Source organism: Nocardia sp. NPDC004278, assembly GCF_053602975.1.
Genome location: NZ_JBSGEQ010000002.1, coordinates 55,233 through 110,608, shown reverse-complemented (window position 1 = coordinate 110,608; position 55,376 = coordinate 55,233). Strand labels below are relative to the sequence as shown.

Sequence of the window (55,376 nt, the reverse complement as noted above, 5' to 3'; positions counted from 1 at the left end):
GAGCTGTCTGATCACCGGCGCGGCAAGTGGGCTGGGGCGCAGTACGGCGCTGGCAGTGGCCGCCAAGGGCGCGTCGGTGATCCTGACCGATATCGATGGCATCGGTTTGCAGCGTACTGCCGACGATGTGCGCGCGACCGGTGGTGTCGTGCATCTTGCCGAACGTGCCGATGTCAGCGATTACGACGCGGTGGTCGCCCTGGCCGCGAAGGCGCATGCCGAGGTCGACAGCGTCGACATCGTGATGAATGTGGCGGGCATTGCCACCTGGGGCGCGGTCGATCGGCTCACGCACAAGCAGTGGCGGCGCACCATCGATATCGATCTGATGGGTCCCATCCATGTGATCGAGGAGTTCGTACCACCGATGATCGAGGCCGGTCGCGGCGGGCATCTGGTGAATGTCGCCTCGGCCGCCGGACTTTTCGGGCTGCCGTGGCATGCCCCCTACAGCGCGGGCAAATTCGGCTTGCGCGGCGTTTCGGAGGTGCTGCGCTTCGATCTGCGTCAGCACCGCATCGGCGTCAGCCTGGTCTGCCCCGGTGCGATGGCGACACCGATGGTGGACAGCGTCGATATCGCGGGCATCGACCGGCAGGCGGCGGCGGTGCAGAAGGGCGTCGCCCTGTTCATGCGGCACGCGGTCACTCCGGAGCAGGCCGCCCGATCGGTCGTGCGAGGGGTCGAGCGCGATCGGTACATGGTCTTCACCTCGCCCGATATCCGCGTCGGCTATCTCGCGCAGCGCTACTTCCCGCCCTCCTACAACCTCGCCATGCGCGGACTGAGCTGGGCGATGAGCCGCTATATCGACAAGGAACCCGCGTCGAAGAAGGTCTGACGAACAGGATCCAGCCATCGCCGAGCTGCTGCCGACAGTCCTCGACCCGGGCCATCCCAGCTACCCGAGTCTTCCGCTGGCCGACGCCTAGGGTGTCCTCGCATCCATGCCAGCACAGGTGGACATACCTGGTCTGGATGGCGTTCTACCCGTCGCCTTTGCCGCGGCCCTCTTCGAAGACGAAGAGTGGTTTGGCGCCGTGTGCGGGTGTTTCGGCGAGCGAGATGGCTTCAGTGAAGTGTTCGAGCGGGAACGGCCGGCCTTGGGGGATACTCAGCACTTCATCAGCGACGAGACCGCGAACCTGGGAGAGCACGCGCAGCGCATCCTGAGGTGAGGTAGCGCTGAACCAGCGGTACAGCCAGAAGCCACGGACCACTTTGGTTTCGTAGATAATCGAGCGTGCCAGCAGCGGGATGTCAGCGCTGCGGGGTCAGCCTGCCGATGGGTAGAGAGTGCGCCGTAAACTACGACCTCTCCTCCAGGAGCCAATGCCTGGGATACCCGGGCACCCACGTCGCCTGAGACACAGTCGATGGCCTTGCGCACGCCAGCCGGTCCCGCTATTTCGGCCACACGCTGCAACAGATCCTCGTCCTCGGTGCAAATGACCTCGTCACCACCAAGCGTCTTGATCTCCTCGACGGCATCGCGCCGCCGCACGACATTGATCGTCCGAATGCCTAGATGCCTGGCCAGTTGAATGACGAGCCGGCCGACGGTGGAGCCCGCGGCCGTCTGCAACATCCATTCACCCGGCTGTACGCCGAGTTCGTGAGTCACCAGTAGCAGCGCGGTCAACGGGTTGACGGCGAGTTGGCAGGCACTGGAGTCGCTCAGATGATCGGGAACTGGCAGGAGCCGTCGTGTATCGGCAACAAGGTATTCCTGCCAAGTGCCGGTCACACCGACGGTTATCACGCGCTCACCGATCTTCAACCCCTCGGTATCCGGACCCAGGGCCTCGATTCGGCCCACACATTCCAGCCCCACCACAGTGGGGAACTCGGGGGAGAAACCGTATCGGCCACGCAGCACGTGCAGATCGCTGGCGTGGATTGGAGTCGTTTTCACGCGGATCAACGCCTGACCGGCCGCTGGCGTGGGCACAGGCCGGGATTCCAGCCGCAGCACATCGGTCGGCTCGCCAACCTTTCCGGCTACGAGCGCGCGCATGGATTGTGGCATGAGCGAACCTTCGACTCTCAGCGCCCGCGAACCCGGGGCGTTCTGGACAAGAAATATGCCGGTGCCGGCATCCTCGTCGGCGACTAACTGGGTTCCGAACTTTTCCTTTTCGATGGAGCAGACTCGTGCGCAGACTGCCGTCGGAGTCCAGTCCCCATCTAGGCCTTTGCTGACCCGCTCAGCATGTCCGTGTCACCGCGCTGCATTCGTGCGGACTATTGAGGTCCGCGACCAGGATCGATCGCCGCAGCGCACTGGTTCACATTGTGAATCTAGCATTTCGGGCCAGCCGGTTACCTGCGTGAATAGCTGGAGAAACGTGCTGTTTTCTAGTGCTGGCCACGTGCTGCGATCCGCAGGTGAGCACCCCCGCGAACCGTGTCATCCGCGCCGATGAGCTGATCACCGAACTACCCGCACCGTTGTGGCAGCGGCTGTCGGTCGGTGCCCGCGCGCACGACCCGCGCGAATACGAGCCGGCACGCCGGGCCGATCGACGGTACCTGGGCCCGAGGTCGCGGGCACCGGCTGCTGGGGCGAGCAAACGGCTGCGTGGCCTCGGCGGCGCGCGACGCCTCGGGCACCTTTATCGGCGCCATCGGGGTGACCGGCCGCAGCGCGGCACTCGAACACCGCAGTCTGCACACCGGATTGGTGCGCTCGGTGGATTCACCATAACGCGAAATGCCCGCCGACCGGTCGGCGGGCCTGTCACTCGGCAAACCGGCGAAGTCCTTCGGTGACGTACTCAACCAATATCCGCGCTGGACGTCGAATCTCGCACCGTTGCTCGACGTGGCCTCGGATTCGGCACCGTAGCTTCCGAATTCGGTGCCCCCAGTGGCAATGGGCGGCAAAGCCGAATTCCCTGCCGTACTATCGCGATTGGGACACCGGCCGGTTGGACGAAGGGGGACGGTGTTGGAGATTCGCCTTCCGGCAACCATACGCAGCGGGGGTGCGTGGTTACGGCGCTTCGCCGGGACGACTCCGGGCGCGATCGGCGCGGTGGCCGTCGTGTCCGTGGTGTTGTGTCTGCTCGCCGGATCGACCTCGGCTGATCAATTGAGCGGCAAGATCGCCCGACGCGATGCGGTATTGGAGCGCACCGAACCGCTGGCCTACGCCGCACAGATCTTGTACGTTGCGCTCTCGGCCGCCGACGCGTCGGCGGCCACGGCGTTCCTTTCCGGCGGCATCGAATCACCGCAGGTGCGCGGGCAATATCAACAGGCGCTCGCCGATGCGGCGGCCGCGCTCGCGGAGGCCACGACGGATGCTGCCGATGAGCGGACCCGAATGATCGTCGCGCAGATCACCGCCGACCTGCCCGCCTACACCGGCCTGGTCGAAGCGGCACGGGCGAACAACCGGCAGGGCTTCCCGGTCGGGTCGTCGTATCTGCACGAGGCATCGCTGGTGATGCAGAACTCGTTGCTGCCCAACGCCGAAAAGCTCAGCAAGGACCGACTCGCGGCGTTGCGCCACGATCAACACGATATCGGCGCGCTGCCGTGGACGAGCATCGTGCTGTTGGTGCTGGTGCTGATCAGTTGTGGCGTCGGCACTCTGGTATTGCTGCGCCGCACCAATCGCCGGATGAATTTGGGTGTCGCGGTGGCCGCGGGGGCGACCGCCGTAACGCTGTTGTGGATCGTTGGTGCGACGAGCATCGCCTCGGCCGCACTCGACACCGGCAAATCCGGGGCGACCAGCCGCTTCGAGACCCTCACCCAGGCCAGGATCCTGGCCCAGCAGGCACGCACCGATGAAACCCTGGCGTTGATCACCCGGGGCGATATCACCGTCAGCGAAACCGATTTCCGCAAGCACACCACTGAACTGTCCGATCGTTTGGCGACCGTGACCGGATCCGATTCCGAGGCTTCGCGGAGTCTATTGGGCTGGACCGCCGGACATGCCAAACAGCGTGAGGCCTACGAGGCGGCGAACTATCCGGCGGCCGTCGCGCAGGCGATCGGCACCGGCGCGGAGAATTCGGCGACGCTGTTCGCGCAGTTGGATGCGACATTGCGCGACAACCTCGGTCAGCAGCGCCAGCAGTTGCGCGACGGAGTCGACTCGGCGGGTGCGGCATTGGCGCTCAGCCCCGCGGGGACGCTGGTGTTACTGCTGTTCGCGGCGGCCGCGGTAGTCACCGGGCTGTGGCCGCGGCTGAAGGAGTTCTTGTGAGGCGGCGAGTTCTATTGCAGCGAAAGGGTTTTGCGCGGGCGCGGCTGATCGTGGCCGCGACCCTGGTCGGTACGAGCGCACTGGTGAGCGCGTGCGGTTCCAGCACCCAGGTCCCCGAAAGCACGAAGGTGGCCGCGGTCGACCCACAGCCCGACCTCACCGAGATCACCACGCCGGCGCAGTCCGAGACCAGCGGCAATTGCGGCGACCCCGAGCTCACCCTACGTCCCGGTCCGCTGCCGAGTCCGGGTGCGATGCCACCGGGTTCGCCCATGGCGGCCATTGCCGCCAACGGCAAGTTGCGGGTCGGCGTCGATCAAAACACCTATCTATTCGGCTTCCGCAACCCCACCACCGGTCAGCTCGAGGGCTTCGATATCGATATCGCGCGGGAGATCGCCAAGGCGCTGTTCGGCGATCCGGACAAGATCGAATTGCGTTCGGTCACCGCCGCCGAGCGTATTCCGGCGCTGCAGAACAAGCAGGTCGACCTGATCGTGCGCACGTTCTCGGCAACCTGCGAGCGACGGCGCGACGTCGACTTCTCCGGTGTGTATTACCGTGCGACCCAACGCATTCTCGCCTCGCGAAACTCGGGTATCCGCTCCGGCGCGGATCTGGGTGGCAAACGGGTATGCGTCACTCGCGGGACCACTTCGCCGGGACCGCTGTTCAGCCTGCCGAAGCGGCCGACCGTCCTCGGCGCATCCAATTGGACCGACTGCCTGGCGGCATTGCAGCAGGGCCATGTGGACGCGATCAGCGCCGACGATCCGATCCTGGTCGGGCTGGTGGCCCAGGATCGGAATCTGGAGATCGTCGGCGAGGTCATCGGCACCGGCGCCTATGCGGTCGGTATCGCACAGGGCAATCCGGGGCTGGTGCGCTTCGTCAATGGCGTACTCGAACGCATCCGTGCCGACGGCACCTGGCAGCAGATCTACAACGCCAGACTCGGCGCGCTCGGACCATCGCCGGGACCACCGGATCTCCGGTACAAAGAGTGAGACCGGCGACCATGCAGCTACTTACGCTCGCCGAGATCGACGGTGAATTGGCCGCACGCGCAACCGAATTCGACGCCATCACCGCCACCCTGTTGGAACTGGACCGACATCCGGGACACACACTGCTGCAGCGCTATCCGCCGACCGGACTGACCGAGCAACGCTGGCAGCCGGTCCGGGCCGCACTCGCGCTGATGTGGGCGGATTACGGCCGCCTCGAGGGCATTCTGGATGCGGCCGAGCAGGTGCGCGGCACTCGTTCTCGGCTCGATGACAGCGAACGTGCCGAACTCACCCGGCTCTTGCGCGGGCGGCCCTATGAGGCCTCGCGCACGCCGATACCGATGGCGCAACGTTCGCTCACCGGACCGGCGGAAGAGGTCCTGTTCGTCGGACTCGCAGATACCGTGGATCGCATGCGGGCCACCTTCCCGGAGATCGCCGAATTCTTCGACGCGGTCGATGCGGTGAACACACGGGTCATGTCGGGCCTGGCGCCACTGCAGGACACGGTGGACAGGGCGCGTGCCGCTGGAGGCGGGACGACCGAACTGGGCGCGATCGGCGAAGGTATCGCCGCACTGTTGAGCCGTTCGGCGACCGATCCGCTCGCGCTGACGGTATCGGAGATCGACGCACGCATTGCCGAGTTGTCGGACGAGCTGCGGCGCGTTGCAGCGATCCTCGCCGAACTCGATGCGGTGGTGGCGGATTGGGCCGGGGCCATTGCCGAAACGCGCAGGCGCTTGACGGTGCTGCGCGACACCCGGACCCGGGCAGCGGCGGCCAGGGCGCAGGTCGAAGCGAAGATTCTGGCGGGCCCGCTGCCGGTGCACACCGACGATTCCGCGGCACTCGGCGCACAATTGGATGCGCTGGCGGCGACTCGGGCTGCAGCCGCGGACCTGGTGCGTTTGCGCGTCCGGATTGCCGACGCGACCGCCGGGGCGGCCACCGCCGAAGAATTGGCCCAGGGACTGCTGGATCGACGCATCGAATTGCGCGGGCGGCTGGCCGCCTATCAGGCGAAGGCGGCCCGACTAGGTGTCAGCGAGGACCGAGACGTGCTGGCAGCCGGTCAGATCGCGGCGGGCCTGCTCACCCGCAGGCCGTGTGATCTGGCGGCCGTCACCCGGGCGGTCGCCGACTTCCAGCAGATAATCGGGGAGAAATCGGGGCGGGGCAGATGACCTGTAATGCGCCGGGATGCGGCGGCACCATCGAAGACGGATACTGCGCGGTCTGCGGTACCGCCCCCGCCGAGGCCACCACGGTATCAGCGGAAACGCCGGTGGTGCACGGGAATTCGAGTGCTGTACCGATCTGCGCTGAGCCCGGATGTGGTGGAACCATCGTCGACGGGTACTGCGATACGTGCGGCACCGCACCTGCCGTGGCCGCAGCGGAAACCGCTGTGGCGCAACAAGGTTCGATCGAGGGGCAGGTTTGCGCCGAGGTGGGCTGCGGCGGAACGATCGTCGGTGGCTACTGTGATACCTGCGGGGCCGCACCCGCGACCTCCGCGCTGTCGAGTCTGTCGACCCGGTCGGCGAGCACCCGAGCCTCTGGGCGCTCGGTGCGCACCGGCCGGTCGTCATCGAAATCCAGCGCGCGCGGTCGGCTCGGTGCGGGCATGGTGGATGTGCCGCGGATGCCGCGCATCGATCCGGCCACCGCGGTCATGGCCGATCCACAGGTCGCCGAGGGAAAACGGTTCTGCGGCAAATGCGAACGGCCCGTCGGGCGCGGCCGCGACGGTGCACCCGGTCGCTCCGAGGGCTTCTGCCCGAACTGCGGCACCCGGTTCTCCTTCGCGCCGAAGCTGAGCAAGGGTGATCTGGTCGGCGGGCAGTACGACGTTGTCGGCTGTCTGGCGCACGGCGGACTCGGCTGGATCTATCTGGCCACCGACCGCAATGTCAGCGGCCGCTGGGTAGTCCTGAAGGGCCTGCTGAATTCCGGAGATCTGGACGCGATGGCGGCAGCGGTCGCCGAGCGGCGGTTCCTGGCCGAGGTCGAGCACCCCAGCATCGTCAAGATCTACAACTTCGTCGAACACCGCGGCGCCGACGAGGTAACCGTCGGATACATCGTGATGGAGTACGTCGGTGGCACTTCACTCAAACAGATCTTGCGCACCCGTCTCGATGACGATGGCAGCTACCTGCCGGCACCCCAAGCCATCGCCTACATCCTGGAAATGCTGCCCGCCCTCGGTTATCTGCACTCGCTCGGCCTCGCCTACTGTGATTTCAAGCCCGACAACGTGATGCAGACCGATGAGCAACTCAAACTCATCGATATGGGCGCGGTGATCGCCATGGACGATCAGGACAGCCCCATCTACGGAACCATCGGCTATCAGGCACCGGAGATCTCCGAAACCGGGCCGACCATCGCCACCGAGGTGTACACGGTTGGCCGCACACTCGCGGTGCTGATGATGAATGTGCCACAGCAGGGCGGACATTTCGGCGTACTGCCTGGGCCGGAGGCCGAACCGCTACTGGCGAAATACGATTCGCTGCACCGATTCATCCTGCGTGCCACCGGTGTCGATCCGGAGGCGCGATTCGCCTCGATGGAGGAGATGGCCGATCAGCTGACCGGAGTTCTGCGCGAGGTGCTGAGCACTGATGACGGCGTACCGCGGCCGGGTATGTCGGCATACTTCGGGCCGCCGCGCGGTGTCTTCGGTGTGCCGGATGCACCGACACCGGCCAGTATTGTTGCGACACTTCCGGTTCCGCTGATCGATCCGAACGACAGCGGTTCGGCGTTGCTGGCGACCACCGGCGGGACCACGCCGACCGAACTGGAGCACGCGTTCGAGGCCGGGCTGCGCTCGGTGCTCACGACACGCAGTGCGTCTGCTTCGGTCGAGATTCCACTGCGGCTGGTGCGTGCCGCGCTCGAGGTCGGCGATCCGGCCGATGCGCTGCGTCGTATCGACGAACTGGCCGACACCCTGCCCGGTGACTGGCGGCTCGCCTGGTATCGCGGCCAAGCCGAATTGCTCGCGGGCGACTTCGATGCCGCCTCCGCCGAATTCGATGCCGTATACGCCGCATTACCTGGTGAGGCCGCACCGAAACTGGCCCAGGCCGCCGTCGCCGAATTGGCGGGTGCACAACCGGATAGGCGACAGGCCGCGCACTACTACGACACCGTCTGGCGCACCGACCACAACTACGTCAGCGCGGCCTTCGGTCTGGCTCGGCTGCGCAGCGAGGACGGTAATCGCGATGGCGCGGTGACCGTCCTGGATCAGGTGGATTCGGCCTCGGCGCTCTACACCGAAGCCCGGCTGACCGCCGTGCAGACAATGCTGGCCGATCGCACACCCGACGAACTGTCCGAACCGATCCTGCGGGATGCGGGCGGACGGGTCGAGGCCCTGCGCATCGACTCGAAAAGCCGTGGCGCACACGCGCGGATACGTGTGCTCGATGCCGCGCTCGAGTGGCTGCGTGCAGGCAAGGCACCGACAACACATGGCGCGCTGCTCGGCGCGAACCTCGATCAGGACGGAGTACGGACCGGTTTGGAGCGTTGTTATCGCGATCTCGCCCGCGAAACCGACGATATGTGGACACGATTCGAGCTGGTCGATCGGGCCAATGCGATCCGGCCGAGGACAACTTTATGATGAATTCAGCGTCGCAGAGCGACTCGATGGAGGGTGGTGGCCGGGAGCCTGGCGGGCTAGAGCCCAGCACCGCGGTATTGCAGCGGTGCCCGGAATGCGCGGCGCGAGTCGGGGTGGCCGACCGGTTCTGCGAGGCGTGCGGACGAGAACTCGGCGCGCGCCGGATCGCGCTGCCGCGGTCGGATCCAGATGCGACGCCCAGTTGTGAGGGCTGCGGCGGCACCAGCTACGACGTCGACGGCTATTGCCGCGGCTGTGGACAGTTGCGTCCGGAGCCGGACCGGTTCGAGGCCGATTTAGGCGCGGTCTATGTCGCGACCGATCGCGGTATCGCGCACGCGCGCAACGAGGATGCGGTCGCGGCCGCGGTGGTCGAGCACGGGGACAAGCGACCCATCGCCACGGTGGTCGCGGTCAGCGACGGGGTCTCCACCTCGGAGGATCCGCAGGCGGCCGCCGGTGCGGCGGCACGCGCGGGTGTCGATGCCTGCCTCACCGCATTGGCGGAAGCACGGTCCGGCACCGCGGTTGTGATGGCCGGGCTCACGGCGGCGGCGCAGGCGGTCCGTGGTATCGCGATGCACGATGGCCATGCCCCGTCGTGCACCTATGTTTCGGCCATCGTGCGCGGATACGGGGGCGACGGCGTGGAGATCACCGTCGTGAATGTCGGTGACAGCCGGGCATATTGGTTGCGCGGTGACGGCATCGAACCGATCGCGGGTGGAAATGCGCCGTCGCGGCGCTTGAGCGTGGACGATTCGTGGGCGCAGGCGCTGGTGGACGCCGGTGCGATGGACGAGGAGTCCGCGATGCGGGATCCGCGAGCGCACACACTGCTGCGCTGGCTCGGTGCCGACAGCGAGGACAGACCATGGTCGGACAGATGTGTGCAAACCTTCCACACCACCGGCCCCGGAGTACTGCTGCTGTGCAGTGACGGACTCTGGAACTACCAATCCGATCCGGCGGAGCTGGCGCGGATGGTCAACGGGGTACCACGCGGGGAGGCGGCGCGTGGACTCATCGAATTTGCTCTACGGTCCGGGGGGAGCGACAACATCACTGTCGCGCTGGTGCCGATCGGGCCATCGATGGATGCAGGAGAAGCACAGTGAGTTCCATGGCGGATAAGGGTATTTCGGTAGCGATCGATCAGAACGAATATCTGGCCGAGGGCGCGGATACGGTGGACGCGGTGGTCACCGTGGAGACGGGCGCGGATTTTGTGGCCGCCGGACCGGCCCCGGAGCGGCTGGAGGTGCTGATCATCGACTGCTCCGGGTCGATGGCCACCGGCAAGAAGTTCGAGGGCGCGCGCCGGGCCACCATGGCCGCCCTCGATGTGCTGAAGGACGGCACCCGATTCGCGATCATCGAGGGCACCTCCATCGCGCGATTGACCTATCCGAGCGATAAACCATCGGTGCCAGCCAACCGCGACACCAGGGCGGCGGCTCGCCGCGCGCTGGACAAGTTGCGCCCCAACGGCGGCACCGCCATGGGCACCTGGCTGGGACTCACCCGCCAGCTGGCCAAGAAACACCCCGGCGCGATGGTGCACGCCATCCTGCTCACCGACGGCAAGAACGAGCACGAGGAACCCGAGGCTCTTGCCGCCGAGATCAAACAGTCCGAGGGGGTATTCACCTGCGATTGCCGCGGCGTCGGAACCGATTGGCGGGTGGACGAATTGCGCATCATCGCCTCGGCATTGCACGGCAGCGTCGATATCGTCGCGAATCCGGCGAACCTGGCCGCGGACTTCGCCGCCATGATGCAGACCTCGATGGCCAAGGCGATTCCGGAACTGACATTGCGGCTGTGGACACCTGCGGGGGCCAGCGTTCGGTTCGTCAAACAGGTCGCGCCGACGATCGAGGATCTGACCGCGCGGCGCGCCGATGCGGGACCGCAGCTGGGGGAGTACCCGCTCGGGGCCTGGGGTGCGGAGGACCGCGACTACCACGTGCAGGTGCGGGTCGAGCCTGCCGCGCCGGGGCGGGAGAAGCTCGCGGCCAGGGTCAGTGTGGTGGCGGGCGAGGAGGTGGTCGGGCAGGGCCTGGTCCGTGCGGTGTGGACCACCGAGACCGAGCTGTCGGCCCGAATCAGCAGGCGCGTCGCGCATTACACCGGGCAGGCCGAACTCGCGCAGGTCGTGCAGGAGGGCTTGAGCGCGCGCAAGAACGGCGATGCGGAAACCGCGACGGCGAAACTGCGGCGCGCGGTGGAACTGGCGGCCGAATCCGGCAATGAGGGCACGGCGAAACTGTTGCGCGGGGTGGTCGAGGTGGACGAGCGCAATGGCACCGTGCGGTTGCGTGCCAAGGTCGAAGCCGCCGACGAAATGGCGTTGGACGCACGCTCTACCAAGACGGCGCGGGTACGCAAGGAGGGGTAATGGCGATTGCCACCTGTCCGGACGGGCATCAGTCCGTTGCAATGGATTATTGCGATGTCTGCGGTTCGCCGATCGGGGCGCCCGCGCCGACGGTGGCGGTCGCGCTGTGCCCGTCCTGTGGGGCGCCGAGCAGCGGCCGATTCTGTGAAGTGTGCGGGCATGATTCGGCGCTGCCGACGCCGGCGGCGCGGACTCCGGCGTCCGCGCCCACCGAAACCGTCACTGCAACAGCGGTTTCCGCCGCATCGGGCGTGCTGACGTGGGTCGCCACCATTACCGCCGATCGTGAATTCTACGACCGGGTGCAGGCCCGCAAGGGCCCCGATGCCGATCAGGTCGAATTCCCGGCGTTCTATCCCGAGCGTCGAATCACCTTGCGCGGCACCGATATCCTGATCGGCAAGCACAGCGTCTCCCAGGGCCTGCAACCCGAAATCGATCTGGGCATCGCCCCGGCCGACGCCGGGGTCTCACGCGCGCACGCCACCATTCACGTCGTCGAGGACGGCATCAGCATCACCGACCTCGGCTCCACCAATGGCACCAGCCTCAATGGCAGTGAGGACCTGATTCCGGCCAATGTGGCGGTCCCGCTGACGAGCGGGGACCGCATCCATCTCGGTGGCTGGACCACCATCATCGTGACGGCAGAACCAGCCTGATCGTTCACCGAATGGGTGACCCACCGGATCCGAGCGTGGCATCGCGCAGCACTTCCTCGATGCTGCGCATGACGTGCGAGCGCCATCCGGCGTCCATGATCGAGCGTGCCCTTTGCTGGAGCGGGTTGTCCGGATCGAAACCGGCGTGCTCCAGGAACAATCGGGTGCCCTTGCCTTCGGGCCGCAAGGTCCAGGTGATCGTCCAATCGGCGCCGTGTTCGGCGGTCGGGTCGGCGTCGCGCCAGCCGACGCGCAGCATCCGCTCCAGCTCGAAGGCCAGCACCTCGGCCGCGATCACACCGGAAAAGCCGGTCGCCGGAATGGCTTTCGCATCAATGGTGTACCGGTGCCCGACCTCGAGCCGAAAATCGGCTGGCATGAACCACCGTGCGAGCAACTCCGGTTCGGTCAGTGCGCGCCACACCTTGCCGGGACTGTGCGCGAGAAACTGATCCACGTAGATGGCGGTCGGATCGTCGGTCATGGTCATTGCTCCTCCATGGTGTCCAGCAGGTCACGCAGCCCGGCCAACTTCTCGCGCCAGAACCGCTCGAACGGGTGCAACCATTCCTGGATCTCGTACAGCGGGGCTGCCTCCAGTCGATACAGCCGTTGTCGCCCGACCTTGTTCTCGCTGACCAATTCCGCCTCCCGCAGCACCCGCAGATGCTCGGAGAAGCTCGGCCGCGCCATTTCGAAGTGCGCGGCCAGGTCCGTCACCGGCTGCGGTCCGCCATCGCGCAGCAGCCGCAACACCTCGCGCCGAACCGGGCTGGCCAGTGCCGCGAAGACCCGGCCATCGGGCGCCTCGCCCGCCATCGCGGTCACCGGCCTGCGGCGGCCAGCACGAAACGGTTGCCGTCGGGATCTATCAGTGTGGCCTGGCGACCCCATGGCAGCTCGGTGGGACCCTCGACCTGCGCACCGGCCTTTGCCAGCATCGCGCAGTCCGCGTCGAGGTCCGCGGTTTCGAGAATGACACCGCTCGAACTGCCCGGCGTGAAACCCTGTTCCGCACTGGCCAGCGTGAACGCGGTCTGGGCGCCCTCGGGTGCGACCTGCAGCCAGCGCACCGGCCCCATCTGCTGATCTACAAGCAACTCGAATCCGAGCGTGGTGACATAGAAATCCTTGGCTCGCTCCTGGTCGGAGACGGGCACGGTAACGACCTTCGCATGGGTGATGTTCATGGTCCCGAATATAGGTAGGAAAAATCCTACATGTCAACAAGATGTAGATGGGACCGATCGGTTTGTTACTATGCGCGTAGTATGTGGTTATGGGGTTCGAGTGGCCGGACTGGGCGTTCGCGCACCTGATCGGCATCGGACCCCGAGAAGTACGCCAAGTCCTCGAAGGCGCTCGGCGGTGGCCGCGGATCGCCGATGACGGGAACGTCACGGTGTTGTCGGTCTGGGGTCGCACCGGCGCCGGGCGGCCGTTGATCGTGGCGACGCGCCAGCAGGACCAGTGGACCTGGCTGATCATCGGCGCCCGCGAGATGCGCGCCGACGAACTGAAAATGTTCGAGGAGTGGGAACAGGAGAACCGGTGATGAACGAGAAGGATTTCCCGTCCACCCCGGACGAAGTGACGGCGTTCATGGACCGACTGACCTTCAGCAATGAACCGGTCCCGCCGGACAAGGCGCCGCCGCCGCTCGCCCCCGGTGACGACATCGTGGTGACCAGTTCCATTCGCATGCCGCTGGAACTGCACACCCGGGTCAAGCAGTTGGCCGATGCCCGAGGCATCGGCATGTCGACGCTGATCCGCGAGTGGATGGAGGCCGCCATCGCCGAACTCGATGGCGATCAGCTGATCTCCCGCGCCGATGCGGTGCGGGCGCTGTCCCGACTGCACCCGATACACCGCGCCAGCTGACAGGTCAGGGGAACGGCAGGGGCTGGCCTTGCCGGGCGGTCAATAGTGCGGTCATCTCGCCGATTTCATTGCCCTGCTCATTTACCATCTCCAGCGCCGCCCGCGTGACCGCCGGGGCAGAGCCGGTATTGAAGGCGGTCTGCGCCATCGTCACACCGCCACGGTGATGGCGAATCATCAACTGTAGGAACAGGACTTCGGCCGCCGCACCGCGCAACCTGGCGAGCTGGGTGATCTCGGCAGTGGATGCCAGCCCGGGCATGGGGGCGCCGTGGCCGCCGTGCTCATGACCCATCCAGTGCATCGGCTGATCGGTGCTCAGCGGTAGGTCGAACAGTTGCAGCCAGCCGCGCAGCTGGGCGATTTCGGCGGTCTGCGCCAACGCGATCCGCTCCGCTACGCCGCGAATCTGCGGTCCCGCGTCGGCGGGCAGCGTTCGCGCGAGCAGTACCGCCTGCTCATGATGGACCGACATGTCCTGGGCGAAGCCGATATCCACGGTCGACAGCGGTCCGGCGCCTACGTCATCGCGCGGTCGATGTGCCCAAAACCCCACCGCCGCACCGACTATCAGGCAAATGACGGCCACCGCCGCGAATCGAAGGCGTTTACGAGCCAACGGTGGACTCCTGATCGGCGGGCGGTGTGTAGACCCCGTTATCCAGCCGCAGCACCATGAATCCGTTATCGGTGCAGGTGGTCCAGATCTGGTCACCATGGAACATCGGCGGCGACAGGCACCAATCCGAGCTGATATCGCCGCCGAACATCATGCCCGAGCGCGGGCCGAATATGGTCGCGGGATCGAGTTTGCCGTTGACGAGTTCGCGGGCCAGCGGGACGTAATTCCAGACCGGAGCGCCGATCACGGCGGTGTCGGCGTGCACCGAATTCACCAGCTGCCCTTGCCTGCCCGTCTGCGCGGGCGGGTTGTAATAGGCGATTTCGCGGATGTCGCCGGGATCGCGCACATCGAAGACGCGAATGCCCGAGGCGATCCAACTGCATGCCAGCGCGGTCGGATCCGCGGGCCGATCGGCGACGCAATAGTGCGCGTCGTAGGAGAAGATTCCGTTGCCGGTCGCCGATTGGGCGTGCTCGCCGAGGTTCGCGGGCATATTGATCTCGAGTTTGATCGTCGCGACTTTCCTGGCATCTGCGGGATCGGCGACGTCGATCAATTTCACACCGCCGGAACCGGCTTCGTCGCCGGTGAAGATATACGGCCTGCCGTCGTAGGTAACCGGAACCGACTGCTGGTCGAAGTACCCGTCGGCCCAGTGATACGTCGCAATCTGCGGCACCACCGGATAGGGATCCCGGCGCTGGATCGCACTGATGTCGAGGATATTGATCCCGTTCTGGATGGAGAAGTACATGGTGTTGCCGTCCGGGCTGATGCCGAAACCGTGTGCGGTCAGCGATTGCAGTCCGTGCCAGATCACCCGCGAATTCGCCGGATCGCTCACATCTATGGCGGTGAGCAGCCCCGGGCTGGTGCTGGAAGCCCAGTAGGTATTGCCATCGGGGGAGAAGCCGCCCTCGTGCGACAGGAATGGCAACGGCATTGTCAGATCGGTGCCGGGACCGGGATTGAGCAGCACCGGGTGTGCGCAGTCGGAGATGTCGTAGATGGAGAAGTACGCGGTGCCGGTGGTGATCGGAACGGCGGTCGCGGCCAATAGCTTCCGCGCGGTATTGACCTTCAAGGTCTCCCAGGTTCCGCCCAGCATCGCGGGCTCGTTCAGCGTCGCGGTGTGCACCGGATGCGCCGGATCGGAAACATCGAGGACGTGTACGCCCGGCGCTGCACCATCGAGCAGGTTCCCGGGAAAGAACGTGCCCGTATAAGAGCAATGGTCGTAGGTCGGCGACAGAATCCCGCCTCCCTGCTGCTGCAACCCGCCGACGAACGAAATATTGCACCGATACCCCTCGGTGCTGCGCCCACTGGCCCGATCCACCGCCGGAACATCACCCTGCAACCCGGTCTCCGGCAGCGATCCGGCCCCGCACTCCGCCTTCGGGACCGCCGACTGCGCGATATCGGTCCAGGTGTATATCCCGGCCCGCGCGGGCGCGGGCAATCCGATCATGGTGAACGAAATAATAAGTGCCGCAACAGCACCCAGCATCGGCAGTCGTGGCATCCAACCCCTCCGAACATTCCGCAAAACGTCCGCACCACCATCTGGTCAGCCCCACCCGGAGCGCGGACCTAGAACACGTTACAACTCGACGTGTCGCCACAGGCCCGTTTCCGCCGATCCCCTCGGCTATCCGGCAGACAACACGCCGCCGCCCGGGGTGGGATGAGTGTCACGGTCGCACTCGATGCCGAAAATGGCTGGCGCTCGGCTGCGAACATGGCAGGTATGGAATCGGCCGTTTACCTGATCACCGGCATTCAAGCCGCTGGGAAGTCGACCGTCGCCCAGGCGCTGGCGCAGCGGTTGCCGCGATCGGCGCATGTGCGCGGGGATGCGTTCCGGCGCTTCATTATCGGCGGTCGGGCGGAAATGAGCCCCGAACCGTCGGCGGCGGCCTTGGACCAACTGCGGCTGCGCCATGCGCTGGCCGCGCATACCGCCGACGGGTACGCGGCCGCCGGGTTCACCGCGATCGTCCAGGATGTCGTGCTCGGGGAATTCCTGCCGTGGACCATCGAGCGGATCAAGACTCGGCCGCTGTACGTGGTGGTACTTGTGCCGACACCGGCCGCTGTCGCGGCTCGGGAGGCCGGCCGGAGCAAGGCTGCCTATGACCGCTTCACGGTCGAGAGCCTGGACGTGGTCCTGCGGACGCAGACGCCGCGCATCGGATTATGGTTGGACACTGCCGATCTCACGGTTGAGCAGACCGTCGACCAGATTCTCGAGCGGGCCCGACCCCTCGATGACGGGGGTGATTCGGCTCGATATCATCCGATCGGATGATTGGTCAGCGGCGTCAACTGGTGGATGTCGTGGCGCATGCGCAGTTCGGCGATCTCCTCGGGGTCCGGCGGTCCGCCCGCGCTCAGAAGATCGGTCAGTTCCTGGAGATACAACTCATGTCCAGACGGAGAGACCAGGAACAGCATCCGCGCGGTCTGCTTGCCGGGGTTGAAGAATGCGTGTGGGCAGCCCGCGGGCACATGCATGAAACTGCCGGGCCCGCCACGGAATACGGTCGCCCCACTCTCGGCTTCCCAGGTGCGCCAGTCGCCGACGGGCTGGGACTTCGGATGGAATGCGAGCAGATCGAGTTCGCCGTCCAGTACGAAGAACACCTCCTCGGCATGGCCGTGCCAGTGCGCACCGACATCGAAACCCGGCGGCACCTCGGCCTCGAAGGTCGACCAGATATCGGAGCGCTCGGCACCGACCTTCAGCGTCATGGTCTGCAGTCGTCGCCCCGCACCGGGCGGCAGCAGAAGCCCATCGGTCATGGTTCCTCGCAGAATTATCGGGCCCCAGTCGGCATCCGGGGTCGAGCCGAATATGGTCGACTGACCATGTAAATGATGCTAGCCGGAACGACGGGAATCGGTCATGGTAGCGATACTGCTGGGCAAGAACTTGCTATGCGCCGCCGCGTTCGATATCGAAGCAGGGCCGCCTATTTCGGCACCAAGATGCCGGTCGGGTCGGCTTTGCGAATGGGTGGATCGGCCTGTGTGGTGCAATCGGTTCTATCGCGGCGATCGATCACATCGGCGTCACGATCGGCATACCCGGGTGCCACTTACCCGAATCAGTGATCGCACCAGGCAAGATCGCCGTGTGTATGCCCGCGCGGTGCGGGTATGCGCCACCTGTGACCGCCGGTGACCAGAACTGGGACCGCCAAACCAGGCAGGAGACCGAAACCCAGCGGCTGGACCGCAATTGGGCCAGCCTGATCCAAGAGTTGCGGGTGGTCCAGACCGGCGTGCAATTCCTCATCGGAGCGCTGCTGATCCTCCCGTTCCAGGCCGGATTCGCCACCTTGTCGCAGCCGATGCGACTGCTCTACCTCGCCACGGTGGCCGCGGCGATGGGTGCGACGGTCTTCCTGGTTGCGCCGGTGGCATGGCATCGAATCCTGTTCCGGCGGCACCGGCTCGGCAATGTCGTCGCCGCAGCGCACCGCTGCGCCATGGCCGGGATCGCGCTGCTCGGACTCGCGCTGACCGGTGCGACGGTGCTGGTGACGGCCACCGTCGCGGGACCGGCACCAGGAGTGGTGTCGGGTGTGGTGGTCGCAGTGCTGTTCGCGGTTGCCTGGGTGCTCGCGCCGTGGCGCTGGCGCAATGTTGGCGACCGATCGGATGGTTGAACCGGGGCGAGCGACCGTGCCAGACTATTGAGAGGTTGAGACTACAGCCGACCCCGGTCCGACAAACGACACACCATGCGGGACCGGCCAGCGGGAGCTGGCGTAGCGACCCTGACGAAGGCGACTACCGACGCGGCGTAACGATCCAGCCGCGTTACCGCCACCTCCCGCCGTCCTGTCGCGCAGGATCGGGCATCCCTCTGGGAGGTTTGATATGTCCGCCGTTCTTCAGTACCGATCGGACGGTCAGCACCGGGCCGGATTGCGGCCGCGGAGTCGGTTCTGGGCGCAACGGATGGACCGCCGCAGACAATGCGTGGTCATCCGCGCCGAGGGTGAACTCGATGCGGCCGCACTCCCGGAATTCCGCGCGATGCTCGAGCGGGCGGTGGCCACCCGCTGTCATGCGGTCATCCTGGACCTACGCGCCACCAGATTCCTGAGTATCCGCGCTGCGGCCGCCATCGGCGCTATCACCCACCGAGCCGCGCGCGGCGGTCCGAATGTCCGGGTCGTGTCGGGTCGCCGTGAGGTCGACCGCGTGCTCGCCGTCACCGGCGTAGGCGCGATATGCTGCGATTTTCCGTCGATGCGCGCGGCGCTCGACACCTGATATGGCCTTAAGTCCCTGGTCTGGCCGATATCCGGCGTTGAGCGCTGGCACACTCCATACTTGCGGCTGTGACAGAGAGTCGATCGGTTTCGCCCGAGGACGCGCGGGCGTTGGGCCGGGTTATCGGCGCGGGTAAACCGCAGCGTATCGGGACCTTCCACTTCTGGTTCGCCGATCAGCGGTGGGAGTGGTCCGATGAGGTCGCACTGCTGCACGGATACGAGCCGGGAACGGTGCAACCGACTACCGAGCTGCTGCTCTCGCACAAACATCCCGAGGATCGCGCACAGGTGGCCGACACCCTGGCCAAATCCATCGAGACCGCGCGGCCGTTCTCGAGTCGGCATCGGATCGTCGATACCGCGGGCCAGGTGCACCACGTCATCGTGGTCGCCGATCAGATGCTCGACGAGGCGGATTCGGTGATCGGAACCTCCGGGTACTACATCGACCTCACCGCCGCGCTCGACGAGCGTCAGCAGGAGACCCTGGACGATGCGCTGCCAGAGCTGTACGAGGCACGGGCGGTGATCGAGCAGGCCAAGGGCGCGCTGATGCTGGTCTACGGCCTCAACCCCGACCAGGCCTTCCGCATGCTGAGCTGGCGCTCCCAGGAGACCAATATCAAGCTGCGGACACTGGCCGTGCGATTGGTCGCCGATCTGAGCTCGCTCACCGATTCGGTGGCCGATCTGCGCACGAAATTCGACCATCTGCTGTTGACTGCGCATGAACGGATCGAGGCGGACTGATTCGAATCCCCACCGGTTGCGATGTTTCGATCGTGGTCGGCCGGGTAAGTCGCGAATGGTCCCCGACCCGAAGGCAGGTTCCGGTCGGCTCGGAGGAATAGGTGGTGATGGGCATGGGGGAGTGGAGTTCCCAGTCCGCTGCAGAGAAGACAACGACGATCGGGGTTCGCATCCCCGCCCAGCTCGAGCAGCTGACCATGCTGCGCGCGCTCGCCGAAACCGTTGCGCTGATCGCGGATTTCGCGATCGATGAGGTGGTCGATATCCGGCTCGCACTCGACGAGGTGGCCACCTCCCTGATCCTGGACGCGGCGCCGGGCTCCACGCTGGACTGCGACTTCACCTACAGCGACAGCGAGATGTTCGTGCACGTCGCCTCGGTGTCGGTATCGGAGTCGGTGGTCGGTCAGGCCGGATTCGGCTGGCATATCGTTCGCACGCTGACGCAGTCGATCGCCGCGGTGCAGGAGCCCTACGACAGTTCGGTCTCCGGCTATCCGACGATCGTCGACTTCAGCTGGGCGCGAGGCAGCGATGGCGGCTGAGTCGAGAGCACACCGCGACAGCTACGACAATATCGAGCCACTGTTCGAGAAGATCGCCGCCCTGGACAAGGCCGATCCCCGTCGAGAAGCGTTGCGGGAGGAGCTGATCGGCCGGTGCCTGCCGCTGGCCGAACATATTGCGCGCAAGTTCTCCGGGCGCGGCGAGAACTTCGACGATCTGCTACAGGTGGCCCGCTTGGGGCTGGTCCAGGCCGCGGATAGATTCGATGTGACCCGCGGTTCCTCGTTCCTGTCGTTCGCGGTGCCGACCATCATGGGCGAGGTGCGCCGACATTTCCGGGACAACACCTGGGCGGTGCGCGTGCCGCGGCGCACCAAGGAGATCCAGCTCAATATCGGCCCCGCCGTCGAGGCGATGGCGCAGCGGCTGGGCCGCTTGCCGAAGGCCCGCGAGATCGCCGCTGAGCTGTCGGTGGACCTGGTCGAGGTCACCCAGGCGCTCATCGCGGGCAATGCCTACCAGTCCAGCTCCATCGACGCGGTGGTCGGCGATGACATCGAGAACGCACCCCTGCCGCTGCTGGACAGTCTCGGCTCGGAGGAGCCCAGCTACCAGTACGTGGAGGACTACCTCGCGGTCCGGCCGCTGATCGAGGACCTGCCGGAGCGGGAACGGCAGGTGCTCATCATGCGTTTTTTCGAGACCAGGACCCAGTCTCAGATCGCCGAGCAGCTGGGCGTCTCGCAGATGCACGTCTCCCGGATACTGTCCAGAACGCTCGGCAAGCTGCGCGATCAAGCGCTGCGCGATTAGCTTGTTGGGAAGATGTTGTCGCCCAATGTGTTTCGTTGTGATCGGATCCACTGTTTGCCCGAGGTTAGGTGCGGGTACGCGTCAGATAGCCGGACAAACGATGCCGACGCGCAAGGAGGTCGTCATGAACGATCAGCGACGACCGGGCACCCGAGAGCCGTACGCGGGACCGGGGGCTTCGAGTTCGCTGAAGAAACCGCCGGAGTCGATCTCTCGCGCCGAGAGTTCGCAACAGGCCGGTCGCATCCTCGTCACCCGCAATCATGATGTGATCCGACGTTGGGCCGAGCAGCGCGGCGCCCGCCCGGCCACCATGCCGGGTAGCGAATACGACGGTCGCCTCGGCGTACTGCGTTTCGACTTTCCCGGCTACGGCGGCGCGGTGCTGCGCGCGGTCGGCTGGGACGAATGGTTCGCCACCTTCGACGCGCGACAGCTCATGTTCCGCTATCAGGAGCGCCGGGCCGACGGCGGGCCCAGCAATTTCAACCGGCTGGAGCAGTCCCAGCGCGATGAATGGTGACTCGGTCATTGTGACCGAGATCACTCTCAATTTGCGCAAACGGGTCCGTGCCGCCAGGGTGGAGTAGCCGGACGCTAACCGAGTGCTCGTGACCTGCCGTTTACCGAATGGCTGCTACGGGTACTTCCGAAGTTGGCAAAGGTGCTCGAAGGCGGACTGTCGCGTCGGTTATGGGTACGCGAGTCTCCGCGTCGCGTCGCGTCCGCGTGGCTGCAAGGGATGAGGGCTTGACCGCAAACCTGATGATCGTTGACGACGACGAAGTGGTCCGGGGCGCGCTGCGCACGGCGATGGAGGACGAGGGTTACGACGTCGCCGAGGCGCACGAGGCCGAGGACGCACTGACCTATCTGCGCAGCAATGCCGCCCCCGATGTGATGATCGTGGAGCTGATGCTCGGCGATATGGACGGCTTCGATTGCATCCGGGAGATCCGGCGCGAACACGACGTGCCGATCATCGTGGTCAGCTCCCGCGACGATACCCACGATGTGGTGGCCGCCCTGGAGGCGGGCGCCGACGACTATGTCACCAAGCCGTTCGAGATCAAGGAGATCTCTGCCCGCATGCGCGCGCTGCGCCGCCGCGCCCGACTCACCATGGAACGGGAAGCGCCGCGGGAGGCTGTCCTCGATGCGTATCCGGACGCACCACTGGTGCTCGATCGCGACGGTGGCGCGGTGCGCCGCGGCGAGGACGAAATCCGGCTCACCATTACCGAGTTCAAATTGCTCTGCGAACTCGCAGAGTCGCCGGGCCGGGTGCTCAGCCGCTCGGTATTGCTCGAAAGAGTTTGGGACGACGGCTTTTTCGGCGATGAGCGGATCGTCGATGTGCATATGCGCCGCCTGCGCACCAAGATCGAGCGCGATGCCTCCGATCCACACATTGTGGTTACCGTGCGCGGACTTGGGTATCGGCTCGATCCGCAGCGCTGAAACATCGAAAAGTGTGACCTAGCCTGCAGTTGTGATCTTTTCGTAACACAACCGCAAAGAGATCGACCGGTTCACCTCAAAGTTGCTCCGCAAGCCTGGATGAGTACTGCAGACCCGACCAGGGAGACGTATGTCACTGCACACCTTGTCCACCGCAACGATTGATCCATCGGTCACCGAATACCCTTCGGCCGTACCGATTTCGGCGCCACACGCGCAGCCGGTACTGCGCCAACCACGAGTCGGTGACGCGGCCGAGATCTGGCGTATTGCCAAGGATTCGCGGGTCCTCGACACCAATTCCAGCTACGCCTACCTGCTGTGGTGTCGCGATTTCGCCAGCACCTCGGTAGTCGCCGAAGTGGGCGGCCGGGTCGTCGGATTCGTGATCGGCTACCTGCGCCCGCAGGCGCCGGAGACTGTCTTCGTGTGGCAGGTGGCGGTCGAGCGCGAACAGCAGGGACGCGGCCTTGGTGCCGCACTGCTGGAGACGCTGCTCGACACCGCTGCGGCCGCAGGCGTTTCCGCACTGGAGACGACGATCGCGCCGGACAATCCGGCCTCGATCGCGATGTTCGGTTCGGTCGCACGCCGACGGGCCGCGCGAATGACCAAGCGCTCCCTATTCGATTCCGATCTCTTCCCCGACAGCCACGCTGACGAGGACCTCTATCTGATCGCCCCTACCGTCCGAAAGCAGGAGGATCGCCGTTGATTACCGCCGAGACGACCATTTTCGAAGAGCTCGAATCCAATGTCCGCGGATATTGCCGGGCCTGGCCGACGGTGTTCACCACCGCGTCGGGTACCTGGTTGCGCGCCGAGGACGGCAAGGAGTACCTCGACTTCTTCGCCGGTGCGGGGGCGTTGAACTACGGTCACAACAACCCGGTGCTCAAGCGGCCGCTCCTGGAGTACATCGCCGGTGACGGGATCACGCACGGACTGGATATGTCGACCGTGGCCAAGCGGCGACTGCTGGAAACGTTGCGCGACACCGTTTTCGCGCCGCGCGGCCTGGACTACAAGGTCCAGTTCCCCGGACCGACCGGTGCCAATGCCGTTGAGGCCGCGTTGAAGTTGGCCCGCAAGGTCACCGGACGCGAGACGATCATCAGCTTCACCAACGCTTTTCACGGCATGTCGCTCGGCGCACTGTCGGTGACCGGCAATGCCGCCAAGCGGGCGGGCGCTGGTGTGCCGCTGGTGCATGCCGCGCATATGCCCTATGACGGCTACTTCGACAACACCACCGCCGATTTCCAGTGGATGGAGCGGGTCCTCGACGACACCTCCTCCGGTTTCGACCGGCCCGCCGCGGTGATCGTGGAGACGATCCAGGGTGAGGGTGGGGTCAATATCGCACGACCGGAGTGGCTGCGGCATCTGGCCGAATTGTGCACGGCCCGTGGCATTCTGCTGATCGTCGACGATGTGCAGATGGGCTGCGGCCGGACCGGGCCGTTCTTCTCCTTCGAAGTCGCTGGCATCACCCCCGATATCGTGACGCTGTCGAAGTCCATCGGCGGCTATGGGTTGCCGATGGCGCTGGTGCTGTTCAAACCGGATCTCGACCAGTGGGCACCGGGCGAGCACAACGGCACTTTCCGCGGCAATAACCCGGCCTTCATCACCGCGCAGACCGCGCTGGAGCACTTCTGGTCCGATGGTGCGCTGCAGGCCTCGACCGAGGCGAAGGGACAGCGCGTCGGAGCGGCACTGACCCAGGTGGCCGAGTACTTCCCTGGTATTTCGACGCGGGGTCGCGGACTGGTGCACGGCATCGTGTTCGACGATCCCTCGCAGGCGGGCAAGGTCTGCCAGATCGCCTTCGAGCGCGGGCTGCTGGTCGAGACCTCCGGTTCGCTGGACGAAGTGGTGAAGCTATTGCCGCCGTTGACCGTCACCGATGACGAGATCGAGCACGGTCTGCGCGTGCTGACCGGCGCGATCGGCACCGTCTGCGGACAGGAGCGCTGAGATGATCGTGCGCAGCACCGCGGAGATCACCGGTACCGACCGCGATGTCGAGGGCCTTGGCTGGCGCAGTAAGCGCATCGTGCTCGGCGGCGACGGCGTCGGATTCTCCTTCCACGAGACCACCATCGAGGCCGGAACCGTGCACGAGTTCCACTACCGCTATCACGTGGAGGCGGTCTGGCTCATCGAAGGCGAAGGGACGCTGACGGATCTGGACAATGGCGTCACCTACGAATTGGCGCCCGGCTCGATGTATCTGCTGGACGGACACGAACGCCACCGTCTGGAGGTGCGGACCGAGATGCGGATGATGTGTGTGTTCAACCCGCCGGTCACCGGGCAGGAGGTCCACGACAGTAACGGTGTCTACCCGCTCGTCGCGGCCCAGATCGGCGGATAGGAGGCGCAATGACGTTGGTGCACACCGACGATCGCTACCCGACCCGGCTCGCCACCCCGGGTCGGCATCAGGACCGCACCGATCCGACCGTATGGGGTGCGGCCGATTCCGAGGAGCTGGCATCTTTCGACGCCAACGGTTTCGGCATGGTCGAGCAGCTGCTTACGCCCACCGAGGTGGACGAGTTCAGCGCTGAAATCGACCGTCTCGCAAGTGCTCCGGAGCTGCACGGTGATGACCGGGTGATCGTGGAGAAGGGCTCGAATCGAGTGCGCTCGGTGTTCGAGGTTCATCGGCTCAGCGCCGCGATCGCCGACCTGGTGCGCGAATCCCGGGTCGCCGGATTGGCCAGGCAGATGCTCGGCTCCGAGGTCTATATCCACCAGAGCCGGGTCAACTACATGCCCGGCTTCCGCGGCACGGGCTTCTACTGGCACTCGGATTTCGAGACCTGGCACGCCGAGGACGGTATGCCAGCGCCGCGCGCGGTCAGTCTATCGATCGCCCTGACCAACAATTACCCGATCAATGGCAGTCTGATGGTTATGCCCGGTTCGCACCGCACGTTCGTGCCGTGCATCGGCAGCACCCCGGCCGAGCACTATCGGGAGTCGTTGCAGGAACAGGAGATCGGCGTGCCCACCCACGCCGATATCGCCGCGCTCGCGGACCGCTACGGGATCACTCAGTTCACCGGTGCCGCCGGATCGGCCCTGCTGTTCGATTCGAATATCATGCACGGCTCGTCGAACAACATCACCCCGTTCCCGCGCTCGAATATCTTCCTGGTGTTCAACAGCGTGGAGAACACCTTGGTTGAGCCGTTCGCCGCTCCGGCGCCGCGCCCGACCTATATCGCCAGCCGGGACTTCACCCCGGTGTAGTTCGTCGCGCGCCGTACGTCATGCGGGCATCAGCGATGGTGTCGACCCGCGTACGGCGCGCGCCTGCCGCGCTCGGTTTGCCCGAGACCGGTTGCCCGCGTGCGCATTCGGTTGTATGGATTGCGATTGTCAGCCGTAGATGTGCATCGTGACCGTGAGTGTCGCGAGGCGGGTGGCCAGACCGAGTTCGCGAGCGCCGCGCTCGATATCGTCGCGATCGTCGGGGGGCAGCTCGGCCCAGATCTCACCGAAGCGGACCTGGGTATCGGTGTCGGCCCCGGCGAGGACGCGCAGCAGGGTGGGCCTCAGGTGCCCCGTGGTCGCGATCGCGGGTAGCGCGGCCAGCGTTGATTCGGGCAATTCCAGAAGATTGGCACCGATTCGGCGTTGGACGTCGAGCTCGGTGCGCTCGACCAGATTGAGCAGGCCGCGCCAGAGTATCGGATCGGTCTGTTCCGCGAGTGCCGCGACCAGTGCCGACATCGCCCGGGTATCGGCGGTGATCGGGTTCGCCGCCACGGTGTCCAGGGCAGATGGGCTCAGATAGGCGGTAAAGCGGAGCAGGTCGTTGCTCGCACCGTGCTCGATCGCGGTGCTGGCCAGGTCGGTAATGGCTTCGGGCGGTCCGATATCGAGCAGGATGTCGCCGAGCGCCTCGAGCACATCCTCATCGCAGCGGGCGAACACCGATACGGCCGCCAGTCGCAGATCGGTCGATCCGGCGAGGACCGTCTCGAGCATGCGCGGTACCCGGTCCAGTGGTCCGGTCAGCAGTTGACGCACAATCGCGCTGATATTCGAGGCCGAGTAGGCGTAGGCCGCCGAGAGGATCAGCCCAGCGTCGTCCGGCACGCCTGCCTCGATGGCTCGGATCAGCGGTGTGGTGGCGTAGCCCAGGAACGGACCCGCGGTGACATAGTCTCGGCGGCGCAGCAGCTCGTTAGCGATGCGCACGATCGGTTCGGGCGGGGCGATCTCCGCGAGTTTCCCGACGGTGTGCGGGTCGATATACGGCGCGCAATCGGCGGCATATTTCGGATCCACCATCCTGGCGGCTTCCGCCGCCCTCTTGGGATGCGCGATGCCGACCGCCCCCGCCGCACGTCCGCCCATCAGCGGCGGCACGGTCCGCTGCACCAGCGGCAGCGAAATGCTCAGTGGAATGAACGGCACCAGCATGCTGATCCGCTTGAAGGTCGCCGCGTGGTCGTCGAAGATGACGCGTGCCATGCGCTGTTGCAGTTCGTGCAATTGCTCGGCGCCGAGCCGTTCCAGATGCGCCAGGCGCTCGACGGGAACATCGAGCGTGCGGGCCAGCAGAATGAGCTGTGCCCTGGTCACCATATCGGGCCCACCCTGCATCGATTCGCTCTGCGACGCCGACTTCATCAGCCGAGCCGATTCCCGAACATGAACTTCTTTGCCGCCGTGCGCAGCGGCCAGGGCAGCGCGCTCACCAACCTGTCGACGACCGCGGCGAGCCCGGCCGTCTCGGCCTTGCGCGCAGCGCGGAACATGATCAGCAGTTCGGCGGCCTCTGCATCGGAGAGTTGATCCAGGGCCGCGACCGGACCGCCCAGTTGAAGTTCGAGATCTGCTCTGGCGGTCATGTTTGCTCCCGGTTTCCCAGGCCCCGCGCAATGACGGTGCACGAAGCGTTCTCGATCATATTGTGCAATGCCACATGGGCTGCGGGAATCGGTTCGCTGGCACGGGATATACGGCAACTTCGGGCACGCAACGAACACTTGATCTAGGTGTTACCGCTGGGTACAAACGCATAACAATGCCGTCTCGACCAGATCGATTCGGCCTCCCGAGAAATGCATGCAGTTGGTTACGGATGTCATCAATGTCGACGCGGAGTGCGAGGTAGCGCGCAAACCCTGTGGGATCTGCTGGTGGTCCGCAAATGTCGAATGTTCCCAGGAATCGGCGTGCCAGCGGGCCGAGATATCGGATACGCATCCGCTGATCCGCGGCGGTACGGCAGGGACACCGATCACCGCACCGCCGCTACGGCTCGTCGTCGGCCAAGAGGGATACACCTTCGAATTACACTGCTCGGCAGCTTCGTCGCTGTGCGGTTGCGGTGGTGACGTCGAAGACCGGACGCGGGTCACTGTCACCTGACGGCGTGGTAGTTATCGGGCGACAATGCGCTCGGTGACAATGCGTTCCAGCGCGGCGAGATCCTGTTCGAGCATCCGGAACAACCAGTAGATGCCGATGAACGCCACCGCGCTGCCGACACAGAGCACGCGCACCGCAACGATGACCGCCGGAATGTCCATGGCGGGAATGAACGTCGCGCCCGCGATGCCCAGCAGCGGTACGGCGGCGGCGATGGCGAGGAAATAGGTGCTGCGGCGGTCGAGTTGGCGCAGTTGTGCGTCGTCGTCGGCGCCGAGTCCACTGTGCGGCAGGAACATCGGATAGATGCTGCGCACGGCATAGAAATTGACCAGGAAATATGGGTAGGCCATGGCGATCGCGCCGCAGACGATCTGGGTGATGAAGAAGTGCAGATAGGCCCCGGCGGTGAGGTGGTTGCCCGAGACCTGCACCGAAACCGGGACGACCACACCGGCCAGCACCCATAACGCAAAGCAGGTCAACACAGTTCGGCGGCCGAGTTGCAGTGTGTCGGTGCGGGCTCTGGTCAGCGTGGGTGCGTCGTAGGACTTGCCCGTGCGTAGCCCATGTGAGATGGACCAGGGATTCATCACCAGCACGATGGTGATAATGACCCCGATGAGGAAGCAGATGCCGTAGGTGATGACGGCGATCTGATCGAAGCGGTGCTGTGCCTGCTCATCGAGTTTGGCAATGATCAAGGTGCGATTGTGGTTGTAGCTGTACAGGATTGCCAATGCGTTGGGAACGGCGATGGCCAGCGCCATGATGGGATGCATGAGCAGTCGGGCGCGTAGCCGCCAACTGTGCGGCGGCGGGTCGACCAGATCGCGGGCGCGCGCGTCGAGACTGACGTCGAACTGCTGGGCCATATCCGCCCCGCGTGCCCACCGCCGTTCGCGATCCGGTTCGAGGGCGCGGACCAGCGCGCGGCGCAGCGCGGCCGGACAGTCGGCCGGAAGGTCCTGGTACGGCAGCGATTGCGGGCTGCCCGCGCGGCGGTCCAGCATGCCGTCGAGTGTGGTGCGGTCACCGCCGGTCGCCATCTTGTCATCGAAAGGTTTACTGCCGGTGAGCAGTTCCCACAGCATCACCGCCAGTGCGTAGAGGTCACTGCGCGTGTCCAGGTCGGCGGCCGTCGTCGATTTGTCCGGATGCACGGCGGCCAGCTGCTCCGGTGACATATAGGCCAGGGAACCGCCGAAGTAGGCGACCGGGCTGTCACCGGAGACATTGCCGCTGAAGCTGATATTGAAATCGGCGAGTTTGGGAATGCCCTCCGCGGTCAGCAGCACATTGGCCGGTTTGATATCGCGGTGCAGCACACCGCAGCGTCCGGCGTAGTCCAGCGCCAGGGCGAGTCTGCGCCCGAGCCAGGCGATGGTCTCCGGCCAGGACAGTGCAGCCAATTCGGCACGCACCGCGGATTCACTGGGCTGGATCTCGCCCTTATCGGCGAGTACTGAGTCGATGACGTCGAGTAGGAGCGCGCCGCTGCGCTCGGCTTCCGGAGTACTGCGCACCCGCTCCAGCACTGTGAACAGCGTGCCGCCCGGCACGTATTGCATATAGAGCAGCCGCAGTCGACGGCGCTGCAGAACCCGCTGGTCGAAGACCCGCACAATGTAGTCGTGGTCGAGCTGGGCGAGGGTTTGCGGTTCGGCACCCTTGTCCTGGGAGATCTTCACCGCGACGAGCCGCTGCATCGAACGCTGTCTGGCCAGGAAGACCCGTGCGAATGCGCCACGGCCCAGACCGGTCATCAGGTCGAAATCGTCGATCGTCTGGCCGACATCGATATCGTCGAGATCCACCGGATCGGCGGCGACCGTCAGCAGTGTGCTGCGGTAGTCGTCGGTGGCCAGCATCTCCGAGAGCTGCTGTGCCTGCTCCGGGTAGGCCGCGGTGTATTCCTCGACGGCTACCGAACTGCCCGCGCGCCTGCGGACATGGAACTCCTCGTAGATGAGATCGGGCGGCAATGGCCAGGTCCGCAATTCCGGCAGGTCGTCGACGTATTCGGCGAGACGCTTCGGTTCGGTGCCGCGCATCCAGCGGTTCGCCAGATCGACCTTGATCAGCTCGATCAGCGACACCCGGCGGATGGCGGGGGAGTCCGGCAGGTAGGCGGGTAGATCCGGGGGCACGTCGGCCACCCGCCAGGCCTCGGCGAACCGCTCGACTACCTCGGCGACACCGCGAGAACCACCCGGCGAGCGGTCCGGAGCGGCCGTCGCCCCCGCAACCGGCGGAGCGGAGTGCGCCATCTGCGCATCGTAGCCCCGTCGATACCCCGAAGACCCCCGAGTCGGGCAAGTGATTTGTCAGCTCGAGGGGTAGCGATATCACAGTCGCCCGAGCACGGCCGGCCACATCGAATTCCGCTGGCGCTCAGCCGGAATTGACCGATTGACCGGGTTTCTCGGTTTGCTCCTCGGCCACGCAGGCGCGCCAGGCGCTGGCCTCGGCGTGATTGCCCTGACGTTCGAGCAGTTCGGCAAGCCCGACCATGGCGCGTAATTCGCGTCGATCGGCGGCAGTGCGCCACCAGCGTTCGGCATCGCCGAGCTCACCGCGGCGGAGCAAGACGACTCCGAGGTCATAGGCCGCCCCGGCGTGCCCGGCACCGGCAGCCTGTGCCCACAGCCCGCAGGCCTGCTCCTCCTCACCGCGCCCGAACATCGCGACGCCGAGATCGTAGAGCGCACTGCGATAACCGGGGTCGCCATCCCCGGCGGGCCGCTGCTGCTGCGGTTCCGGCTGTGGTGGCTCTGCGACCGGGTTGTGGCTGGAATCTACGGCTGCCGGTTCCCGCGTCTGCGGAGACTGAGCCTGCATTGTGTCCGTAACCAGTGCTGGCGGTTCCGCTGGCCGGGCTGTTGACGGCAGTTCTGCCAACCGGGCCAGCGCGGGCTGCAATGGTGTGGTTTGCTCTGCTTCCGGGATCTCGGGCCGGGCGAATGACGTTTGCGATGGCTCCGGGAACCGCACCAATTCGAGGTCTGGTGGTGTCGGCTGCGGCTCCGGGAAGCGAGGCTGCTCGGCTTCGACGGCCACCGTTCGCTGTGGTGCGGTCAGCGGCGGCGACTGTGCGGCGGGGGATTCGACGGGCCGCGTGTGCTCCGGCGCCGGAATGTTGGAAACGAAGGAGGGCGGGGTTGGGGCGGAGACGGCGGGGAGGCTCGCAGTGTCTACTTCGATTACGAGATTGGCGAAGTTGGGCGGACCCTCGCCGACGCTGCACCAGAGAATGAGTCGGCCGGTCGGGGGCTGTTCGATGAGGATGCCGTAGTTGCCGCTCCAGGATTTCTGCGCGCCGTAGGCGTCCACCCAGACGGGCGTGAGGGAGAACAGCGCGCCCGGATCGGTCGGGATCACTTCGAAACTCACGCCCGCGGCGAGGGCATCGCTCCACACGTCGACACCGGCGAGGCGTCTGCCATCGATGCCGATATGCCCATCTATCACCGATAGTCCGATTCCGTGCCCGCGCAGCCCCGCGGGCGGGGCGGCGGACAGCAGGGTCATGGTGACCAGGATCGGCGCGGGCCCGACCTGCTCGGTGTACATGGGGTAGATCAGACTGCCGTTCCAGGTGATCGGATCGGCGGAGCGGTAGCGGGCGGCCAGCGGTAGGTGCTCCGGCGAATTCTGGGCATACCAGTGCGAATACGGCTGATTCATATCGCGCCCCGACTTTCCACCGATGCTTCCTCGCCCCTGCCTACGCGGTCCGGCCGGTACTACCGTACTCGTCTCCTATCTGCCCGGCGGCTCAATCCTGAGAGGACCGTACACGGCCCCGCCGAACCTTGGCGCCGAGTAGTTCCTCGCCTGTTCTGGTACCCATTTCGAGTTCGTCGAGAGCCTGCACGAGTCTGCGTTCCTCCCATTGGAAATGCGATTCCAGGATGGCGGCCAGGCCGTCGAGTTCGCGCCGTACGGTAGCGGAATTATCCGGCCCGATCGAGTCGAGCAGTTCGGTCAGCCTGCGCAGGATATCGGCGACCAGTTGGTGGTCCGCACGCAGTTCCGCCAGTACCGGCGCCAGTTCCGGAAACTGCCCAGCAAGCGCCGGGAAGCCCGCGGCGTCTTCGCTGGTGTGGTGTCGGGTCAGCGCGGCGCAGAATGCAGTGCAGTGGGCGCGAAGTTGCGTCGGCCGCAGATCGGAACCCGCTGCGTAGGCGCTGACATCCGCTCGGATTCGGGTGAGTTCAATGCGGAGCCAGTGGTGGATCGCCACGAGTTCCTGTCCGAGGGCGCGCGCCCGGTTCGCGTCGAGATGAGTTGCTGTCATGGATCGTCTCTCGATCGAGGAAGTCGCACGGGCCGTGTGGCTCCGCAGACAATGGTGGGGATGCGTCGGACTTCGATGCCCGGCTCGACCTCAGTGAGAGCGTGAATGTGGACGCACGGCGGACTCCTCGATCACGGTGCCTCCATGCCGATCGCCGTCCACCCGGCGCCGCCACGCGACACATTCATGATCTTGCACCTGCAAAGGGCGTCGATCAACTCGGGTGCGGGTTGGAAGATGTTGCGCGCCATGCGAAGTTGCGGTTCGTGCCCGATCCGATGTTGGGCAGTTACATGTAACTGACGGTTACATATAGATCAGGTTGTTCTGCGGGATCGGGTGCCAGAGCGGCGATGTCAAGGATCCTACCCGATGCCAGGCCGCGATGTGACACGACCGCGAATCATGGTTGCATGCCAGGGCTCATGCCGCCATCGAGACCAGCGTGGGCCGGGAACCCGAGGCAGCGTAGGGAATTCGGCCCACGGATCGGCCGGGATCCATGGGCCGAGTCGACCAACCGATGCGTCAGACGCCTACTGCCTCTTCCATTTCCTCTTCGGCCTCCACCCATCGCTGCGCATGCACGGGGGCGGCCGGAGCGGGGGAGTTGCGGCGTTCGTATCCGGCGGCCACCACCAGCAGCACCGCGCCGACCGCCAACCACACGAACAGACTGGCGATTCGACTCGCGAAACCCGCACCGCCATCGAAGTACAACAAGCTGCGCGCTCCTTCCACGAAACCCGCGCCGTTCCAGAACGCATGCAGCGAGCCGAAGAAACCATTCTGCAGTTCGGGACGGTAGATCCCACCGGAGGTCGTGAAGTTGAGCATGACGAACAGCACCATCAGCGCGAGCGTGGTCCAGCGCTTCAGGAAGGTGTGCAGTCCGATGCCGACGGCGACGATGCCCGCCGAGTACAGCCAGCCCATGGCCCAGATCGCCGCGTAGTCGTGGTCGACGATGTGGAATACGGGTCCGGCCACCGCGATTCCGATAATGCTGACGGCAAGTGAGGTGGCCAGCCCGACCGCCGCACGCACCCGCATGGACAGTCCGGCACCGGCTGCGCCGATTGCGGCAACGCTGCCATAGGAGCCGATACTCAGTGCGACGAGCAGGAAGAACAGACCCTGTCCGGTGGGATCGCCACTTGCGGTGGGGGCGATATCGGTGACCGTCATCGGCACGCCCTGCGCACCCGCGACCTGGTCGGCGCCTTGGAGCGGCTGGGATATCTGACCCGGGAGGTCGATCCGGAGAACCGCCGCAACCACATTCTGCGGCCGACGACGGAGGGACGACGGGTCGCGGGGGCGGCCGAGCGACGTCGACATCGCGAGTTCGCCGAACGCTTGACGGCATGGGAGGACGCCGATATCCGCCGGTTCGCCGACTATCTGGTTCGCTACAACACCGGGCGGTGACCGCGCGAATTCCGTAGCCGCACCGCGTAATTGCGCTAATCCCTTTCGCCGAACCAAGCGCTTGCTACGCTGACTTGATGATCCCCACGATCGTCTGGGGCACCGGCAATGTCGGCCGTGCGGCCATCCGCGCCGTCGACGCGCACCCGGCGCTGGAACTCACGGGCGTGCTCGTCCACAATCCCGATAAGGTCGGCCGCGACGCGGGCCCACTCGCGGGACTCGACTACGACCTCGGCGTCACGGCGACCGCCGATATCGAGTCGGCCCTCGCCGCCGGACCTCGGGCGGTGGTGTATGCGGCCTCGGGCGATATCCGCCCGGATGACGCACTCGCCGACATCATCAGAGCCGTCGAAGCCGGAGCGGTGGTCGTCACCCCCGCGCTGTATGCGCTCTACGATCCGTCCAGTGCGCCATCCGAGGTGCGCGATCCGGTGCTGGCCGCGGTCGCGCGGGGCGGCGGGTCACTATTCGTCTCCGGCGTCGATCCCGGCTGGGGCAATGACGTGCTGCCGCTGCTGATGAGCGGACTCGGCAGCACCGTCGAGGTGATCCGCTGCCAGGAGATCTTCGACTACACCACCTACGACCAGCCCGATTCGGTCCGCTACCTGGTCGGTATGGGGCAGCCGATGGACTACCTGCCGCCGATGGTGGCGCCGAGCGTCCCAACCATGGTGTGGGGCGGGCAGATTCGGTTGATGGCCCGAGCGCTCGGCGTCGAACTGGACGAGATTCGGGAAACCCTGGACCGACGCGCGCTCGACGCCATCGTCAGCACCGAGCGGATGGGTGATTTCGAAGCGGGTACCCAGGGGGCGTTGCGATTCGAGGTGCAGGGGATCGTCGAGGGCGAGCCTCGGATCGTCATCGAGCACGTCACCCGGATCCACCCGTCCTGCGCGCCCGACTGGCCGATGCCACCCGACGGCGAGGGTGCGCACCGCGTGATCATCGAGGGCCATCCGCGCATCGAGATCACCATCGAGGCCGCCGACGAGGACGGAAACCGTTCCGCGGGTGGCAATGCCACCGCGGTCGGCCGGCTGGTGAACGCCATCGACTGGCTCGTGGACGCCGAACCCGGACTCTATGACGCACTCGATGTCCCACTGCGTCCAGCAGTCGGCAAGCTCGGAAGGAAGCACCCATGATCATCGACATTCCCGAGGGCAAGGATCCGATCGGCTACGTCTGGGGCGAGATGGTGCCCGGTATCGGCCTGGCGGCCTCGAACTTCTCCCTGTCGGTGTACTCGCATTCGACCCTCGGACTGCGTGAATTCGAGGCGGCACGACTGAAGATCGCCCAGGTCAACGGATGCATTTTCTGCCTGGATTGGCGCACCGAGCGCGACGGTCAGAAGGTGGAGCCGGAGTTCGCGGACGCGGTGACCAATTGGCGCACAACAGAATTGTTCGACGACCGCACCCGGCTGGCCGCCGAATACGCCGAACGCTACGCCACCGATCACCACAATCTTGACGAAGAGTTCTGGGACCGGATGCGGGCACACTACAGCCAGACCGAAATCGTCGAGCTGAGCATGAGCATCGGATCATGGCTGGCCTTCGGGCGACTCAACCACGTGCTCGGCCTGGACGCGGTCTGCGTGTTGCCCGGACATTCGTCGTAGGCATGTCCCGCAGATAAATCGGTGGTGTCGCCATCGCTTGGCGGCTCCGGGACATGGTGGCTCGTCAGGCGCTGGTGCGTGGCTGGCCCTTCTTGCCGACAACGCGATTGATGAAGGCGTCGATGTCGACGATTGCTCGGCGGTGAGTTCCCGAACAGATAAGGCCGGATTCGTCGTGGCAGGTCACGTCGAATTGAAGGGTTCGGCCGTCGATGTCGGTCAGGGTGATATCGGCGGTCACGGTCATGCCTTCCGGCGTTGCGGCGACATGGCTGACGTCCACGTGGGTGCCGACCGTTCTTTGCTTGTCGGACAGATATGGCCGGAGTGCGGTGATGCAGGTCTGTTCGACGAATCCGATCATCATCGCGGTGGCGAAAACAGGTGGCATGTCGACGAACCCGGGCCACGACGGTTCCACGCGGGGAACGGTGTGTTGCGCACCGACGACCATGTGCTCGCGGTGCGACAGGCCAAGGCGAAGGGGCGGGTGTTGTTCATCGAGTGTGTTCATACGATTCCGATTCTCATGTTGACGGGCCAGGTGACCTGTCGCGGCTTCGTGGGATCACCCCACAGGGCGGTCAGGTCCGCTGCGAAGGTGTGTAGGACCTCGGGCTTGCCCGCGTCATTGACTCGTCGCACCGCTGACCAGGTCGACAGGTAACCGAGCACCTCGTTGAGGTTCCAGTCCTTCGTGATGCGCATCGGCGGTGCCGGGTATTCCTCGAACGGGAAGTCGAGGTCCGCGTAGCCGCTGTCGACGAGCTTGCGTTCCGGTGGCCAGTACGGGCCGATCTCGTCACGGTAGAAGCGGTCGAACCGGTCGGCCAGGTCGGGTTCGAGTTGCATTACCCCGTAGCTGATCAACGCGAGCACCGCGCTGTCGACGGCGATCCGGCGGACCTCGGAATAGAACGCGGGCCGGTCGAACCAGTGCACCGCCTGGGCGGCGGTGATCAGGGCAGCACTGCGATCCGGGACAGCCAGCTTCTCGGCAGGCGCCCGGACGTAACGGACCCGCTTCTGCGGTTGAGCATGCTCGATTTGCTCGGCGCTCGGATCGAGACCGATCGTGGCATAGAAGTAGGGGGCGAGCTGGCAGGTCAGTTGCCCGGTTCCACATCCGACATCGACCGCGAGGTCCGCGGCCGGCGCCAGTGATGCGAGGAACATCGCGAGACGATCCGGGTACTCCGGACGGAAGCGCGCGTACGCCCGTCCCTCGCGATCGAACCAGTTCTTGCCCTGTGTTGCGCCCTGTGCGAGCAACACATTCCGCTGCTGCTTGTGTTGCCGAGCCGTTCGGATCCGGTCCGCGAATCCGGTGCGCTGCAACGCGCTGGCGGTGTCTCCGAGAACTCGCCGGATCGGGAATCCGATCTCCCTTTCCAAGTCCACCACCGCCACGAACGTGACCTCCCAATGCGGCTCGAGCTGCTCGACGAGACCGCGCCCTTTATCGGTCAGGCGCAGGCCGCTCATGCGGCCATCGGGAAGTCGCTCTCGTTCGAGCAGCTCATCCGCCACCATCAACCCCACGGTCTGGCTGATTGCGCTCTGCGTGACGTGCGTCCGGTTGGTGATGTCGGTGACGGTTGATGCACCGTCGTTCATCGCCCGCAACACCGGGGTGTACCGAGGGCGGTACGACATGCCAAGTGAGGCGTACACCTCCTCGGCACCTCGATCGACCAGCTCACCGACATACCGAAGAAGCTCGCCGAGCCCCGGCGACGGAAGTACCTGCATGCCCAAGAATATACATTAGCGCTAATGTAGTTTCGGCCGCGTGGATAATCGCTCCGACCGGTCGGCGGGATTCCGGTGCTAGGCGAACGAATTCGAGGCATCGCCGAGGACCCGACCGAAGAGGACGCGCATCGCCGCGCGGCCGCAGCGTGAAGCATGGAGTGGCGCTGACCTTTTGGACTGAGCCTCAGTCCAGCGGCTCCCACGGGACTTGGTCCAGGCGGCTCCACTCGTCACTGGCCCAGTCCCAGATGAGCTGGGCGACGGTTGCGCCGTCGGTCAGTGTGGCGCCGAGGCGTTGGTCGCGGACGGGGTGGTGGAGTTCGACGGTGTAGTCGGTGGGGGAGTTGCGGTAGGTCTGGATGAAACTCTTGGTGCTATTTCGCTTTTCGGCGATCAGGAATGGAGTGGCGGCCAGCAGATGGAGCTGGCGGACCCAGTCGAAGATGTCACGTTGGGTGAGCGAGGAATACTTGCGCTCACCGCCGATATCCACCAGGACGAAGCGGCGGATTTCGGGGCTGGTCAAGGTGTTGGCTCGCGCATCGTAGATTTCATAGGCGAAACCCGTAATGAGCGCTTCGATGAGCTCGCGAATGCGTGGCTCCGCATAATCCTTCGCGGAGCCACGCGTTCTTCGGCGGTCCACGCTATCGGCTGCGGTCACGCGCACAGCATCGCCTGCCGCCTCGATCCGCAGTCGGGCATGCCGTGCGGCGGCCGGAATTCGGCTGTTCCACCCGTGCAGTCCGGCGATGACGGTCTGATAGAGATGGTCGTCCGCGGGCTGCCCGCGCCGCGAACGAAAGTAGGGAAGTGCGTCCCCCGGCGATGCCGCCGCGCCTGCCGGTAGCACCACGAACTCATAACTCATCCACCCAATTTAGCTCGGCCGCTACCCCATTCGCCCTGGATACCGCACGGTTTGCGGCCCGAGGGTTGATAGGCAAGTAGATGCTTGCCTATAGTGAGGAGCGTGAATATCGGCCCGGCTGGCGATGTATTCAAGGCACTGGCCGATCCCACACGCCGCGCGATCCTCGACGAGCTGGCCGATCGCGACGGCCAGACGCTATTCGAACTCTGTACCCGGCTCACCATGGGCCACCAGCTCACCTCGAGCAGGCAGGCGGTCTCGCAGCATCTGGATGTGCTCGCGGCCGCCGGTCTGGTGACCACCCGACGCGACGGCCGGTACAAGTTCCACCATCTGAATCGAGAACCACTGCGGCGACTCACGCACCGCTGGCTTCAGGAGGAATAATGATCCGCATCAATGTCACCAGCGTCCTGGTCGACGATCAGGACAAGGCATTGCGCTTCTACACCGAAGTCCTCGGCTTCGTGAAGAAGACCGAGATTCCGCTCGGCGAGGCGCGCTGGCTGACCGTCACCTCACCGCAGGACCCCGACGGCGTCGAATTGCTCTTGGAGCCCGATGCGCATCCGGCCGCTGGGCCGTTCAAGAAGGCGCTGGTCGAGGACGGGATTCCGTATACGTCGTTCGCAGTGGACGATCTGCACGCCGAGTACGAGCGGTTGCTCCGGCTCGGCGTCCGGTTCACCCAGGAGCCGCTCGATCACGGACCGGTGATCACCGCGGTACTCGATGACACATGCGGCAATCTGATTCAGATCGCCCAGCACAAGGCTCGAGGTTCAAGCTGATCGGCGGGCCGGGAGCAGCGCGTCGGCGAGCAGATCCAGTTGGCGACGGGCATCGAGTGAACCGATGCGCAGCACCAGATGCGACGCACCGGCGTCGAGGTATCGGCCGAGCCACTGCACACATTCCTCGGCCGAGCCGCCGAAATAGGCTTGGATCATCGACATTTCGTCCAAGGATCGACGGTAGTACTGGCGCACGTAGCCGTCGAGTTCGGCACGCGCGGCAGCGGCGTCCGGGTTGATATTGACCGTGGCGTAGAGGCCGGGAGTAATTGTGCGGGTGGTCTTTTCGCGGATCGTGGTCCACGCGCGGGCATAGGCATCCGGATCCGGCAGGAACGGCAGCCAGCCGTCGTAGTGCCGGGCCACCCGTTCCAGTACCCGCGGTGTGTCGCTGCCCGCCAGCCAGAGCGGGGGACCGGCCGGGCTCGCGGCGGGCAGCGCGCGGGACAGATCATCGAGTTGCCAGTAGCGGCCGTCGAAATCGTTTGCGCTGGACCAACTCCGCCGCCAGATGGCGACCGTCTCGTCGAGTCGGCCCACGCGCGTGGTGAACGGAACACCGACGGCGGCGAATTCGTCCTGGCTCTCGGGTGCCGGGAATCCGGCGCCGAGGCCGAGGATCAATCGGCCGTTGCTGATTTGGTCGACCGTGGCGGCGGTGTGCGCGCCGAGCAGCGGATGACGCAATGTCGCGGTCAACGCGGCGGTGCCGAGCCGTACCCGCGAGGTGGTCGCGGCGACCGCGGCCAGCAGCGGCAGTGGATCGACCCGCGTGCGGGCCAATGGGGAATCACCGATCCACACCGAGTCGAACCCGGCATCCTCAACGGCTTGGGCAAAGCGGACAAGTCCGGCAGCGTCGTGGTCGCCGGTCATGGCGGTTTCGCGGCTGGGCAGAAGAACACCGATCCGAGTCATACCGGCGATCTTCGGACCGTCCAGGTTCAGGGTCAATTACCCCGAAGGTAAACGGCCTACCGCGGTTCCAGCTCGGATTGGACGAGATCGTCGGGGAAGGCGTACCGGCGGAATGCCCAGTATCGGAATGCCATGGCGACCAGGACACCGAGGATCTGGCCGGTAATGAAGTTCGACACCGCCTGCGTGACCGGGCTGACATGCGGCACCCGGATATCGAGCACATACAGCGCCACAGCCTGGGGCAATAGGGTGACACCGATACCGAGCGCGCTGATGGCAAAGAACAGGGCCGCCTCATGATGTCGTTCCCGGCCACCCCTGGTTCGGAACGACCATTCCCGATTGAGCACATAGGACACGATGGTGGCGATCAGCACACCGAGAACACGCGCCGTGAGTGGCTTTTCGCCGAGGACGGTCAGTTTGAGCGCGTACACGATGCCGGTGTCGATGAACCAGGTGATCCCGCCGACCACCGCGAACTTCAGCAGTTCGCGGCGCTCGATCAGAAAGGACCGATACGGCTCCGGAATGCGGTCGAGAGCTGGCTGGACGAAGGACACGCCCCGCACTATATCCAGCACATGCACCACCTCGCGTTCTCAACCGACGGGTCGGACGGTATCACTCCAGCATGCGCGCTCGGGCACCGTTGGGTCGACGTGCTTGCGGCGCCTCGACTATCCGGTCCGCGACGCCGACGCCGCCTGGCTGTCGGCGTTCATCCGAAAGCAGGTACGCCCGCAGGGCCACGCACCTGCCCGACCTCGGTGGCCGGCACCGGCCACTGCGGGATCCGGACGCCCCCGACGATGACGAGTGACGCGGTGCGCACCTCGACCGGATACCACGAATGATCATGGGTCCGGTCGAGGCGCTGGCATTGGTCGCCGCGGGTTCTTGCTGGCAGTCAGCCCTCGACAACTCGAGGTCCTGAGCTCCTGTGATTCGATCCGCTACCACGGATCAAACGCGAGATTCCGTGTCTATTTACGGTATTCGCGGAACGTGGCACGCAGGTCGTCGACGATGAGGTCCGGTTCCTCCATCGCCGCGAAGTGACCGCCTCGATCGAATTCCGTCCACCGCACGATGTTGTGGTTCCGCTCGGCGATGCGGCGGACAGGGATGCCGAGGTCGTGCGGCAACACCGCCACAGCGACCGGCACATCGGTCTCCGGTTCGGGCTTCCCCCACGTCGCGGCGCCCTCGTAGTAATAGCGCGCCGACGAGCCCGCGGTGCCGTTCAGCCAATAGATCATGACGTTGGTCAGCATCGCGTCACGATCGACGGCGTCCTCGGGCGCGTCGGTCGAGTCGGTCCAGTCCTTGAATCGTTCGACGATCCATGCCAGCTGACCTACCGGGGAATCGGTGAGCGCGTAGGACAGCGTCTGCGGGCGAGTGGCCTGCAACATTGCATACGCGCCGAGTTCATACTGTGCGCGCTGAGCCAGCTGCAGTGCTCGCTTCTCGGCAGGATTGTCGAAGTCGGCCGTTTCGGGAGTGACGGTGGCCGAGGCGATCATCGTCACGTGCAGCGCCACGACGTGCTCGGGATCGATCACCGCCAGTTCACGCGAGATGGCCGCGCCGGTGTCTTCCCCGTGTGCGGCGTAGCGGTCATAGCCGAGCCGCTGCATAAGTTCGGCCCAGGCCCGCGCGGCCCGGCTCGTCGACCAGCCGACCGCGGGCCCGGACACCCCGAATCCGGGGATCGTCGGCACGACGACATCGAACGCGTCCTCGGCCTGGCCGCCGTGCGCGACCGGATCGGTCAACGGACCGATCACGTCGAGGAACTCCACGATCGATCCCGGCCACCCGTGGGTGAGGATCAGTGGCATGGCGCCGGGCACCGCGGACCGGACATGGATGAAATGCACATCATGACCGTCGATCTCGGTGCGGAACTGGGGGAAAGCGTTGAGTCGCGCCTCCTGCGCCCGCCAGTCGTAGGTGGTGCGCCAGTACCGCGCCAATTCCTGGGTGTAGTCGAGCGGAATGCCCTGCGCCCAGCCGACTCCGGTGACCCCGTCCGGCCAGCGGGTCTGCTCCAGTCGTCGATGCAGATCGTCGAGCTGGATTTGGGGGACGTCGATACGGAAGGGAGTGATCTCTGCGCTCATGAGAACGACTTTATGGAACGGCTAGGACAACTACCGTCCTAGCTCTGCGGAAGAATGTGCAGTGTGTTGGAAACTTCGGCTCGCCTCCTCGAACTCCTGTCCCTCCTGCAGACACCCCGCGTCTGGACCGGCGCCGACCTGGCCGAACGCCTCGAGGTCGATGCCCGAACCATCCGCCGCGACATCGACAAGCTGCGTAATCTCGGCTACCCGGTGCACGCGGTCGCCGGAGCGGCCGGATATCGCCTGGGCGCGGGAACCAAGCTGCCCCCGCTGCTGTTGAACGACGAGGAGGCGGTCGCTGTCGTCGTCGGGTTGCGCACCGCGGCGGGTGGAACGATCACCGGCATCGAGGAGAGTTCGCTGCGGGCGCTCGCGAAGCTCGAGCAGATCCTCCCGACCCGGTTGCGTCACCGAGTCTCGGCGCTCCAAGCGGCGACCGTCAGCATGCCGGCAGGCACGCCGTCGGTGGACCCGGACGTCCTCACCACGATCGCCGCCGCGATCCGCGACCACGAACAGCTCCGCTTCGACTACCGCACCCACGACGGTTCCGAGATCCAGCGGGTGGCCGAACCGCATCGGCTCGTACACACCGGGCGGCACTGGTATCTGGTCGGCTGGGACGTCGAGAAGAAGGATTGGCGCACCTACCGTGTCGACCGCCTCCGCCCGCGCATCCCCAACGGGCCACGATTCACCCTGCGCGAGGCACCCGAGGTCGACCTGACCGGCTGGGTGTCCCGCGGGGTCAGCACCGCCCCCTATCGCTACCAGGCGCGCATAACCCTCGAGGTATCGGCCACCGTCGCGGCGGACCGCATCCCGCCGACCGTCGGTGTCATCGAGGCGATCGACGATGGGCACTGCCTACTGCACACCGGCTCGAACTCACTCGACGAAATAGCCGTCTACACCGGACTTTTCGGCTTCGGATTCCACGTGCACGAACCACCCGAACTCATCGACCACCTACGCGCGCTAGCGCACCGCGTCACCGCGGCCATCACGCCCCGCGACGACGCACCCGGTTCGGCTGACCGCCCATCATGATCCGCACCCCGACGAAGCGTGGGCCGAAAACGATCTGTGACCCGATCACAAGGGGTGGGACCGGAATACGCCAGGCCGCGGTCCTGAGTAGCGGCTGGCCTGCCGCGCCGGCGTGGGCTGGACAGTGTCTCTGTGGCCTGGTGCACGGCGGCCAGACCGGGTTTGACGTAACGCTGCACTGACCGCAGGCTCTTATGCCCGGTCTTGGCCGTGATGACGTTGGCGGAGGTGTTGGTCTCGCCGAGGTGCGTGGCCGAGGAATGGCGGAGCCGGGTTTCCAGTAGTCGACCGCGTCGCCAACTGGCGGGGGTCAGTGTGTCCACGACCGGGCGGTTCCGGCGGTCGCACAAGGTGAATTTCGGCCTCAGGACAGCTTCGCTTCGGGGGCGAAGGCGGGCAGCTTCTCGAGGCTGCTGCGCACGGCCTCTGCGCCGTATTCGAACATCTGCCGCTCGTAGTCGTCGACCGCGCTGAGCAGATCCTGGTGGCCTTCGTCGGCGTCGATCAGGCAGCGGCGCAACAGGTCGGCATCGCGTAGCGCGGTGTTCGCGCCGTTGCCGCCGGTGGGGGAGGTGGCGTGGATCGCGTCGCCGAGCAGCGTGACCGGGCCGGACGCCCAGCGCGCACCGGGCTTGACCACCCGGATGGACAGCAGCGTGCTGTTGTCCGGGTCGGCCTGCTCGATCAGCGCGCGCAGCTCCGGGTGCCAGCCTTCCATCCTGGACAGCACGGCGTCCTGCGCGGTCAGGTCCTCCAGCGAGCCGTTCGGCGGCAGGATCATGGCCCAGCGCACGTAGTCGCCGATGTCGGGCAGCGTGACTTCGGGGGCCAGTTGTTCGGCGGCCTGCTTCGGCGGGGTACGGAAGCGCATCGCGCCGAGCAGCAGGCTGACGCCGTCGCCGGCGATCTTCGAGCCGTAGGCCTTGGACAGGCCGGCGAACTCGGCGGTCAGCGGGGTGCGGCCGATGACGAACCGGACGCCGGTGTCGGTCGGGGTGGTGTGCGGCGACAACACCCCGCGGACCGCGGAGGTGACGCCGTCCGCGCCGACGAGCAGGTCGGCGGTGGCCGGGTCGCGGCGGGCGAACCGGGCTCGGACATTGCCGTCGGCCAGCACGTCGTAGCCGGTCAGCGCGGCATCGGTGTGCACGGTGAGGCCGGTCAGCAACAGGTGTCGCAGCACCTGCCGGTCGACGACGATGCCGGTCCGGCCGGCGCCGAGCTTGCCGATCTCGTTCAGCCACGGGTCCAGGATCAGCTGTTCGGCGGAGGCGTCCATGACGATCTCGTCGAGCAGCGGGTACCAGCGCGTCGGCAGGCAGTCGCGCACCGCCTGGAAACCGGTCGGGTCCAGCACGAGCCGGTAGCCCTGGAACCGCGCGACGACCCCGGGGTCGCGCTCGAACACGTCGGCCTCGATCCCGGCACCACGCAGACCCTGCGCGAGAGCCAGACCTCCCAGACCGGCTCCGACAACGGAAACTCGCATCACGCACTCCTGCAACATCGAAACAAGAAAACGAACTTAGTTCGTTATGACGATCTTAGTTCTATCCAACGAACTTAGATCGTGTCAAGCTATAGTGGCCGGTATGTCCGCCGATCCCCGCCAACGCCGCGCAGCTCGCCACGCCCAACCCGCAGCCGAGGTCGCCGCGTCGGCACCACGCAAGAAGCCGATCACCGTCGAACGGATCACCGACGCCGCCCTGGAGGTCGTCGCCACCGAGGGGTATGACGCGCTGACCATCCGCAGGGTCGCCGCCGTGCTCGGCACCGGTCCGTCGTCGCTGTACGCGCACATCGTCAACAAGGACGACATCGACGAACTGCTGATCGGCAGGCTCTACGCCGAGGTCGTGCTCCCCGAACCGGATCCGGCTGCCTGGCGCGAGCAGTTGCTCGGGGTGTACACGCAGATCCGCGACCTGTACCTGAAATACCCTGGAGTCTCGCGGGCCGCGCTGGCCGTGGTGCCGACGAACCTGGAAACGCTGCGGGTCGGCGAAGGAATCCTGGCGATCCTGCTCGCGGGTGGCATCGAACCGAGGACGGCCGGATGGGCCCGCGACGCGCTGTCCCTCTACGTCAGCGCCTATGCACTAGAGCAGTCGCTGGTCCAGCAACGGCGCCAGCGCCAGGATCAGGAATGGGTGCTCACCCATGAGGAGTTGTTGGACCGCTTCACCGCACTGCCGGCCGAGAAATTCCCGCAGACTCGACGTCATGCCGCCGAGCTGATCTCCGGCACCGGACACGACCGCTTCGAGTTCGCCCTCGGCCTGCTCATGAACAATCTGCGGCCCGCATCCGGTTGACCTGCGGCGCGCAGTGGCCACATGCCGCCGAGACGATCACAAGGGAAGTAGCCCAGCCGTTCGTATTCCGGTCCCACCCCGCCTGCGACGACACCAACGCCGCCTCCGCACGCATTATCGAATCCTGCGGCGGGACGCTCGAGTCGGTCGTGCCGGGGGCCGATGGCACATTGGTACGCCGGTACTGGATCAGCTGAGTCTTCTCCCGCGCGCACACCGCGCATGCAGGCCGCCGCCGTGGCAGTGTGTGCTACCGGATCAGTTCATTGCCGAAAAGGGGAGTGCTCATGGCCGATATCGGCAATTCCACGGTCGTGTTGGCCGCTGGGAACGCGGAGCTGACGATTCATCCGCAGGACGGCGGACGCCTGACCAGTCTGCGGATCAGCGGCCTGGAGCTGCTGCGGCAGGGTCCCCACTATGGTGCGTTCCCCATGGTTCCCTGGTGCGGACGAATGGGACTGGGCCAGTTCCGAAATGGCGGCACAGTCCACCAAATGCCGATCAACGCCGCACCGCACGCCATCCACGGCACCGGCCGCGACACGGCCTGGCACGTACTCGGCGCCAGCGAGACCTCCGCCACACTGAGCTACGACCTCACCGACCCATGGCCCTATCCGGGCCGAGTCACCCAGCTGATCGAACTCGCCCCGGACTCGGTCACCCTGACCATGCGCGTCGAAGCAACCGCCGGCACCTTCCCGGCCCAAGTCGGCTGGCACCCCTGGTTTCTGCGAAATCTCGGCTCCGGCAATGACATTCAGCTCGACTTCACTCCCGCCTGGCAAGAAGAACGCGGCCCCGACTACCTTCCTGATGGCCGCCGAATCGCCCCCCAACCCGGCCCCTGGGACGACTGTTTCGCCATGCCCACCGGCACCACCGTCACCCTGACCTGGCCCCACGCCCTGGAGCTGACGATCACCAGCCCCGCGCACTGGGTGGTCATCTTCGACCAACAACCCGAAGCCGTCTGCGTAGAACCCCAATCCGGCCCACCCAACGGCCTGAATACCCACCCCGACCTGGTAACCCCCACCAAGCCCCTCGAACTCTCCACCACCTGGACCTGGCGGCCCCTCACCTAGACGAGGGATTACGCGCCGCAATCCCTCGTCCAGGAGGCTGTGGGTCAGTCGCCCGCGCCAGCGATCCCGATACCGGGCGGGATCATTCGTGCACGTTGGGCATGCATGCGCTCACGTTCGGCCGGGCTCATCGCCGCGAAGGCGGCCTCGCGCCGTTGCGCCATTGCCGCTAATTCTTCCGCGCTCAACTGCTGTGCGTACTCTTCGCGCTGCCGTGTCAGCCGGGCGAATTCCTCAGGGGTCAGTGGCTGATTCATGGAAATTGTCTCCTCTACCAATCGCAGGAACTCCGATGTCGACGGCTCGACCGCGTGATCGAGGCCGTCCAGCACACCGAGCAGGCGTTCACGCAATGTGGCCGTGCGTGCGATGCGTTCATCGACCACCACCAGCTGCTGCCGGATGAGTTCGCGCGGGTCCAGGGTCGGCTCGGCGTGCAGGAGCGCCGCGATATCCTCGAGCGCAAACCCGAAGCCCCGCAACGCCACAATGCGATACAGCCGCTGAACATCGGCCTGGGTGTAGCACCGATGCCCACCCGACGTCCGCGACGACGGCACCAATAGCCCGAGCCGGTCGTAATGATGCAGCGCCCGCACCGTCACCCCACTTTCCCGAGCCACCTCCCCAACCCGCCACACCCGCTCGACCAACATGCCTCCTCTCGACGTGCCCCACCCACGCTAAAACCTGACGCAACGTCGGTTTCAAGTATCGTTTCGGTCACACCACCCGACCTGGGTATCTGGGTCTCGGGCCCCCTTGGCCAGGCCAACGTTTGAAACTGCGGGGTGCGATGGACAAACTTCTTGTGCTGGTCAACGGCCTACCCGGCTCGGGTAAGTCGACTTTGGCACCGCCGCTCGCCCGCGAGCTGAATGCGCAGGTGCTGTCCAAGGATGTGGTGAAAGAAGACTTAGCGGAATGCATTTCCGGTCCCCAGCACCTCCCGTCACTCGGCGCGATGGCGATGGAAGCGGTCTGGGCGATGGCCGCGGCGATACCGCATTCGGTGGTGGTCGACTCATGGTGGTTCAGACCGCGCGACCTCGGGTTCGCGAAAGCGGGTATGCACCGAGTCGGCGCCGACCGCACGATCGAGATCTGGTGTGACGCTTCCGTGGAAACGGCGCGCGCCAGATACGAGCAGCGGGAGCGGGCCGCCGTGCACAATGACCGACAGCGCCTGGTTCATGATTGGGATACCTGGGCTGAGCACGGTCGACCGCTGGGACTGAGCCCGGTAATCCGCGTCGACACGACGCGGGCCGCGGATATTCTCGGCTTGGCCGAGCAAATCGAAATCACCGCTGCCGCAATTCATCCGTGTTGTCGGGATCGGTGAATCCTGTTGTGGTGCTCAGTTATTGGAAACCCCGGGGCGCTGCGATGAAGTTCCACAGGTTGCGATCAAGCCCCGGATGACCTGCGGGGCGACTCGGAGTCATCGGACTCCGAGAGCACCGGGATCAAGTCCTGATAGTCAGGCGGGGACGGTTGTAGGGATTTGGGTCAGGGCTTCCAGGGCCGAGGCGGTGGCGTCGGAGGATGCGGGGAGAAGGGGGAGGCGGACGGCGGGGGTGGGGATGCGGGCTTGGGTGGCCAGGGCGGATTTGATGACAGCGGGGTTGGGTTCGGCGAAGAGGGCTGCGGAGAGGGGGGTGAGGCGATGGGTGAGTCGGCGAGCTTCGGGGATGGGGCCGGTGTGCCACAGGCGGATCAGGGTGGCGAAGGCAGAGGTGGCCAGATGGGCGCTGGCGAGGATGGCGCCCGATGCGCCGAGGGCGATGAGTGGGGCGGCGTGTAGGTCGTCGCCCGCCAGGACGGAGACGTCCGGTGGGAGGGTGCCCATCAGGGTGATGGTGGTGTCGTCGATGCTGCCGACCGCGTGTTTGAAGCCGATGATGTTCGGGATGCTGGACAGTTGGCGCAGGGTGTCGTGGCCCAGCGCGCGGCCGGTGCGGTGCGGAACGTTGTAGACGATAAGGGGGACCGGACTGGTGGCGGCCAGGTGGCGGAAGTGAGCGAGGATGCCCGCTTCCGAGGGACGGGTGTAGTAGGGGACGACGGTGAGCGCCGCGGTGACGGTAGAGCCGAGGGCGGCGAGGGCTTCGGCCGAGGCGGCGGTGGAGTTCGTGCCGGCACCGGCGATCAATGGGGCGTTGCGTTCTCGGCAGACGGTGCCACAGATGTCGAGGACGCGGTGGCGCTCGTCAGGGGTCAGGGTGGCGGTTTCGGCGGTGGTACCGAGGGCGACGATTCCTGTCGCGCCGTCGTCGAGTACCTGGTGTGCGAGACCAGCAAGGGCATCCGCAGCCAATTCGCCGTTGGCGGAGAAAGGCGTGATCAGGGGGACGAAGAGGCCGGTGAGCGTCATGATTCCCAGACTGCCGCGCGCCGATGCCTCAGGTCCAGTTCACGTTTGTTCCGATAAGCATAAGCTGAACTGATGCTCGATGTCCGTAAGCTGCGCCTGCTGCGCGAATTGGCCCACCGCAAGACGATCGCGGCGGTCGCCGAGGCGATGAGCTATACGCCATCGGCGGTCTCCCAGCAGTTGACCGCGCTGGAACGGGAAGCCGGTGTGCCGCTGCTGGAGCGGACCGGACGACGCGTCACCCTCACACCGGCCGCACTCACCCTGGTAGAACACGCGGAAACCATTCTCGCCGCGCTCGAGCAGGCGACGGCCGACCTCGCCGCCTCCCGCGCCGCGCTCACCGGAACGCTACGCATCGGCGCCTTCCCGACGGCGGTCGCGACAATCCTGTCTCCGGCCCTGATCTCGCTCAGCCGAGACCATCCGCAACTGGAACTGCTTGTGACGGAATTGGATCCGGCGACCGTCCCGGATGCGCTGCGTAGCGACACACTGGATATCGCGCTGGTCCAGGAGTACGACTATGTGCCCGCCGAGCCCGGTCCCGCCCTGGATACCGAGCCGCTGCTGGAGGAGACGATCTACCTGGCCGCCCGCACCGCCGCGTCACTGTCGCAACACCGCACCGCCTCGTGGATCCTCGGAACTCCGGGCACGCTCTGCCACACGATGACGATCCGGGCTTGCCAGGCAGCCGGATTCACGCCACGGGTTCGCCACCACGTTGACGACTTCAGCACCGTCCTCGCCCTGGTCGCGGCCGGACAGGGCGTCGCCCTCGTCCCGGAACTCGGCGCACTCACCCCACCACCCAGCGTGGTGCTGACAGCCCTGCCGACCCGCCGCACAACCCACTTGGCCTACCGGCGCGGTACCGGCGCGCACCCGGCTGTGGTCGCGGCCCGCGCCGCCTTGCGCGCCTCCGCCACAACGATTTCCAGCGATCCGTCACCCCGCCTGCTCGAATCACGCTGAGCCACCGTCCGACTCGGCCCCCAGCACCGCCGACCACCGCAACTCGGGGTTCCGGACCGGCAACCCGCCATCGCTGCTGGTCAAGCCATTGAGTTGTTTTCCCGCGATTGCTGCCAGGACCCCTGGTTCACACGCCGGAGTCCACCCAGGTGCAGATCGCCCGGTAGAGCCGAAACGGGATGGGAGACGCAGCCGAGATCGGCGCGTCCCCATTCGTTCTAGGTCCGGCTGAAGATCACGGTAGCGGATCCTGTCCGAGGTGACGTTGCCCGTTGATCGCACCGGCGCGCACCGCCGCGAATCCGTAGTCGATCATCGCGGTTTCGTACGCACGCAATGCGGTGATCGGATCGTCGTCCGCGGCGGCGTCGGTCAGGGCGGCGGTCAACCGCGCCGCATCGCGCAGCGCCGTGCACGCACCGGAACCCGCCGCCGGACTCATCGCATGGATCGCATCGCCGAGCAGGGTCACGGAGGTGGTCGGCCACGGATCGATCGGAACGCAGGTGCGCAGTGGGAGCGCGAACAGTGAATCGGGCACGCAGTTCGCCACGATCTCGCGCACGCGCGGATGCCAGTCCTCGGTCGCCGCGGTCATGATGGCGTGCAGTTGCGCGCCGTTCATCGCGCGCAACGTGTCCGCCGAATCCGCGAACCATTCCCGCCGCGCGCCGAAAGAGCATGTCATGTAATCGGATACCGGCAGCAGTGCGAGGCCCGCCATCGCACCGGCCTGCTGCGGCGGCACGGGAAACTGCACCGGCGCGACACCGAGGTAGGTGCGCTCCGGTCCGGTGATCACGGTGAAGACTCCGAACATATCTTCGTCGAACAGATTCCGCGTGCGGTCGGTGAGCGGAACCGCGCCGTAGAGCTGGCGCACCCCGGTGTCGACGATCGGCGCATGCGACAGATACTGGTGTCGCACCGCGGAATTCACGCCGTCGGCGGCAACGAGGACATCGCCCTCGGCACGGCTACCGTCGGTGAAGTGTGCGACAACTCGACCATCGCACTGAATCTCATAGCACCGCAACTCTTTTCCGAATTCGACCGCGTCCTCGATACCCGCGAGCAGCAGCTGTCGCAGCACGAGCCGGTCGACCGCCAGCGACACCGCCGCCGGATCAGCGTCCGCCTGTATGAATACCCGCTCGAGTCGATGGTTCAGCACGGTGAATCGGGGATCAGGCAGTCCGGCAGTGGCTCCGAACACCCGCAGCAGGTGCGGCGGCAGCAATCGTTCCAGGGCATCCCTGCCGTGGCTGTCGATGTGTAGCCGATAGCCCTGCCGGCGGGAGTTCAATGCCGAATCACGTTCGTAGACAGCAACTTCGATGCCGGCCCGGCGTAACCCCTGAGCGAGGCCGAGGCCACCGAGACCAGCACCGATGACGATCACTCGAAAACTCATGACGCTCCCTTCGCGCACAACAACGGAAGGGACGCACAGGTCGCACTCGATGGTGTGGTGTGAAGCGGAAGCTGACCGGACTAACCCATACCGGCCCATAGTCTTCGCACGTCCGTACCCATGACGATAGTGACCAGAGCACCGACCATCAAGCAGATGCGTTACGCGCGGTCGGTATCGCTCACCGGCGCCGACCGCGAGCACGCCGAGGTGTCGATGCTGGCGCTGCACCTGTTGCAATCGGCGTTGGTACACATCAATACCCTTCTGCTACAGGCCGTTTTGGAGGATCCACAATTCCACGACCTGATCGGCGAGAACGAGCGCCGCGCGATGTCGCCGCTGTTCTGGTCCAAATATCAACCCCTACGGCCGGTTCCGGCTCGACATGAAGATCCGCCTAGACCTCACTCGCGACCGGGTTGCAGGCTGAGAACCGCCAGGGCTGGCGGCAGACATTCGACGGACCGATTGCTTCTACCTATGGTGTGGCCCATGCGCATTTCTTCGTTGGTCGAGCAACTCAGGGCGCTCGACCCGGGCCATCGGCAGGCCGCCGCCAACGCGCTAGTGGCGGCGAGTGCGCTCGCGGTAGGACCGCTGGTGACGGCGTTGCGCGACTCCGATCGCTGGTATGCCCATAATTACGTCGAGGTGCTGCAACAGATCGGCGACCCGGCATTGCAGCCACTGGTGGACGCGCTCGCAAACGGCACATCGCCTCGGGCCTACAACGGGGCACCATCACAGAGAAACCCCATCGGCCAGGCACTCGAGGGGCTTCGGGTATCAGACCGGAACATGTTCGTTCCGTTGCTACACCACGAAAGTCGCAATGTGCGGTCATGGACGTGTTCGGCGTTCGCGGCCATGGGCACCGGGGCCGCGGAATACGTTCCCGCGGTGCTTCCATTGCTGGCCGACGAGGACCCGGATGTGCGCTACTCGGCCTGCCGGGTGTTTCGGCGACTGCCCGACGAGTCACTGTCGCACCTGCCCGCGCTGCTTCCACTGCTCGCCGATCCCGTCAACTTCGTGCGTCGCGAGGCCAGCCGTGCGATCAGCGGGATCGGCCCGCGCGTGGTGCCCGTGCTGCGTGCGATGCGGCGTTCACCCAGCCCGTACCGCTGGCACGCACTCACCGGACTTGCGGAGATCGTTGGCTGGGACGGGCTCGACCGCGCCGATCAGGCACTGGTTCAACGCCTGATCAGGATCAGGATTCCCCACGAAGTACCGGAGCCGTTCGACCCGGACGGCCAGTGGTACGCCATTCCCACCCACGACCAGGCGGCCGTGCTCGACGTGCTCGACCTGTCAGACCCGATGCCGGTCACGATGCGGCTCGGCCAGGCGGCGGTCTCGAATGGGTTCATCCTGGACGGGAAGGTTGGCTACGTTACCCCCGTCCTCGACGGATGGACGCTCGCGTTCGTGTGGTCTCTCGATCTCGAGGACACCACAGCCGCCCTCAGCCGCCGATTCGGCACCGCCCACGGCTATCTCAATTGGGACGACTATCACGGATCCGGCTTCGCCACCGGATGGTGCATCGCCGAGCACGGCACGATCATCCGTTCCTACATCTATCAGGATGGCGCCGACGAGACCGGTCCCCCGATCCCGGCCGAGCACGGCTATCTCCTTCCCCATGAGGACGATCCCGACGGGTCGGACGACGTCGACCGGTGCTATGCCACCGACATTGCAGCACATATCTCGGTCGATACAACAACGATTGGGCCGCACACCCGGGTCAAAGGTCACCCGGTGCTGGCCGTGACCGCAGACGGGCGACGCGACGGTGTCACGCCGGGCGCACTGCCCATCTGACACATGAACAGCTCTTCCAACAACGAGCACCCGCCCTAGGCGACGGACTTCCGCAGCGCCGCCAACTCATCCGCACGCGGATCACTGACGTCGACCGATTCCGGGCTGTTGAAGATCCGCACCAGCCGCGTATCGGGTTCGAACTGCGGCCATCCGGGATTGCCGTGCTCGGCGAAAGCCACCCACGCCGAATGGATTTCGTCGGCCAGCGCCTGGGGTGGGTTGGGACCGGTCAGTGCGTGCGCACCGTTGAGCGCATCGAAGACGAAGGGCACCTCCAGCACGTGGCACGCACCGAGCCCGTCGATGCCCGACGGCCAGGCGAACTCGTAGGCGTAGGTCGGCGCGCCCGCCGCGGCGATCGATTGCGCGAGGCGCAAGGTGTCGGAACGGAAGGCCCGATCAGTGATGATCGCGGCAAAGATATCCGCGGGCGCGGCCGCCGGGCGGTTCGCCCCATAGATATCCGCTAGCGCGGGATCCATTCCATAGCGAGCGAGCACGAAAGGCAATGTCTCCGTGTTGATTCCGGCGGCAATACCGGTCGGGACCGTGAAGAAGCGGAACTCCTCCGCAGTGCATCCCGCGATGAACGGCACCGCCCGATCAGTCTGCTCGGCGAGCACAGTGAGCGGCCTGCCCTCGACCACCTCACCATCGATCACAGGAAGCAAACTCATGATGCCGAGCCCGTTCGCGATGATCGACGAACCCCAGCGCTGCGGATCCGGATCGCGCATCAACTCGAGTGCGAGCGCATCCTGCGCGGCACGCAGTTCATCCGGGCCGAGGCGCCCGAAATCGTCCGCTACGGTATTGATCCCGAGCATCGTGGCCAATTCACCGGCCAGTTTGCGCGCATCTTCGGCGGCGACCGCCGCGGAGCCATTGCCGCTCTGCATAATCGCCTGCCGGAACAATCCGCGCGACAGCGGCGAAGCCATCAGCAGCGCCACACTCATCCCGCCCGCCGACTCACCGAATATCGTGACCCGGTTCGGATCCCCGCCGAACGATTCGATGTTCTCCTGCACCCACCGCAGGGCGAACAGTTGATCGTGCAGCCCGCGGTTGAGCGGAGCGTCCGCCACCGCCGCGAATCCGGAAATGCCGAGCCGATAGTTGATCGAAACCAGCACGACCCCATCGCGCGCGAACCCGGCACCGTCGTAGATCGCCCTCGCATTGGACCCCCGGACATAGGCGCCGCCGTGAATCCACACCATGACCGGCAGTCCCGAACCGCCAGGATCTGGCGTCCACACATTGACATTCAGATAGTCGTCGCCCGGTATCCCGTCACTGCCGATCAGCGCGTGAATCGGCGGGGCATACGGCGATTGCACACAGGTGGCGCCATGGGTGAGCGCATCCCGAACGCCCTGCCAGTCCGGCACCCGCGACGGCAGCCGGAACCGCGCGGGCCCCACCGGCGCCGCCGCATACGGCACTCCGAGAAATGCGCTCACTCCGGCGGTCGTCCGGCCACGAATCTTGCCGCCGGTGACGGAAACGATCGGTTCCATGGGTCTCCTTCGTCCGACTCGATTCTCTACGCCGCGCCGCCCCAAGACCACAGAATCCATCAGCTCGCACAACTTCGGAATGGCCGAGGATGCGCGGCGGTGGTGCGGGCCTACACCGGCCACCAGCACGGCGGGACCGACGCAAGGCATACGCAAGCCGACGCAAGACCTCCGCAACTATCGAACGGCAGAGTCGGATCCATGAACGAGACATTCGATGTGGTCATCGTGGGAGCCGGACCGGTCGGGCTGATGCTGGCGGGCGAACTGCGCCTCGGCGGCGTGGATGTGCTGGTGGTCGAACGGCTGATAGAACCCGATATGACCATCAAGGCCGGTGGCATCAATGTGCCCACCGCACAAGCCTTCTACCGCCGCGGACTGCTGCCCGATCTGCTCGAACAGCAGAACGCCGCACTGGAGCGCTTTCGCGCCGCGGGTACATACCTGAGCCCCGAGGTGACCACCAAGCGCCCGCCGTTCGTCGGTCATTTCGCGGGCATCATGCTCAGTACATCCCATGTCGACTTCGACGATCCGGCCTTCGCCGACCTGGGCCCGGGTGCCGAGGCGGTTATGGTGGCCCAGCAGGGGATCGAGGCGATCTTGGCCCGGCGCGCCGCCGAGCTCGGCGTCCAGATCCGTCGCGGCGTCGAGCTGACCGAATTCGATGACGACGGAACCGGTGTCACCATTCGCGTCGGCGACGATACCGTCCGCGCGGACTGGTTGGTCGGGTGCGACGGCGGCCGCAGCACGGTCCGCAAACAGGCCGGATTCGATTTTCCGGGGCTGGATCCGGAGATCACCGGACATCAGGCGCTGGTCGAGATGACCGGCGCGGAACAGCTACGACTCGGCTGGAACTCCACCGACAATGGAATCTATGTCAACGGCCCGATGCCGGGTCGTATCGCCACGGTGGAACTCGACGGCCCGCCCGCCGATCGCACCGCGCCGGTGACCGCGGCCGAATTGCAGGCCAGCCTGCGCGCGGTCTCGGGAGTGCCGGTCGAGATCACTGCCGTGCACTCCGCGACCCGGTTCACCGATAACACCCGCCAGGTCACCGACTACCGCAACGGCCGTATCCTGCTGGCGGGCGATGCGGCCCATGTGCATTCGCCGTTCGGCGGACAGGGCCTCAATCTCGGCATCGGCGACGCGGTCAACCTCGGCTGGAAACTGGCCGCCGTGGTGCGCGGCGATGCGAACGAGACCCTGCTCGATACCTACACCACCGAACGGCATCCGGTCGGCGCGTGGGTGCTGGAGT

The 55,376-nt window shown here is 65.7% G+C and carries 60 protein-coding genes and 1 pseudogene (2 of these 61 cut by a window edge); 37 read left to right on the top strand and 24 right to left on the bottom strand.

Translation table 11 applies throughout. From position 1 onward, the window contains the following. Positions 1–841 carry the 3' portion of an SDR family oxidoreductase gene (locus ACWEO2_RS03100; protein WP_355186327.1) on the top strand. Its footprint begins 20 nt before the window's first position, so the window shows 841 of its 861 coding nt (coding positions 21–861); its start codon lies beyond the left edge, outside the window; its stop codon occupies positions 839–841. A gap of 273 nt (positions 842–1,114) precedes the next feature. Here the strand turns inward: ACWEO2_RS03100 and ACWEO2_RS03095 are convergent, their stop codons facing one another. After that, positions 1,115–2,029, bottom strand: a complete 915-nt coding sequence (locus ACWEO2_RS03095; protein WP_452403818.1) for a zinc-dependent alcohol dehydrogenase family protein — start codon at positions 2,027–2,029, stop codon at positions 1,115–1,117. A 444-nt stretch (positions 2,030–2,473) separates the two neighbouring features. On the opposite strand from ACWEO2_RS03095, the gene ACWEO2_RS03090 reads away from it, so the two are divergent. The 9 genes from ACWEO2_RS03090 (at position 2,474) to ACWEO2_RS03050 (ending at position 11,941) form a co-directional block, all read left to right on the top strand. Further along, positions 2,474–2,707 (top strand): hypothetical protein, encoded by a 234-nt coding sequence (locus ACWEO2_RS03090; RefSeq protein ID WP_452403817.1) that lies wholly within the window; start codon positions 2,474–2,476, stop codon positions 2,705–2,707. Positions 2,708–2,713: 6 nt separating this feature from the next. Then, the gene (locus tag ACWEO2_RS03085) at positions 2,714–2,848 is read left to right on the top strand and encodes a hypothetical protein (protein ID WP_452403816.1); all 135 of its coding nucleotides are present in this window, start codon (positions 2,714–2,716) and stop codon (positions 2,846–2,848) included. Positions 2,849–3,046: 198 nt separating this feature from the next. After that, positions 3,047–4,222: a hypothetical protein gene (locus tag ACWEO2_RS03080; RefSeq protein WP_452403815.1), complete on the top strand. Its 1,176-nt coding sequence runs from the start codon at positions 3,047–3,049 to the stop codon at positions 4,220–4,222. Next, entirely contained in the window at positions 4,219–5,229 is a 1,011-nt protein-coding gene (locus ACWEO2_RS03075; protein ID WP_452403814.1) for a glutamate ABC transporter substrate-binding protein, read from the top strand. Before ACWEO2_RS03080 ends, ACWEO2_RS03075 begins: the two co-directional genes overlap by 4 nt. Before the next feature lie 11 nt (positions 5,230–5,240). Next, a complete protein-coding gene (locus tag ACWEO2_RS03070; protein ID WP_452403813.1) occupies positions 5,241–6,419 on the top strand; it encodes a hypothetical protein in 1,179 nt (392 codons plus the stop codon). Beyond that, positions 6,416–8,878, top strand: a complete 2,463-nt coding sequence (locus ACWEO2_RS03065; protein WP_452403812.1) for a tetratricopeptide repeat protein — start codon at positions 6,416–6,418, stop codon at positions 8,876–8,878. The genes ACWEO2_RS03070 and ACWEO2_RS03065 overlap by 4 nt, the downstream gene beginning before the upstream one ends. Further along, the gene (locus tag ACWEO2_RS03060) at positions 8,875–9,996 is read left to right on the top strand and encodes a PP2C family protein-serine/threonine phosphatase (RefSeq protein ID WP_452403811.1); all 1,122 of its coding nucleotides are present in this window, start codon (positions 8,875–8,877) and stop codon (positions 9,994–9,996) included. The genes ACWEO2_RS03065 and ACWEO2_RS03060 overlap by 4 nt, the downstream gene beginning before the upstream one ends. A gap of 5 nt (positions 9,997–10,001) precedes the next feature. Further along, positions 10,002–11,279: a vWA domain-containing protein gene (locus tag ACWEO2_RS03055; RefSeq protein ID WP_452404143.1), complete on the top strand. Its 1,278-nt coding sequence runs from the start codon at positions 10,002–10,004 to the stop codon at positions 11,277–11,279. Continuing rightward, a complete protein-coding gene (locus tag ACWEO2_RS03050) occupies positions 11,279–11,941 on the top strand; it encodes an FHA domain-containing protein (RefSeq protein WP_452403810.1) in 663 nt (220 codons plus the stop codon). Before ACWEO2_RS03055 ends, ACWEO2_RS03050 begins: the two co-directional genes overlap by 1 nt. A 4-nt stretch (positions 11,942–11,945) precedes the next feature. Here the strand turns inward: ACWEO2_RS03050 and ACWEO2_RS03045 are convergent, their stop codons facing one another. The 3 genes from ACWEO2_RS03045 to ACWEO2_RS03035 are packed head-to-tail and all read right to left on the bottom strand — an operon-like array spanning position 11,946 to position 13,131. Further along, complete coding sequence (locus ACWEO2_RS03045) at positions 11,946–12,425, bottom strand: SRPBCC family protein (protein ID WP_452403809.1); 480 nt, start codon at positions 12,423–12,425, stop codon at positions 11,946–11,948. Between the two features lie 2 nt (positions 12,426–12,427). Beyond that, positions 12,428–12,760: an ArsR/SmtB family transcription factor gene (locus ACWEO2_RS03040; RefSeq protein WP_452403808.1), complete on the bottom strand. Its 333-nt coding sequence runs from the start codon at positions 12,758–12,760 to the stop codon at positions 12,428–12,430. A gap of 5 nt (positions 12,761–12,765) precedes the next feature. After that, positions 12,766–13,131 carry a VOC family protein gene (locus tag ACWEO2_RS03035; RefSeq protein WP_452403807.1) on the bottom strand — a complete coding sequence of 122 codons (366 nt, stop codon included), beginning with the start codon at positions 13,129–13,131 and terminating at the stop codon, positions 12,766–12,768. Positions 13,132–13,220: 89 nt separating this feature from the next. Here ACWEO2_RS03035 and ACWEO2_RS03030 point away from each other — a divergent pair, with 89 nt between their 5' ends. Beyond that, positions 13,221–13,496, top strand: a complete 276-nt coding sequence (locus ACWEO2_RS03030; protein WP_354959509.1) for a hypothetical protein — start codon at positions 13,221–13,223, stop codon at positions 13,494–13,496. Beyond that, positions 13,496–13,825, top strand: a complete 330-nt coding sequence (locus ACWEO2_RS03025) for a hypothetical protein (RefSeq protein ID WP_355186352.1) — start codon at positions 13,496–13,498, stop codon at positions 13,823–13,825. The genes ACWEO2_RS03030 and ACWEO2_RS03025 overlap by 1 nt, the downstream gene beginning before the upstream one ends. Before the next feature lie 4 nt (positions 13,826–13,829). On the opposite strand, the gene ACWEO2_RS03020 is transcribed toward ACWEO2_RS03025, so the two are convergent. Continuing rightward, positions 13,830–14,444, bottom strand: coding sequence for a DUF305 domain-containing protein (locus ACWEO2_RS03020; protein ID WP_452403806.1), 615 nt, complete (start codon positions 14,442–14,444; stop codon positions 13,830–13,832). Beyond that, positions 14,434–15,960 carry an LVIVD repeat-containing protein gene (locus ACWEO2_RS03015; protein WP_452404142.1) on the bottom strand — a complete coding sequence of 509 codons (1,527 nt, stop codon included), beginning with the start codon at positions 15,958–15,960 and terminating at the stop codon, positions 14,434–14,436. The genes ACWEO2_RS03020 and ACWEO2_RS03015 overlap by 11 nt, the downstream gene beginning before the upstream one ends. 240 nt (positions 15,961–16,200) lie before the next feature. Here ACWEO2_RS03015 and ACWEO2_RS03010 point away from each other — a divergent pair, with 240 nt between their 5' ends. Next, a complete protein-coding gene (locus tag ACWEO2_RS03010; RefSeq protein WP_452403805.1) occupies positions 16,201–16,761 on the top strand; it encodes an AAA family ATPase in 561 nt (186 codons plus the stop codon). Here the strand turns inward: ACWEO2_RS03010 and ACWEO2_RS03005 are convergent. Continuing rightward, positions 16,746–17,255, bottom strand: a complete 510-nt coding sequence (locus ACWEO2_RS03005; protein WP_452403804.1) for a cupin domain-containing protein — start codon at positions 17,253–17,255, stop codon at positions 16,746–16,748. The genes ACWEO2_RS03010 and ACWEO2_RS03005 overlap by 16 nt on opposite strands. 338 nt (positions 17,256–17,593) lie before the next feature. Between ACWEO2_RS03005 and ACWEO2_RS03000 the strand changes: the two genes are divergently transcribed. The 11 genes from ACWEO2_RS03000 to thpD all read left to right on the top strand — a co-directional run bounded on the left by ACWEO2_RS03000 (position 17,594) and on the right by thpD (position 25,534). Continuing rightward, positions 17,594–18,124 (top strand): DUF6328 family protein, encoded by a 531-nt coding sequence (locus ACWEO2_RS03000; protein WP_452403803.1) that lies wholly within the window; start codon positions 17,594–17,596, stop codon positions 18,122–18,124. A 214-nt stretch (positions 18,125–18,338) separates the two neighbouring features. Further along, positions 18,339–18,737, top strand: coding sequence for an STAS domain-containing protein (locus ACWEO2_RS02995; RefSeq protein WP_452403802.1), 399 nt, complete (start codon positions 18,339–18,341; stop codon positions 18,735–18,737). Positions 18,738–18,805: 68 nt separating this feature from the next. Further along, complete coding sequence (locus ACWEO2_RS02990; protein WP_452403801.1) at positions 18,806–19,489, top strand: PAS and ANTAR domain-containing protein; 684 nt, start codon at positions 18,806–18,808, stop codon at positions 19,487–19,489. 113 nt (positions 19,490–19,602) lie between these two features. Then, positions 19,603–20,034 carry an anti-sigma factor gene (locus ACWEO2_RS02985; RefSeq protein WP_452403800.1) on the top strand — a complete coding sequence of 144 codons (432 nt, stop codon included), beginning with the start codon at positions 19,603–19,605 and terminating at the stop codon, positions 20,032–20,034. Then, a complete protein-coding gene (locus tag ACWEO2_RS02980) occupies positions 20,024–20,809 on the top strand; it encodes an RNA polymerase sigma factor SigF (protein WP_452403799.1) in 786 nt (261 codons plus the stop codon). Before ACWEO2_RS02985 ends, ACWEO2_RS02980 begins: the two co-directional genes overlap by 11 nt. Positions 20,810–20,933: 124 nt before the next feature. Further along, complete coding sequence (locus tag ACWEO2_RS02975; protein ID WP_452403798.1) at positions 20,934–21,332, top strand: hypothetical protein; 399 nt, start codon at positions 20,934–20,936, stop codon at positions 21,330–21,332. 227 nt (positions 21,333–21,559) lie between these two features. Continuing rightward, positions 21,560–22,270: a response regulator gene (locus tag ACWEO2_RS02970; RefSeq protein WP_452403797.1), complete on the top strand. Its 711-nt coding sequence runs from the start codon at positions 21,560–21,562 to the stop codon at positions 22,268–22,270. 130 nt (positions 22,271–22,400) lie between these two features. After that, entirely contained in the window at positions 22,401–22,985 is a 585-nt protein-coding gene (gene ectA / locus ACWEO2_RS02965; RefSeq protein ID WP_452403796.1) for a diaminobutyrate acetyltransferase, read from the top strand. Beyond that, positions 22,982–24,250 carry a diaminobutyrate--2-oxoglutarate transaminase gene (gene ectB / locus ACWEO2_RS02960; RefSeq protein WP_452403795.1) on the top strand — a complete coding sequence of 423 codons (1,269 nt, stop codon included), beginning with the start codon at positions 22,982–22,984 and terminating at the stop codon, positions 24,248–24,250. Before ectA ends, ectB begins: the two co-directional genes overlap by 4 nt. A gap of 1 nt (position 24,251) precedes the next feature. Continuing rightward, positions 24,252–24,650, top strand: coding sequence for an ectoine synthase (locus ACWEO2_RS02955; RefSeq protein ID WP_452403794.1), 399 nt, complete (start codon positions 24,252–24,254; stop codon positions 24,648–24,650). Positions 24,651–24,658: 8 nt separating this feature from the next. Beyond that, entirely contained in the window at positions 24,659–25,534 is an 876-nt protein-coding gene (thpD, locus tag ACWEO2_RS02950) for an ectoine hydroxylase (protein WP_452403793.1), read from the top strand. A gap of 129 nt (positions 25,535–25,663) precedes the next feature. Here thpD and ACWEO2_RS02945 read toward each other — a convergent pair whose 3' ends face one another. From ACWEO2_RS02945 to ACWEO2_RS02920, 6 genes are all read right to left on the bottom strand, one after another. Continuing rightward, on the bottom strand, positions 25,664–26,923 hold the full coding sequence (locus ACWEO2_RS02945; RefSeq protein ID WP_452403792.1) for a hypothetical protein: 1,260 nt from the start codon (positions 26,921–26,923) through the stop codon (positions 25,664–25,666). Further along, complete coding sequence (locus ACWEO2_RS02940; protein WP_452403791.1) at positions 26,923–27,144, bottom strand: hypothetical protein; 222 nt, start codon at positions 27,142–27,144, stop codon at positions 26,923–26,925. The genes ACWEO2_RS02945 and ACWEO2_RS02940 overlap by 1 nt, the downstream gene beginning before the upstream one ends. Positions 27,145–27,678: 534 nt before the next feature. Then, on the bottom strand, positions 27,679–29,937 hold the full coding sequence (locus ACWEO2_RS02935; RefSeq protein WP_452403790.1) for a serine/threonine-protein kinase: 2,259 nt from the start codon (positions 29,935–29,937) through the stop codon (positions 27,679–27,681). 124 nt (positions 29,938–30,061) lie between these two features. Further along, a complete protein-coding gene (locus tag ACWEO2_RS02930) occupies positions 30,062–31,354 on the bottom strand; it encodes a hypothetical protein (RefSeq protein WP_452403789.1) in 1,293 nt (430 codons plus the stop codon). Positions 31,355–31,445: 91 nt separating this feature from the next. Continuing rightward, a complete protein-coding gene (locus ACWEO2_RS02925; protein WP_452403788.1) occupies positions 31,446–31,967 on the bottom strand; it encodes a hemerythrin domain-containing protein in 522 nt (173 codons plus the stop codon). A 528-nt stretch (positions 31,968–32,495) separates the two neighbouring features. Next, on the bottom strand, positions 32,496–33,155 hold the full coding sequence (locus ACWEO2_RS02920) for a hypothetical protein (RefSeq protein WP_452403787.1): 660 nt from the start codon (positions 33,153–33,155) through the stop codon (positions 32,496–32,498). Between the two features lie 36 nt (positions 33,156–33,191). Here ACWEO2_RS02920 and ACWEO2_RS02915 point away from each other — a divergent pair, with 36 nt between their 5' ends. From ACWEO2_RS02915 to ACWEO2_RS02905, 3 genes are all read left to right on the top strand, one after another. Continuing rightward, positions 33,192–33,398 carry a hypothetical protein gene (locus tag ACWEO2_RS02915; RefSeq protein ID WP_452403786.1) on the top strand — a complete coding sequence of 69 codons (207 nt, stop codon included), beginning with the start codon at positions 33,192–33,194 and terminating at the stop codon, positions 33,396–33,398. A gap of 77 nt (positions 33,399–33,475) precedes the next feature. Beyond that, positions 33,476–34,555 (top strand): NAD(P)H-dependent amine dehydrogenase family protein, encoded by a 1,080-nt coding sequence (locus ACWEO2_RS02910; protein ID WP_452403785.1) that lies wholly within the window; start codon positions 33,476–33,478, stop codon positions 34,553–34,555. After that, positions 34,552–35,037, top strand: coding sequence for a carboxymuconolactone decarboxylase family protein (locus ACWEO2_RS02905; protein ID WP_354959931.1), 486 nt, complete (start codon positions 34,552–34,554; stop codon positions 35,035–35,037). Before ACWEO2_RS02910 ends, ACWEO2_RS02905 begins: the two co-directional genes overlap by 4 nt. Before the next feature lie 64 nt (positions 35,038–35,101). On the opposite strand, the gene ACWEO2_RS02900 is transcribed toward ACWEO2_RS02905, so the two are convergent. The 3 genes from ACWEO2_RS02900 to ACWEO2_RS02890 all read right to left on the bottom strand — a co-directional run bounded on the left by ACWEO2_RS02900 (position 35,102) and on the right by ACWEO2_RS02890 (position 37,663). Further along, positions 35,102–35,458, bottom strand: a complete 357-nt coding sequence (locus ACWEO2_RS02900; protein ID WP_452403784.1) for a thioesterase family protein — start codon at positions 35,456–35,458, stop codon at positions 35,102–35,104. A gap of 89 nt (positions 35,459–35,547) precedes the next feature. Next, entirely contained in the window at positions 35,548–36,789 is a 1,242-nt protein-coding gene (locus ACWEO2_RS02895) for a methyltransferase domain-containing protein (protein WP_452403783.1), read from the bottom strand. A 187-nt stretch (positions 36,790–36,976) separates the two neighbouring features. Further along, positions 36,977–37,663, bottom strand: a complete 687-nt coding sequence (locus ACWEO2_RS02890) for a hypothetical protein (protein ID WP_452403782.1) — start codon at positions 37,661–37,663, stop codon at positions 36,977–36,979. A 102-nt stretch (positions 37,664–37,765) separates the two neighbouring features. On the opposite strand from ACWEO2_RS02890, the gene ACWEO2_RS02885 reads away from it, so the two are divergent. Continuing rightward, positions 37,766–38,053 carry an ArsR/SmtB family transcription factor gene (locus tag ACWEO2_RS02885; protein WP_452403781.1) on the top strand — a complete coding sequence of 96 codons (288 nt, stop codon included), beginning with the start codon at positions 37,766–37,768 and terminating at the stop codon, positions 38,051–38,053. Between the two features lie 2 nt (positions 38,054–38,055). After that, positions 38,056–38,457, top strand: a complete 402-nt coding sequence (locus ACWEO2_RS02880) for a VOC family protein (protein WP_452404141.1) — start codon at positions 38,056–38,058, stop codon at positions 38,455–38,457. Here ACWEO2_RS02880 and ACWEO2_RS02875 read toward each other — a convergent pair. The 3 genes from ACWEO2_RS02875 to ACWEO2_RS02865 form a co-directional block, all read right to left on the bottom strand. Further along, positions 38,449–39,414 carry an LLM class flavin-dependent oxidoreductase gene (locus ACWEO2_RS02875; protein WP_452403780.1) on the bottom strand — a complete coding sequence of 322 codons (966 nt, stop codon included), beginning with the start codon at positions 39,412–39,414 and terminating at the stop codon, positions 38,449–38,451. The genes ACWEO2_RS02880 and ACWEO2_RS02875 overlap by 9 nt on opposite strands. A 20-nt stretch (positions 39,415–39,434) precedes the next feature. Continuing rightward, positions 39,435–39,944 carry a GtrA family protein gene (locus ACWEO2_RS02870; RefSeq protein ID WP_452403779.1) on the bottom strand — a complete coding sequence of 170 codons (510 nt, stop codon included), beginning with the start codon at positions 39,942–39,944 and terminating at the stop codon, positions 39,435–39,437. Positions 39,945–40,367: 423 nt separating this feature from the next. Beyond that, positions 40,368–41,498: an epoxide hydrolase family protein gene (locus ACWEO2_RS02865; RefSeq protein ID WP_452404140.1), complete on the bottom strand. Its 1,131-nt coding sequence runs from the start codon at positions 41,496–41,498 to the stop codon at positions 40,368–40,370. Positions 41,499–41,573: 75 nt separating this feature from the next. Here ACWEO2_RS02865 and ACWEO2_RS02860 point away from each other — a divergent pair, with 75 nt between their 5' ends. Continuing rightward, positions 41,574–42,563, top strand: a complete 990-nt coding sequence (locus tag ACWEO2_RS02860) for a helix-turn-helix transcriptional regulator (RefSeq protein WP_452403778.1) — start codon at positions 41,574–41,576, stop codon at positions 42,561–42,563. Positions 42,564–42,927: 364 nt separating this feature from the next. On the opposite strand, the gene ACWEO2_RS02855 is transcribed toward ACWEO2_RS02860, so the two are convergent. Continuing rightward, positions 42,928–44,052 (bottom strand): FAD-dependent oxidoreductase, encoded by a 1,125-nt coding sequence (locus ACWEO2_RS02855; RefSeq protein ID WP_452403777.1) that lies wholly within the window; start codon positions 44,050–44,052, stop codon positions 42,928–42,930. 103 nt (positions 44,053–44,155) lie between these two features. Here ACWEO2_RS02855 and ACWEO2_RS02850 point away from each other — a divergent pair, with 103 nt between their 5' ends. Together ACWEO2_RS02850 and ACWEO2_RS02845 are read left to right on the top strand one after the other, a co-directional pair. After that, the gene (locus ACWEO2_RS02850) at positions 44,156–44,881 is read left to right on the top strand and encodes a TetR/AcrR family transcriptional regulator (protein WP_452403776.1); all 726 of its coding nucleotides are present in this window, start codon (positions 44,156–44,158) and stop codon (positions 44,879–44,881) included. 287 nt (positions 44,882–45,168) lie between these two features. Then, positions 45,169–45,972: an aldose epimerase family protein gene (locus ACWEO2_RS02845; RefSeq protein WP_452403775.1), complete on the top strand. Its 804-nt coding sequence runs from the start codon at positions 45,169–45,171 to the stop codon at positions 45,970–45,972. Between the two features lie 44 nt (positions 45,973–46,016). On the opposite strand, the gene ACWEO2_RS02840 is transcribed toward ACWEO2_RS02845, so the two are convergent. Next, complete coding sequence (locus ACWEO2_RS02840; RefSeq protein ID WP_452403774.1) at positions 46,017–46,628, bottom strand: MerR family transcriptional regulator; 612 nt, start codon at positions 46,626–46,628, stop codon at positions 46,017–46,019. A gap of 140 nt (positions 46,629–46,768) precedes the next feature. Between ACWEO2_RS02840 and ACWEO2_RS02835 the strand changes: the two genes are divergently transcribed. After that, on the top strand, positions 46,769–47,317 hold the full coding sequence (locus ACWEO2_RS02835; RefSeq protein ID WP_452403773.1) for an AAA family ATPase: 549 nt from the start codon (positions 46,769–46,771) through the stop codon (positions 47,315–47,317). 138 nt (positions 47,318–47,455) lie between these two features. Here ACWEO2_RS02835 and dapA read toward each other — a convergent pair whose 3' ends face one another. Next, a complete protein-coding gene (gene dapA, locus ACWEO2_RS02830; RefSeq protein WP_452403772.1) occupies positions 47,456–48,349 on the bottom strand; it encodes a 4-hydroxy-tetrahydrodipicolinate synthase in 894 nt (297 codons plus the stop codon). Between the two features lie 72 nt (positions 48,350–48,421). Here dapA and ACWEO2_RS02825 point away from each other — a divergent pair, with 72 nt between their 5' ends. Next, the gene (locus ACWEO2_RS02825; protein WP_452403771.1) at positions 48,422–49,327 is read left to right on the top strand and encodes a LysR substrate-binding domain-containing protein; all 906 of its coding nucleotides are present in this window, start codon (positions 48,422–48,424) and stop codon (positions 49,325–49,327) included. A gap of 235 nt (positions 49,328–49,562) precedes the next feature. Here ACWEO2_RS02825 and ACWEO2_RS02820 read toward each other — a convergent pair whose 3' ends face one another. Next, the gene (locus ACWEO2_RS02820; RefSeq protein WP_452403770.1) at positions 49,563–50,741 is read right to left on the bottom strand and encodes an FAD-dependent oxidoreductase; all 1,179 of its coding nucleotides are present in this window, start codon (positions 50,739–50,741) and stop codon (positions 49,563–49,565) included. Between the two features lie 120 nt (positions 50,742–50,861). Between ACWEO2_RS02820 and ACWEO2_RS02815 the strand changes: the two are divergent. Both ACWEO2_RS02815 and ACWEO2_RS02810 read left to right on the top strand, forming a co-directional pair. Then, positions 50,862–51,086, top strand: a pseudogene (locus tag ACWEO2_RS02815) (Tn3 family transposase); the annotation flags it as partial. A gap of 150 nt (positions 51,087–51,236) precedes the next feature. After that, positions 51,237–52,574, top strand: a complete 1,338-nt coding sequence (locus ACWEO2_RS02810; RefSeq protein ID WP_452404139.1) for a HEAT repeat domain-containing protein — start codon at positions 51,237–51,239, stop codon at positions 52,572–52,574. A 35-nt stretch (positions 52,575–52,609) separates the two neighbouring features. On the opposite strand, the gene ACWEO2_RS02805 is transcribed toward ACWEO2_RS02810, so the two are convergent. Then, complete coding sequence (locus ACWEO2_RS02805; protein WP_452403769.1) at positions 52,610–54,100, bottom strand: carboxylesterase/lipase family protein; 1,491 nt, start codon at positions 54,098–54,100, stop codon at positions 52,610–52,612. A 201-nt stretch (positions 54,101–54,301) separates the two neighbouring features. Between ACWEO2_RS02805 and ACWEO2_RS02800 the strand changes: the two genes are divergently transcribed. Further along, on the top strand, positions 54,302–55,376 hold the 5' portion of the coding sequence (locus ACWEO2_RS02800) for an FAD-dependent monooxygenase (RefSeq protein WP_452403768.1). The gene runs 449 nt beyond the window's last position; the window shows 1,075 of its 1,524 coding nt (coding positions 1–1,075); it begins with the start codon at positions 54,302–54,304; its stop codon lies beyond the right edge, outside the window.

What these genes read in the sequence shown, in the direction of transcription:
- ACWEO2_RS03095 (WP_452403818.1), bottom strand. Translation starts at nt 2,029, where the DNA reads ATGCCACAATCCATGCGCGCGCTCGTAGCCGGAAAGGTTGGCGAGCCG.
- ACWEO2_RS03085 (WP_452403816.1), top strand. Translation starts at nt 2,714, where the DNA reads ATGCCCGCCGACCGGTCGGCGGGCCTGTCACTCGGCAAACCGGCGAAG.
- ACWEO2_RS03070 (WP_452403813.1), top strand. Translation starts at nt 5,241, where the DNA reads ATGCAGCTACTTACGCTCGCCGAGATCGACGGTGAATTGGCCGCACGC.
- ACWEO2_RS03065 (WP_452403812.1), top strand. Translation starts at nt 6,416, where the DNA reads ATGACCTGTAATGCGCCGGGATGCGGCGGCACCATCGAAGACGGATAC.
- ACWEO2_RS03060 (WP_452403811.1), top strand. Translation starts at nt 8,875, where the DNA reads ATGATGAATTCAGCGTCGCAGAGCGACTCGATGGAGGGTGGTGGCCGG.
- ACWEO2_RS03055 (WP_452404143.1), top strand. Translation starts at nt 10,002, where the DNA reads ATGGCGGATAAGGGTATTTCGGTAGCGATCGATCAGAACGAATATCTG.
- ACWEO2_RS03050 (WP_452403810.1), top strand. Translation starts at nt 11,279, where the DNA reads ATGGCGATTGCCACCTGTCCGGACGGGCATCAGTCCGTTGCAATGGAT.
- ACWEO2_RS03045 (WP_452403809.1), bottom strand. Translation starts at nt 12,425, where the DNA reads ATGACCGACGATCCGACCGCCATCTACGTGGATCAGTTTCTCGCGCAC.
- ACWEO2_RS03040 (WP_452403808.1), bottom strand. Translation starts at nt 12,760, where the DNA reads ATGGCGGGCGAGGCGCCCGATGGCCGGGTCTTCGCGGCACTGGCCAGC.
- ACWEO2_RS03035 (WP_452403807.1), bottom strand. Translation starts at nt 13,131, where the DNA reads ATGAACATCACCCATGCGAAGGTCGTTACCGTGCCCGTCTCCGACCAG.
- ACWEO2_RS03030 (WP_354959509.1), top strand. Translation starts at nt 13,221, where the DNA reads ATGGGGTTCGAGTGGCCGGACTGGGCGTTCGCGCACCTGATCGGCATC.
- ACWEO2_RS03025 (WP_355186352.1), top strand. Translation starts at nt 13,496, where the DNA reads ATGAACGAGAAGGATTTCCCGTCCACCCCGGACGAAGTGACGGCGTTC.
- ACWEO2_RS03015 (WP_452404142.1), bottom strand. Translation starts at nt 15,960, where the DNA reads ATGCTGGGTGCTGTTGCGGCACTTATTATTTCGTTCACCATGATCGGA.
- ACWEO2_RS03010 (WP_452403805.1), top strand. Translation starts at nt 16,201, where the DNA reads ATGGAATCGGCCGTTTACCTGATCACCGGCATTCAAGCCGCTGGGAAG.
- ACWEO2_RS03005 (WP_452403804.1), bottom strand. Translation starts at nt 17,255, where the DNA reads ATGACCGATGGGCTTCTGCTGCCGCCCGGTGCGGGGCGACGACTGCAG.
- ACWEO2_RS03000 (WP_452403803.1), top strand. Translation starts at nt 17,594, where the DNA reads ATGCCCGCGCGGTGCGGGTATGCGCCACCTGTGACCGCCGGTGACCAG.
- ACWEO2_RS02995 (WP_452403802.1), top strand. Translation starts at nt 18,339, where the DNA reads ATGTCCGCCGTTCTTCAGTACCGATCGGACGGTCAGCACCGGGCCGGA.
- ACWEO2_RS02985 (WP_452403800.1), top strand. Translation starts at nt 19,603, where the DNA reads ATGGGGGAGTGGAGTTCCCAGTCCGCTGCAGAGAAGACAACGACGATC.
- ACWEO2_RS02980 (WP_452403799.1), top strand. Translation starts at nt 20,024, where the DNA reads ATGGCGGCTGAGTCGAGAGCACACCGCGACAGCTACGACAATATCGAG.
- ACWEO2_RS02975 (WP_452403798.1), top strand. Translation starts at nt 20,934, where the DNA reads ATGAACGATCAGCGACGACCGGGCACCCGAGAGCCGTACGCGGGACCG.
- ectA (WP_452403796.1), top strand. Translation starts at nt 22,401, where the DNA reads ATGTCACTGCACACCTTGTCCACCGCAACGATTGATCCATCGGTCACC.
- ACWEO2_RS02955 (WP_452403794.1), top strand. Translation starts at nt 24,252, where the DNA reads ATGATCGTGCGCAGCACCGCGGAGATCACCGGTACCGACCGCGATGTC.
- thpD (WP_452403793.1), top strand. Translation starts at nt 24,659, where the DNA reads ATGACGTTGGTGCACACCGACGATCGCTACCCGACCCGGCTCGCCACC.
- ACWEO2_RS02945 (WP_452403792.1), bottom strand. Translation starts at nt 26,923, where the DNA reads ATGAAGTCGGCGTCGCAGAGCGAATCGATGCAGGGTGGGCCCGATATG.
- ACWEO2_RS02940 (WP_452403791.1), bottom strand. Translation starts at nt 27,144, where the DNA reads ATGACCGCCAGAGCAGATCTCGAACTTCAACTGGGCGGTCCGGTCGCG.
- ACWEO2_RS02935 (WP_452403790.1), bottom strand. Translation starts at nt 29,937, where the DNA reads ATGGCGCACTCCGCTCCGCCGGTTGCGGGGGCGACGGCCGCTCCGGAC.
- ACWEO2_RS02930 (WP_452403789.1), bottom strand. Translation starts at nt 31,354, where the DNA reads ATGAATCAGCCGTATTCGCACTGGTATGCCCAGAATTCGCCGGAGCAC.
- ACWEO2_RS02925 (WP_452403788.1), bottom strand. Translation starts at nt 31,967, where the DNA reads ATGACAGCAACTCATCTCGACGCGAACCGGGCGCGCGCCCTCGGACAG.
- ACWEO2_RS02920 (WP_452403787.1), bottom strand. Translation starts at nt 33,155, where the DNA reads ATGACGGTCACCGATATCGCCCCCACCGCAAGTGGCGATCCCACCGGA.
- ACWEO2_RS02910 (WP_452403785.1), top strand. Translation starts at nt 33,476, where the DNA reads ATGATCCCCACGATCGTCTGGGGCACCGGCAATGTCGGCCGTGCGGCC.
- ACWEO2_RS02905 (WP_354959931.1), top strand. Translation starts at nt 34,552, where the DNA reads ATGATCATCGACATTCCCGAGGGCAAGGATCCGATCGGCTACGTCTGG.
- ACWEO2_RS02895 (WP_452403783.1), bottom strand. Translation starts at nt 36,789, where the DNA reads ATGCAGGTACTTCCGTCGCCGGGGCTCGGCGAGCTTCTTCGGTATGTC.
- ACWEO2_RS02890 (WP_452403782.1), bottom strand. Translation starts at nt 37,663, where the DNA reads ATGAGTTATGAGTTCGTGGTGCTACCGGCAGGCGCGGCGGCATCGCCG.
- ACWEO2_RS02855 (WP_452403777.1), bottom strand. Translation starts at nt 44,052, where the DNA reads ATGCGAGTTTCCGTTGTCGGAGCCGGTCTGGGAGGTCTGGCTCTCGCG.
- ACWEO2_RS02850 (WP_452403776.1), top strand. Translation starts at nt 44,156, where the DNA reads ATGTCCGCCGATCCCCGCCAACGCCGCGCAGCTCGCCACGCCCAACCC.
- ACWEO2_RS02845 (WP_452403775.1), top strand. Translation starts at nt 45,169, where the DNA reads ATGGCCGATATCGGCAATTCCACGGTCGTGTTGGCCGCTGGGAACGCG.
- ACWEO2_RS02840 (WP_452403774.1), bottom strand. Translation starts at nt 46,628, where the DNA reads ATGTTGGTCGAGCGGGTGTGGCGGGTTGGGGAGGTGGCTCGGGAAAGT.
- ACWEO2_RS02835 (WP_452403773.1), top strand. Translation starts at nt 46,769, where the DNA reads ATGGACAAACTTCTTGTGCTGGTCAACGGCCTACCCGGCTCGGGTAAG.
- dapA (WP_452403772.1), bottom strand. Translation starts at nt 48,349, where the DNA reads ATGACGCTCACCGGCCTCTTCGTCCCCCTGATCACGCCTTTCTCCGCC.
- ACWEO2_RS02825 (WP_452403771.1), top strand. Translation starts at nt 48,422, where the DNA reads ATGCTCGATGTCCGTAAGCTGCGCCTGCTGCGCGAATTGGCCCACCGC.
- ACWEO2_RS02820 (WP_452403770.1), bottom strand. Translation starts at nt 50,741, where the DNA reads ATGAGTTTTCGAGTGATCGTCATCGGTGCTGGTCTCGGTGGCCTCGGC.
- ACWEO2_RS02810 (WP_452404139.1), top strand. Translation starts at nt 51,237, where the DNA reads ATGCGCATTTCTTCGTTGGTCGAGCAACTCAGGGCGCTCGACCCGGGC.
- ACWEO2_RS02805 (WP_452403769.1), bottom strand. Translation starts at nt 54,100, where the DNA reads ATGGAACCGATCGTTTCCGTCACCGGCGGCAAGATTCGTGGCCGGACG.